General features: G+C 72.3%; 34 protein-coding genes. 23 read left to right on the forward strand and 11 right to left on the reverse strand.

Annotated elements, in window-relative coordinates:
- Positions 1-5,024, forward strand: a 5,024-nt coding sequence (locus ABZ622_RS06430) for a tetratricopeptide repeat protein (protein ID WP_360540948.1), incomplete at its 5' end; no start/stop codon positions are given.
- A 94-nt stretch (positions 5,025-5,118) separates the two neighbouring features.
- On the opposite strand, the gene ABZ622_RS06435 is transcribed toward ABZ622_RS06430, so the two are convergent.
- The 5 genes from ABZ622_RS06435 to ABZ622_RS06455 all read right to left on the reverse strand — a co-directional run bounded on the left by ABZ622_RS06435 (position 5,119) and on the right by ABZ622_RS06455 (position 11,597).
- Entirely contained in the window at positions 5,119-8,274 is a 3,156-nt protein-coding gene (locus ABZ622_RS06435; protein WP_360540950.1) for an efflux RND transporter permease subunit, read from the reverse strand.
- Positions 8,275-8,439: 165 nt separating this feature from the next.
- Positions 8,440-9,135 (reverse strand): response regulator transcription factor, encoded by a 696-nt coding sequence (locus ABZ622_RS06440; protein WP_360540952.1) that lies wholly within the window; start codon positions 9,133-9,135, stop codon positions 8,440-8,442.
- The gene (locus ABZ622_RS06445; RefSeq protein ID WP_360540954.1) at positions 9,132-10,391 is read right to left on the reverse strand and encodes a histidine kinase; all 1,260 of its coding nucleotides are present in this window, start codon (positions 10,389-10,391) and stop codon (positions 9,132-9,134) included. The genes ABZ622_RS06440 and ABZ622_RS06445 overlap by 4 nt, the downstream gene beginning before the upstream one ends.
- A gap of 138 nt (positions 10,392-10,529) precedes the next feature.
- Positions 10,530-10,808 (reverse strand): hypothetical protein, encoded by a 279-nt coding sequence (locus ABZ622_RS06450; RefSeq protein ID WP_266691293.1) that lies wholly within the window; start codon positions 10,806-10,808, stop codon positions 10,530-10,532.
- A 9-nt stretch (positions 10,809-10,817) separates the two neighbouring features.
- Positions 10,818-11,597 (reverse strand): PspA/IM30 family protein, encoded by a 780-nt coding sequence (locus ABZ622_RS06455; protein ID WP_124718100.1) that lies wholly within the window; start codon positions 11,595-11,597, stop codon positions 10,818-10,820.
- A 297-nt stretch (positions 11,598-11,894) separates the two neighbouring features.
- On the opposite strand from ABZ622_RS06455, the gene ABZ622_RS06460 reads away from it, so the two are divergent.
- From ABZ622_RS06460 to ABZ622_RS06470, 3 genes are all read left to right on the forward strand, one after another.
- The gene (locus ABZ622_RS06460) at positions 11,895-12,494 is read left to right on the forward strand and encodes a DUF3043 domain-containing protein (RefSeq protein ID WP_360541036.1); all 600 of its coding nucleotides are present in this window, start codon (positions 11,895-11,897) and stop codon (positions 12,492-12,494) included.
- Between the two features lie 113 nt (positions 12,495-12,607).
- Positions 12,608-13,342, forward strand: a complete 735-nt coding sequence (locus ABZ622_RS06465; RefSeq protein WP_360541038.1) for a methyltransferase domain-containing protein — start codon at positions 12,608-12,610, stop codon at positions 13,340-13,342.
- Between the two features lie 97 nt (positions 13,343-13,439).
- The gene (locus tag ABZ622_RS06470; protein WP_360540957.1) at positions 13,440-14,516 is read left to right on the forward strand and encodes a trypsin-like peptidase domain-containing protein; all 1,077 of its coding nucleotides are present in this window, start codon (positions 13,440-13,442) and stop codon (positions 14,514-14,516) included.
- Between the two features lie 55 nt (positions 14,517-14,571).
- Here the strand turns inward: ABZ622_RS06470 and ABZ622_RS06475 are convergent, their stop codons facing one another.
- On the reverse strand, positions 14,572-14,775 hold the full coding sequence (locus tag ABZ622_RS06475; RefSeq protein WP_360540959.1) for a hypothetical protein: 204 nt from the start codon (positions 14,773-14,775) through the stop codon (positions 14,572-14,574).
- Between the two features lie 164 nt (positions 14,776-14,939).
- On the opposite strand from ABZ622_RS06475, the gene ABZ622_RS06480 reads away from it, so the two are divergent.
- The 4 genes from ABZ622_RS06480 (at position 14,940) to ABZ622_RS06495 (ending at position 20,195) form a co-directional block, all read left to right on the forward strand.
- Entirely contained in the window at positions 14,940-16,142 is a 1,203-nt protein-coding gene (locus ABZ622_RS06480; protein WP_360540961.1) for a bifunctional adenosylcobinamide kinase/adenosylcobinamide-phosphate guanylyltransferase, read from the forward strand.
- A gap of 300 nt (positions 16,143-16,442) precedes the next feature.
- Entirely contained in the window at positions 16,443-17,549 is a 1,107-nt protein-coding gene (gene cobT, locus ABZ622_RS06485) for a nicotinate-nucleotide--dimethylbenzimidazole phosphoribosyltransferase (protein WP_360540963.1), read from the forward strand.
- Positions 17,550-17,637: 88 nt separating this feature from the next.
- Positions 17,638-19,440, forward strand: coding sequence for a phosphatidylglycerol lysyltransferase domain-containing protein (locus ABZ622_RS06490; protein WP_360540965.1), 1,803 nt, complete (start codon positions 17,638-17,640; stop codon positions 19,438-19,440).
- Positions 19,437-20,195: a hypothetical protein gene (locus tag ABZ622_RS06495; RefSeq protein ID WP_360540967.1), complete on the forward strand. Its 759-nt coding sequence runs from the start codon at positions 19,437-19,439 to the stop codon at positions 20,193-20,195. The genes ABZ622_RS06490 and ABZ622_RS06495 overlap by 4 nt, the downstream gene beginning before the upstream one ends.
- Here the strand turns inward: ABZ622_RS06495 and ABZ622_RS06500 are convergent.
- The gene (locus ABZ622_RS06500) at positions 20,099-20,860 is read right to left on the reverse strand and encodes a hypothetical protein (protein ID WP_360540969.1); all 762 of its coding nucleotides are present in this window, start codon (positions 20,858-20,860) and stop codon (positions 20,099-20,101) included. The genes ABZ622_RS06495 and ABZ622_RS06500 overlap by 97 nt on opposite strands.
- Before the next feature lie 88 nt (positions 20,861-20,948).
- On the opposite strand from ABZ622_RS06500, the gene cobS reads away from it, so the two are divergent.
- On the forward strand, positions 20,949-21,728 hold the full coding sequence (cobS, locus tag ABZ622_RS06505) for an adenosylcobinamide-GDP ribazoletransferase (protein WP_360540971.1): 780 nt from the start codon (positions 20,949-20,951) through the stop codon (positions 21,726-21,728).
- Here the strand turns inward: cobS and ABZ622_RS06510 are convergent.
- Positions 21,725-22,564, reverse strand: a complete 840-nt coding sequence (locus ABZ622_RS06510; RefSeq protein ID WP_360540973.1) for an endo alpha-1,4 polygalactosaminidase — start codon at positions 22,562-22,564, stop codon at positions 21,725-21,727. The genes cobS and ABZ622_RS06510 overlap by 4 nt on opposite strands.
- A gap of 270 nt (positions 22,565-22,834) precedes the next feature.
- On the opposite strand from ABZ622_RS06510, the gene ABZ622_RS06515 reads away from it, so the two are divergent.
- The 7 genes from ABZ622_RS06515 to ABZ622_RS06545 all read left to right on the forward strand — a co-directional run bounded on the left by ABZ622_RS06515 (position 22,835) and on the right by ABZ622_RS06545 (position 33,308).
- Positions 22,835-24,391: a leucyl aminopeptidase gene (locus ABZ622_RS06515; RefSeq protein WP_360540975.1), complete on the forward strand. Its 1,557-nt coding sequence runs from the start codon at positions 22,835-22,837 to the stop codon at positions 24,389-24,391.
- Between the two features lie 328 nt (positions 24,392-24,719).
- Complete coding sequence (gene lpdA, locus ABZ622_RS06520; protein ID WP_353788513.1) at positions 24,720-26,108, forward strand: dihydrolipoyl dehydrogenase; 1,389 nt, start codon at positions 24,720-24,722, stop codon at positions 26,106-26,108.
- A gap of 61 nt (positions 26,109-26,169) precedes the next feature.
- Entirely contained in the window at positions 26,170-27,969 is a 1,800-nt protein-coding gene (gene sucB / locus ABZ622_RS06525) for a 2-oxoglutarate dehydrogenase, E2 component, dihydrolipoamide succinyltransferase (RefSeq protein WP_360540977.1), read from the forward strand.
- Positions 27,970-28,108: 139 nt separating this feature from the next.
- Positions 28,109-28,732 (forward strand): GntR family transcriptional regulator, encoded by a 624-nt coding sequence (locus ABZ622_RS06530; RefSeq protein WP_124718089.1) that lies wholly within the window; start codon positions 28,109-28,111, stop codon positions 28,730-28,732.
- A gap of 262 nt (positions 28,733-28,994) precedes the next feature.
- Positions 28,995-31,664: a pyruvate dehydrogenase (acetyl-transferring), homodimeric type gene (gene aceE, locus ABZ622_RS06535; protein ID WP_360540980.1), complete on the forward strand. Its 2,670-nt coding sequence runs from the start codon at positions 28,995-28,997 to the stop codon at positions 31,662-31,664.
- 89 nt (positions 31,665-31,753) lie between these two features.
- A complete protein-coding gene (locus ABZ622_RS06540; RefSeq protein WP_360540982.1) occupies positions 31,754-32,725 on the forward strand; it encodes a YafY family protein in 972 nt (323 codons plus the stop codon).
- A 61-nt stretch (positions 32,726-32,786) separates the two neighbouring features.
- A complete protein-coding gene (locus ABZ622_RS06545) occupies positions 32,787-33,308 on the forward strand; it encodes a DUF4240 domain-containing protein (RefSeq protein WP_360541040.1) in 522 nt (173 codons plus the stop codon).
- Positions 33,309-33,330: 22 nt separating this feature from the next.
- On the opposite strand, the gene ABZ622_RS06550 is transcribed toward ABZ622_RS06545, so the two are convergent.
- Positions 33,331-34,101, reverse strand: a complete 771-nt coding sequence (locus tag ABZ622_RS06550; protein ID WP_360540984.1) for an SDR family oxidoreductase — start codon at positions 34,099-34,101, stop codon at positions 33,331-33,333.
- Between the two features lie 158 nt (positions 34,102-34,259).
- Between ABZ622_RS06550 and ABZ622_RS06555 the strand changes: the two genes are divergently transcribed.
- Positions 34,260-34,895 carry a TetR family transcriptional regulator gene (locus ABZ622_RS06555; RefSeq protein WP_360540986.1) on the forward strand — a complete coding sequence of 212 codons (636 nt, stop codon included), beginning with the start codon at positions 34,260-34,262 and terminating at the stop codon, positions 34,893-34,895.
- 17 nt (positions 34,896-34,912) lie between these two features.
- Here the strand turns inward: ABZ622_RS06555 and ABZ622_RS06560 are convergent, their stop codons facing one another.
- Positions 34,913-35,437: a GNAT family N-acetyltransferase gene (locus tag ABZ622_RS06560; protein ID WP_360540988.1), complete on the reverse strand. Its 525-nt coding sequence runs from the start codon at positions 35,435-35,437 to the stop codon at positions 34,913-34,915.
- A gap of 163 nt (positions 35,438-35,600) precedes the next feature.
- Between ABZ622_RS06560 and ABZ622_RS06565 the strand changes: the two genes are divergently transcribed.
- Together ABZ622_RS06565 and ABZ622_RS06570 are read left to right on the forward strand one after the other, a co-directional pair.
- Positions 35,601-36,500, forward strand: a complete 900-nt coding sequence (locus tag ABZ622_RS06565; protein ID WP_360540990.1) for a TIGR01777 family oxidoreductase — start codon at positions 35,601-35,603, stop codon at positions 36,498-36,500.
- 240 nt (positions 36,501-36,740) lie between these two features.
- Entirely contained in the window at positions 36,741-38,042 is a 1,302-nt protein-coding gene (locus ABZ622_RS06570; protein WP_360540992.1) for an NAD(P)/FAD-dependent oxidoreductase, read from the forward strand.
- A 187-nt stretch (positions 38,043-38,229) separates the two neighbouring features.
- Here ABZ622_RS06570 and ABZ622_RS06575 read toward each other — a convergent pair whose 3' ends face one another.
- Positions 38,230-39,948, reverse strand: coding sequence for a regulator (locus ABZ622_RS06575; protein WP_360540993.1), 1,719 nt, complete (start codon positions 39,946-39,948; stop codon positions 38,230-38,232).
- 264 nt (positions 39,949-40,212) lie between these two features.
- On the opposite strand from ABZ622_RS06575, the gene lipB reads away from it, so the two are divergent.
- The 4 genes from lipB to ABZ622_RS06595 all read left to right on the forward strand — a co-directional run bounded on the left by lipB (position 40,213) and on the right by ABZ622_RS06595 (position 43,391).
- Positions 40,213-41,025 (forward strand): lipoyl(octanoyl) transferase LipB, encoded by an 813-nt coding sequence (gene lipB, locus ABZ622_RS06580; RefSeq protein ID WP_360540994.1) that lies wholly within the window; start codon positions 40,213-40,215, stop codon positions 41,023-41,025.
- Between the two features lie 132 nt (positions 41,026-41,157).
- Positions 41,158-42,123 (forward strand): lipoyl synthase, encoded by a 966-nt coding sequence (gene lipA / locus ABZ622_RS06585; protein WP_360540996.1) that lies wholly within the window; start codon positions 41,158-41,160, stop codon positions 42,121-42,123.
- Positions 42,124-42,463: 340 nt separating this feature from the next.
- A complete protein-coding gene (locus ABZ622_RS06590; protein ID WP_360540998.1) occupies positions 42,464-42,664 on the forward strand; it encodes a hypothetical protein in 201 nt (66 codons plus the stop codon).
- A 19-nt stretch (positions 42,665-42,683) separates the two neighbouring features.
- The gene (locus ABZ622_RS06595) at positions 42,684-43,391 is read left to right on the forward strand and encodes a DUF4191 domain-containing protein (RefSeq protein ID WP_360541000.1); all 708 of its coding nucleotides are present in this window, start codon (positions 42,684-42,686) and stop codon (positions 43,389-43,391) included.
- Positions 43,392-43,498 lie beyond the last annotated feature (107 nt).

Raw genomic sequence — 43,498 nt, forward strand, 5'->3', positions numbered from 1 at the left:
ACGGACGGGAGCCGGTGGGGACGGCGCTGTGCGTGGTGTGCGAGGAGTATGCCGACAGGCGGAGCTTTCCCCGGCTGACCGGGGCGGTGGCCCAGATGGAGGAGATCGCCGGACTGCTGGCGGGTCTGGGGATCGCGGCGCATGTGGTGGGCGGTGGGAACCCGTCCTGGGCGGTCTTCGACGAGGCCCTCACCACCTGGAGCGAGGGCCGGCGGGAGACGGGGGCGGCCAAGCCCGCGATCATCGTCTGGTCGGGGCACGGCGTGCTGGTCGACGACGAGCTGCGCCTCGCGCTCTGCGACCTGGATCTCGACGTCGAGCAGGTGACTCGTGACGTACGCGCCCTCAAGCGGGGGGTCTCGGCCGAGACACTGGTCAATGACGCGGTGGCCTCGGGCGCGGACCAGATCCTGGTGATCATCGACACCTGCCACGCGGGGGACGCGGTGGGCCGGGGCGTGGAGAAGGCCCTGCGCCGCTGGGAGGTCATGTCCACGCCGCCCGGCCAGGTGAAGTGGCTGGGAATCGTGGCGAGTTGCCGGCGCAACGAGACGTCGGACGGCAGCGGCCCTCTGCTCACCGCGTTGGCGGAAGTGCTGAAGGACGGGCCCTCCACCACCGAGTACCGCTCGGCATGGAGCGCCCACAACGAGTTGGTCGGCGGCCCGGACCTGCTGGCCGCGCTGACCGAGCGCTGGCGCGGCGAGGGCCAGACACCGGTGCCCGCGACCCTCGGCACCGGGCGCCCGGTGTTTCCGAACCCGCGCCATGTGCCCGGGGCCCCCGCCCGGCTGGTGGAGCACCTGGTGCTCGCGGCGCGCGGGGTCGGGTACCGCGAGGAGGGCTGGTTCTTCACGGGCCGGAAGGAGGTGCTGGGCCGGATCGTCGCGTGGCTGGCCGCGGACGAGGCCGGGCTCTTCCTGGTGACCGGCCCGGCGGGCTGCGGCAAGTCGGCCGTGCTGGGCCGGATCGCGACGCTCACCGATCCCGTGCAGCGGAGGGAGACCGAGAAGTACGGGGGCCTGCGCGAGGACGACCCGGACCCGGGCCTGCGCCCCGGCCGCTCCCTCGCCTCCGTACACCTGCGGGGCCTGAGCCCCCTCCAGGCGGTCTCGGAACTGGCCCGGCAGCTCGGGCTGCCCGAACCCCGCAACGCGGACGACTTCCGCGGCGAGCTCCGTGAGTTGTCCCCGCAGCCGGTGCTGGTCCTCGACGGCCTGGACGAAGTACCCGCCGAGCACCTGCGCGCCATGATCGAGGAGCTGGTCTTCCCGCTCAGCCGGACGGGCCCGGTCCTGCTCGGCTCCCGCGACCGCGCGTTCCGCAGCCGCCTCGCGGAGGACGGGCGCGGGGAAGAGACGCTGCCGGACGCCCTGGCCCGGCTGATCGGCGCGGGTGTCACCACCGCGGACCTGGAGCGGGAACCGCACACCGAGCAGGACATCGGTGAGTACGTGTTCCGGCGGTGCGCGGAGGCCGGTGTCCCGCAGGACCGGGCGCGGGAGACGGGCGACGCGATCGCGGCGCGTGCCACGGCCGTGGGCGGCGGGTTCCTGTTCGCCCGGCTGGTGGTGGGGTCGCTGCTGGCGGGGACGGCTGTGCGTGATGCCGACGAGGGCCGGTGGCCGGCCGGTCTGCCGGACTCCATCGAGGCCGCGTTCGAGGACGACCTGCGGGCCGGGCCGGTGCGGGTCCGCGAGGACGGCACCGAACTCCCCGGCACCGCACGCGACTTGCTGACGGCCCTCGCGTGGACGGTCGGGCGCGGCATGCCCGCCGGGGGTGTGTGGGAGGAGGTCGCCGGGGCGCTGGGCGGCGGTGACGTGCCGTACGACGAGAGCGATGTGGACTGGCTGCTGTCCGTCTACGGCCGCTACGTCGTCGAGGACGCGGAGGGCGGGCAGGCGGTGTTCCGGCTGTACCACCGCGAGTTCCTGTCGCATCTCGCGGACCGGGAGGGGCCGGAGGGTGCCGAGGCCGGAGAGGTGGTGCTGGGCGCGCTCGTCGCGCACGCCGAGCGGCGGACGGCGGACGGCGGCTGGGACTCGGTCGATCCGTACGTGCGACGAGGGCTGGCGCTGCACGCGGCGCGGGCGGGTGCGCCGGGTATCGCGATGCTGAGGGGGCCGGCGGAGCGGGGCGGGGCGGGCGCGGTCCCCGTTCTGGCCCAGGCGTTGATCCTCTTCTCCCAGCGGCTCAGGACGCAAGGGCGTCCCGACGACGCGCTGAGTGCGGCACGGGAGGCGCTCACCCTGTACAAGGAGCTGGAGCGCACCCTTCCAGGGGTCTTCAGCACGGCGCTGGTACGCACCCTCATCAACGTTGCCAACCGGTACGCCGACATCGGCGACCGCGAGGGGGCGCTGCCACCGGCGCGCGAAGCGGTCGAGCTCCAGCGGAGCCTCGCCGACGCGGGCGGAAGCGCGGGCCTCCCCGACCTGGCTCTCGCCCTCGGCACTCTCGGCCGGCGCGTCCACGACATCGGCGACCGCGAGGGGGCGCTCGCGCTCACTCTGGACTCCGTCGGCATCTACCGGCAGCTCGTCGAACGGGCTCCGGCGGCGTTCCGCCCCGGCCTCGCCGCCACGCTGACCAACCTGGCGGCGAATCTCTCGACCGTCGGGGAACGCCGGGCCGCCGTGCCCCTCGCGCAGGAGGCCGTGGAGATCTACACCGAGCTCGCCGCGGCGCACCCCGACGAGTTCCTGGCCCCTCTCGCCTCCGCGCTGACCAATCTGGCCAGCAGTCTCAAGTCCGTCGGAAACCACGTGGGCGCGCTTCCTCACGCGGTGGCAGCGGTCCGGGCCGACCGGAAGGTGGCCGCACGCCACCCCACCGGTCTCCGGTCCGCCCTGGCCGGCTCGCTGACCAATCTGTCCGTGCACCGGGAGGACGTCGGTGATCTCGCGGGGTGCCTCGCGCCCGCGCGGGAGGCCGTGGAGATCTGCCGGGAACTCGTTGCGCGCCATCCGGTCGCCTTCCAGCCGCAGTTGGCGGGCGCTCTGCACAACCTGGCGGACCGGATCTCCGCCACCGGGGACCACGAGGGCGCGCTCGCTCCGGCGCGGGATGCCGCGCGCATGTACGCCGGGCTCGCTTCGCAGCACCCCGACGTCTTCCAGCCGGATCTCGCCCGGTCCCTGACCTCGCTGGCCAACAAGACGGCCGCCGCGGGAGACCGGGCTTCGGCGGTGCTGCTCGCGCGGGAGGCCGTACGCATCCAGCGCGAGCTGGCCGCGCAACGGCCGACAGCGTCCCTCCCGGGCCTGGCCGCGATGCTCAACAACCTCGCCATGCACCTCGTCGCCGCAGGTGAGCCCGCGACGGCTCTGCCCAACGCCGAGGAAGCGACCGCATTTTACGAGCGTCTGGCCGCCGAGGACCCGGACGCCTTCCTCGCGGAGTACGCGACGGCCCTCACCAACCTCGGCAACCATCGGGCAACCCTGGGCGACGTCTCGGGGGCGCTCACGGCCGGCCGGGAATCGGTCGCCATCCGCCGCGCACTCGCCGCACAGCACCCCGCCGTCTTCCGGCCGGAGCTGGCCACGGCACTCACCAATCTCGCCGCTCACCTGAACAGGGCCAAAGACCCGGCGGCGGGGCTGCGAGCCTCGGAGGAAGCGGTCGCCCTCTTCCGTGAACTCGCCGCACGCGAGCCCGCCCTCCGCTCCCCTCTCGCGGGCTCACTCGGCACTCTGGCCCAGAACCTCGCCGACACCGGCAGCCGGAAAGAGGCCCTGGCGCCGGCCGGCGAGGGGGTCCGGATCCTGCGCGGGCTCGTCGACGAACTCAGCGGTGCCCACCTGCCCGATCTGGCTCTCTCCCTACAGAATCTCAGCAAGCACCTGGGGGCCGGCCAGGACGCCGAAGGGGCGGTGAGCGCGGCGCGGGAAGCGGCCGCCGCCTACCGGACCCTGGCGCTGGAGAACCCCGGTGCCTTCGAGAAGTCCCTGGTCTCCGCCCTCGCCAACCTGGCCGGGGCACTCGCCCGCACCGACGACCACGCGTCGGCGGTCCGGGAATTCGACGAGGCCGTGGCGGAGTTCGGCGCCCACCCCGAGACGGCCCGGCGCCTCGGGGCCGAGCGGAGCATTTTCCTGCTGGGCTGTCCCGGTGCCCTGGCCTCGGCCGGCGTCCGAGAACTGGTGTCCCTTCTCCACCGGGACGCCACGCCGGACGGCGGCGCGGACCCCGTGACCGTACGGGCCCGGCGGGCGCTGCGCGCGTACGGCGATCCCGACGCGGTCCGCACCGCGTGGGAGGAGGAGACCGCCGCCCCCGCACCCGCCTGGCTCGCCCTGTCCCCGGAGACACTGGACCTCGTCGGTTCCTGGATGTTCGCGCCCGACTGGCCCGAGTCACGCGACTTCTGGTCCCGGAACGCCCAGGCGCTGAGCAGCGAGGAGGCGGCGACGGCCCTCGAAGAGCTGGCGCTCCTGGACCCCCGCACCGCACAGCAGCACGCCGCGCTCCGCGAGGCCGTCCTCGTCCACGGCGTGACCGCCGCCTACGATCCGCTGATCCTCGCGGAGCAGGTGGCGGAGTGGGTGGGCTGCGCGGACTGGGCGGAGTCCCGGGCCTTCCTCCAGGACCACCCCCGCATCCTCCGGGCCCAGCCGCCGGAGGACACCCCGCTCGCGCACGTCGCCATCCTCGATGTCACCCGCACCGAGGGAATGGACGCCGCGTACCGCCTCGTCGAGGACCGTGACGCCCTCCAGGCGTATGTGGAAAGGGCGTTGGCGGCGGGGGACGGCAACGCGCTGCTGCACGCGGCGGCCGTCGAGGGGCAGGTCTTCGACGACAGGCTGTCCTCCCTCACGCACGCCCAGGCGGGCCTGGTGCTCGCCGGATCCGTCGAGGGCGTCGAGCCGGACGAGCTGGCCACGCTCCTCCCCCGCGCCCCCGAGGCGACCCGGGCCAGGCTGCTGAGGGAGATCGTCGCCCTCAGCGTCCGGCACGCCCACCCGCACGGCGAGACATGGCTCCGGATGGTCCAGGCCCTCAACGGGGCCGCCTGACGTCCCCCGGCGGTTCGGCGAGCCGGGCGGAAAGGGCGAGGGCCCTGTCCCACGCAGGTGCGTGGGACAGGGCCCTCTCGTCGTGCCGGGCGGGTTACGCCTTCGCGGGCTCCGGCTCCTCGGAGGCGGTCGCCTCCGCGAGGTCCGGGGCGGGCAGGCCCGCCTTCTTCGCGCGCTTGTCCGCCTTCTTCTTCGCGCGGCGCTCCTTGCGGAGCTCGACCATCGCGTAGAGCGTCGGCACCAGAAGGAGCGTCAGCAGCGTCGAGGTGACCAGGCCGCCGATCACGACCACGGCGAGCGGCTGCGAGATGAAGCCGCCCTCGCCGGTGACGCCGAGTGCCATCGGGAGCAGGGCGAAGATGGTCGCGAGTGCGGTCATCAGGATCGGGCGGAGCCGGTGGCGGCCGCCCTCCATGACCGCTTCGACGACACCCATGCCCTGGGACCGGTACTGGTTGATCAGGTCGATCAGCACGATCGCGTTGGTGACCACGATGCCGATCAGCATCAGCATGCCGATCATCGCCGGTACGCCCATCGGGGTGCCGGTGATCACGAGCAGGCCGATGGCGCCGGTCGCCGCGAACGGGATGGAGACCAGCAGGATCAGCGGCTGGATGAGGGACTTGAAGGTCGCCACCAGCAGCATGAAGACGATCGCGATCGCGGCCAGCATGGCCAGGCCCAGCTTCAGGAACGCGTCGTTCTGGTCCTCGGAGACGCCGCCGATGGTGGCGGTGGCACCGTCCGGGAGCTTCAGCTCGTTGATCTTCGTCTGGAGCGCGGTGCCGACCGCACCGGTGTTGTCACCGATGGGCTTGGCGGTGATCGTCGCGGCGCGCTGGCCGTCGATCCGGGTCATCGAGACCGGGCCGGGGACCAGCTCGACGTCGGCGATCTGACCGAGCTTCACCGGGCCGAGCGGGAGGTCCTTCAGCTCGGCCATCGTGGTGGCCGGGTGGGCGGAGCTGATGACGACGTCGCGCTCGGTGTCGTCCATGATCGCCTTGCCGGACGGGGTGCCGCGCACCGCTCCGGCGACGGCCGCGCCGAGCGTGGCCTGGTCGAAGCCGGCCTCGGCGGCCTTGGGCGTGGCCTTGACCGAGATCCGCGGGACGCTCTGCGCGAGGTCGCTCTGGACGTCGGTGACGTCCTTCAGCCCGGCCACTCCGGCCCGGACCTGCTCGGACGCCTTCTTCAGCACGTCCGCGTCGGCGGCCTTGACCACGACGCTGAGGTCCTGGCTGCCGAAGCCGTCGCCCGCGGCGATGGTGGTGTCACCGATGCCGTCGAGCTTGCCGAGCGCGGTGTCGATGCGCTTCTGCGTGGCGTCGAAGTCGCCCGAGTCCTTCAGGGTGACCTGGTACGAGGCCTGGTTGGCGCCGGTGCCGCCGCCGAAGGCCGCCATGAAGCCGGACGAGCCGACGGTGACCTGGTAGTCCTTGACGCCCTCGTCCTCGGTGAGGACCTTCTCGACCTTCCTGGCCGCCTTGTCGGCGGCCGCCAGGCTGGTGCCGGGGGCCAGCTCCTGCTTGATGGAGAGGACCTCCTGCTCGCCCTGGTCGAAGAAGTTGGTCTTCAGCAGCGGGGCCATGCCGAAGGTGGCGAGGAACACCACGATCGCGATGACGATGCTGGTGATGCGGCGCCGGGTGGCGAAGCGCAGGACCGGGACGTACAGCTTCTGGAGCCGGCTGCGGGCCTCCTTCTCCTCGGCCTCGCGGCGCGCCTGGTCCGGGTTCTCCGTGGCGCCCTTCGGGGCGCGCAGGAACCAGTACGACAGGACGGGGACGACGGTCAGCGAGACCAGCAGGGATGCCAGCAGGGCCGCGGTGACGGTCAGCGAGAAGGAACCGAAGAGCTCGCCGACCATGCCGCCGACGAGACCGATCGGCAGGAAGACGGCGACCGTGGTGAGGGTCGAGGAGGTGACCGCGCCGGCCACTTCCTTCACCGCGGTGATGATCGCCGACTGGCGCTCCTCGCCGTAGCCGAGGTGACGCTTGATGTTCTCCAGGACCACGATCGAGTCGTCGACGACGCGGCCGATCGCGATGGTCAGCGCGCCCAGCGTGAGCATGTTGAGCGAGAGGTCACGGGTCCAGAGCACGATCAGCGCGAGGACCACGGAGAGCGGGATGGAGACCGCGGTGACCAGGGTCGAGCGCAGCGAGGCGAGGAAGACCAGGATCACGATGACGGCGAAGAGCAGGCCGAGCGCGCCCTCGGTGGTCAGACCGGAGATCGCCTTGGAGACGGCGGGTCCCTGGTCGGAGACGACGGTCAGTTCGGCACCGGCTCCGAGGTCCTTGCGGAGGTCGGGGAGCTTGTCCTTGACCGCGTCCGAGATGGCGACGGCGCTGCCGTCCTTGTCCATCGTGGCCATCACGGCGAGGCTCGGCTTGCCGTTCGTACGGGTGATGGAGACCGCGGTGGACGGCTCCTGCTTCACCTTGGCGACGTCACCGACGCGGACCGGCTCGCCGGGCTTGCCCGTGGCCGGGTCCTGACCGGTGATCCGCACGTCCTCGATCTGCTTCAGGGAGGTGAAGGCACCGCCGACCTGGACGGTGCGGCTCTTGCCCGACTCGGAGAAGGAACCGGCGGGGACGGTCGCCCCGCCTGCCTGGAGCGCCTGGGAGAGCGTCATGGCGTTCAGACCGGCGGCGGCGAGTTTCTTGTCGTCCGGGGTGACGGAGATCTGAAGGTCCTGCACACCGTCGACGGTGACCTGGCCGACGCCGCTGATGTCCTCCAGGGCGGGGACGACCGTGCGGTCCAGCTGGTCGGCGAGCGCCTGCTGGTCCTTGTCGGAGGTGACGGCGAGGACGACGGCCGGGATGTCGTCCGTCGAACCGGCGATGACCTGCGGGTCGACGTCGTCGGGAAGCTGGGCGCGGGCGCGGTTCACCGCCTGCTGGATGTCGGCGACGAGCTGCTTGGTGCCCTCGCTGCCGAAGTCGAAGGACGCCATGATGACGGCGCTGCCCTCGCTGGCGGTCGAGGTGATCCCGGTGACGCCGTCGACGGCCTTGACCGAGTTCTCCAGTGGCTCGACGACCTGCTTCTCGACCACATCGGGGGACGCACCCTGGTAGGGGGCGATGACCGACACCATCGGGAGTTCGATGGTGGGCAGCAGCTGCTGTTTGAGCTGCGGGATCGCGATCGCTCCGAATACGAGCGCGACGATCGAGATCAAACCGATCAGGGCCCGTTGCGCGAGGCTGAATCTGGACAGCCAGGACATGGGTGGGTCTCTCTTCTGTGGCTTACGCGGCAGGTGGGACGGGTGGCTGGGGGACAGACCCGGCCCATCTATACGATCGCCTGTCGGCAGGGGTCCGGGCGTCGGCCCCAGGTCGCTTTCTTATGCCGCGCATACCGCAGGTGGAGTACGCCGTATCTCCACCCCTCACTCCACCCTGGGGCGCACCAGGCCGGATTCGTAGGCAATTACCACCAATTGGGCCCGGTCCCTGGCGCCCAGCTTCGCCATCGCCCGGTTCACATGGGTCTTGACAGTGAGCGGGCTGACGACGAGCCGCTCGGCGATCTCGTCGTTGGAGTGGCCGCCCGCGACCAGGACGAGCACCTCGCGCTCGCGGCCGGTGAGCGCGGCGAGCCGGTCGGAGTACTCCGCGGCGCTCGGCCCCTCGCCGTCCGAACTGCCGCCCTGCGCGAGGAAGGTGGCGATCAGTCCCTTGGTCGCGGCGGGCGACAGCAGTGCCTCGCCGCCCGCGGCGACACGGATCGCGTTGAGCAGCTCCTCGGGTTCCGCTCCTTTGCCGAGGAAGCCGGACGCCCCGGCCCGCAGCGACTGCACCACGTACTCGTCGACCTCGAAGGTGGTGAGCATGACGACCCGTACGCCGGCCAGTTCGGGATCGGCGCTGATCATGCGGGTCGCGGTGAGTCCGTCCGTGCCGGGCATCCGGATGTCCATCAGCACCACGTCGGCGCCGGTCGAGCGGGCGAGCTCCACGGCCTGCGCGCCGTCCGCCGCCTCGCCGACCACCTCCATGTCGGCCTCCGAGTCGACCAGCACCCGGAACGCGCTGCGCAGCAGCGCCTGGTCGTCGACGAGCAGCACCTTGATGGGCTCTGTCATGCGGTTTCCCCCGTCCGGCCCGCCGGGCCCGGCTCCCCGGACTCTCCTGTGCGGGCCTCGACGGGCAGGATCGCATGGACCCTGAATCCGCCGCCGTAGCGGGGCCCGGCGGTGAGGGTGCCGCCGAGCGCGGTGACGCGTTCGCGCATGCCGAGCAGGCCGTGCCCGCCGCCGTCGCCGTGGCAGCCGCCCCCGCCGAAGCCGTTGTCGATCACGGTGACCTCGGCCGTGGACCCGACCCGTACGACGCTCACCTCGGCCCGGGCCCCGGGGCCCGCGTGCTTGCGGACATTGGTCAGCGCCTCCTGGATGACCCGGTACGCGGCCAGGTCGACGGCCGCGGGCAGCGGGGGCCGCCGGTCGGCGCAGACCACCTCGACGGGGAGCCCGGCCCGGCGGACGGTGTCGACCAGCGCGTCGAGGACGGCGAGCCCCGGTGCGGGTTCGGTCGGCGCCGCCGGGTCGCCGGACTGCCGCAGCAGCCCGACGGTGGCCCGCAGTTCGTCGAGCGCGGAGCGGCTGGCCTCCCGGACGTGGGCGAGCGCCTCCTTGGCCTGGTCGGGGCGCTTGTCCATGACGTGGGCGGCCACCCCGGCCTGGACGTTGACCAGGGCGATGTGGTGGGCGACGACGTCGTGGAGGTCGCGGGCGATCCTCAGACGTTCCTCGGCGACCCGGCGCCGGGCCTCCTCGTCGCGGCTGCGCTCGGCCCGTTCGGCCCGCTCCCTGATCGCGTCGACGAAGGCGCGCCTGGAGCGGACGGCGTCCCCCGCCGCGCAGGCCATTCCCGTCCAGGCGAAGACGCCGAAGTTCTCCTGGCTGTACCAGGGCGCCGCGCCGAAGAGCATCGCCGAGGCCGTCAGCACGGCCATCGTCAGCAGGCCGACCCGCCAGGTGGTGGGCCGGTCGGTGCGGGCGGCGACGGTGCACAGCGCGATGACGGTGGCCATGACCACGGGTGCGGGCGGGTCGGACTTCACCAGCTCGACGACGGTCAGCCCGGCGGTGACCGCGAGCACCACCATGGGACTGCGCCGCCGCCAGATGAGCGCCACGGCACCGGCCACCATCAGCAGCACGCCGCTGACCGCGGGCGGGCGGGTCCCGAAGGAGGGCCCCTCCCCCGGGCGCGGGTGGACGAACGACCCGACGATCATCGCCACCAGCACGGCCAGGGCCAGGGCGGCGTCCAGCGCGAGGGGATGGTCGCGCAGCCAGTGCCGGACGCGCAGAACCCCGGTTCCGAGGGTGGTCACGTCAAGCTACGTTACGGCGTGTCGCGAGGAAATCGGACAGGTCCCGCGCGAATGACACCGGACACGCCCGTGCCCCGGGTCCGGCGGACCGGACCCGGGGCACGGGTTCACGCGTGTGCTGGAGCGGGGCGAACGGCGTCAGCCGGGGATCAGTCCGTCGTCACGGAGCATGGCGCGCACCTCTTCGAGGGTCGCGTCGGACGACGGCAGGATCAGCTCGGACGGCTCCAGGGAGTCGTCCGGCAACGCTGTGCCGAGCTCGCGCACCCTGGCCAGGAGCGCGTGGAGCGTGGTGCGGAAACCCGGTCCGTCACCGCTCTCCATCTCGGCGAGCAGTTCGTCGTCGAGCCCGTCGAGCTCGGCGAGATGACTGTCGGCCAGTGCGACCTGGCCCTCCCCCATGATCCGTACGATCATGACGCCGCCTCAACTCTTGTCGAACCTGTGCGGGGACTGCGAGGACTGCTGCTGGGCGGCGTCCTGCGGGCCGCCCTCGATCGCCTGCTGGCTGGAGCCGCCGGCCAGCTCGGCCTTCATGCGCTGGAGCTCCAGCTCCACATCCGTACCGCCGGAGATCCGGTCCAGCTCGGCGGCGATGTCGTCCTTCGCCGTGCCGGTCGGGTCGTCCAGGGCACCGGAGGCGAGCAGCTCGTCGATCGCGCCGGCCCGGGCCTGCAGCTGCTGGGTCTTGTCCTCGGCCCGCTGGATCGCCAGGCCGACGTCGCCCATCTCCTCCGAGATTCCGGAGAATGCCTCGCCGATCCGGGTCTGCGCCTGGGCGGCGGTGTAGGTGGCCTTGATGGTCTCCTTCTTGGTGCGGAAGGCATCGACCTTGGCCTGCAGCCGCTGCGCCGCGAGGGTGAGCTTCTCCTCCTCGCCCTGCAGCGTGGTGTGCTGCGTCTCCAGGTCGGTGACCTGCTGCTGGAGGGCGGCGCGCCGGGACAGCGCCTCGCGGGCCAGGTCCTCGCGGCCGAGCGCGAGTGCCTTGCGGCCCTGGTCCTCCAGCTTGGACGACTGTCCCTGCAGCTGGTTCAGCTGCAGTTCGAGCCGCTTGCGCGAAGTCGCCACGTCGGCGACACCGCGACGTACCTTCTGAAGCAGTTCGAGCTGCTTCTGGTACGAGTAATCGAGGGTCTCGCGCGGATCCTCGGCCCGGTCAAGGGCCTTGTTTGCCTTCGCGCGGAAGATCATCCCCATACGCTTCATGACACCGCTCATGGGCTTCGCGCGCCCCCTTCTGACGGACTGAGCTCCAGCACTCCAACAGAACCCACAGTACGGGCCCTGCCTCTATTACCGCACTGTTCGGGCAAGGATGTGCTCCTACCCAAGGACGACTGCACCAGGTCACCACTCCGGCCCAAGGAGTAGGCGGGGGTCGGGGAGACCCGGTCACGTCACCCGTACCGGGCACCCCGGTACACCTGCGAGGACGCAGGCCGTTGCCGGATCGTTCCCGGCCGGCCTGGGGTCGTGGCGATCTACCCCGTACCCTTGGGCCTTGTGTTCCGTAGCCGTTCGAAGGAAGAGAAGGCGCCCACCGGCAAGGTGACGGCGGACCTCTCCAAGCAGCCCCGCGACCCGCAGGCCCCCAAAGGTCGCCCCACCCCCAAGCGCAGCGATGCCCAGTCGCAGCGCCGTCGCGCCTCCAGTGGCGCGCCGCTCGACCGCAAGGAGGCCATGAAGCGGCAGCGCGAAGCTCGCCGTGTGGACATGGCCAAGCAGCGTGAGGCGCTCGCCAGTGGCGACGAGCGCTATCTGCCGGCTCGCGACAAGGGCCCGGTGCGGCGCTTCGTCCGCGACTACGTGGACTCGCGTTTCTGCATCGCGGAGTTCTTCCTGCCGCTCGCCGTGATCATCCTGATTCTCAGCGTGATCCAGGTGCAGAACATCCAGACCATCTCGCTGCTGCTCTGGCTCATCGTGATCGTGCTGATCGTGCTCGACTCGGTCGGTCTGTCGATCCGCCTCAAGAAGCAGCTCAAGGAGCGCTTCCCCGATACGCCCAAGCGTGGCGCGGTCGCCTACGGCCTGATGCGCACGCTTCAGATGCGTCGCCTCCGGCTGCCCAAGCCGCAGGTCAAGCGTGGAGAGCGGCCCTGAATACGCACATCTCCGGCTCGGTCGGCGGTCCGTCCGCCGGCCGGCCGGACGATGTTGTTCCGGTCGCCGGGTTCTCCGCGGCCTCCTCGGTCTGGCTCAAGGGGCTGGGCGGGCTGCGCAACACCGTCCGCCAGGAGCTCGTGGCCCGGCAGCTGGACGAGCAGATAGCGGCCCGCTTCCCGGTCGGGCAGCGGCTGCGCGTGCTGGACGTCGGCATGGGCCAGGGCACCCAGGCGCTGCGCCTGGCGCGGGCCGGTCATACGGTGACCGGCCTGGAGTCGGACGCCGAGATGCTGCGGGTGGCCACGGAGGCGCTCGGCAGCGAGCCCGCGGGCATCCGTGAGCGGGTCCGGCTGATCGAGGGCAACGGCCTGGACACCGGGGTGCACTTCCTGCCGGGCAGTTTCGACGTGGTGCTCTGCCACGGCGTGCTGATGTACGTCCGGGATCCGGACGCGATGCTGGCGGGCCTGGCCCGGATGCTCGCCCCGGGCGGACTGCTCTCGCTGCTCGTACGGAACGCGGACGCGCTGGCGATGCGCCCCGGTACCGCCGGGGACTGGGACGAGGCGCTGGCCGCCTTCGACACGGACACGTACACCAACCGGCTGGGTCTCACCGTGCGGGCCGACCGGCTGGACGCCCTGACGGCCACCCTCGCCGGGATCGCGGCACCGCTGCACGCCTGGTACGGGGTGCGCGTCTTCACGGACAACGTGAGCAACGACGTGGAGCTGCCGGCCGCGGCCGAGCTGGAACAGGTGCTCGCCGCGGAGGACCGGGCCGGGCGGACCGATCCGTACCGTCGGGTGGCCGCGCTGCTGCACCTGTGCGGCGTCCGGGGCTGAGCGGACACGGGAGCGGCTCCCGGGGCGGCCGGGCGACGTTCCCCCGTACGGCCGAATCCAAGAGGCCGCCAATAGGGTTAAAAGCGACAATCGAGGCATGGATGCACTCCACTCCCGTGCCCGTGTTCGCCGGCTGCTGCTGTCCCTGGCCGCAGGTGTCTGTGCGATCGCCCTGGTGAGCGGCTGCTCGGACGCGGCCTCCGAGTCGCCGAAGACCGAACCCAGCAAATCGGCCTCCGCCACCCGGACCGCAGGCGACCTGCAGAGCGACTACCAGGCCGTGATCAAGAATGTGCTGCCATCGGTGGTGCAGATCGAGGCCTCCGAGGGCCTGGGCTCCGGCATCGTCTACGACACCAAGGGCCATATCGTCACCAATGCCCATGTGGTCGGCAACGACAAGACGTTCAAGGTCACCGTCGCCACCGGCGAGAAGGCGCAGAAGGCCACGCTGGTGGCCACCTACCCGGAGCAGGACCTGGCCGTCATCAAGCTCGACAGCGTGCCGGACGGGCTGAAGCCCGCGAAGTTCGGCGAATCGGAGAAGGTCGAGGTGGGGCAGATCGTGCTGGCGATGGGCTCGCCGCTCGGACTGTCCTCCAGCGTCACCCAGGGCATCGTCTCGGCGCTCGGCCGGACCGTCAGCGAGAGCCGCTCGGGCGGCGGCACCGGCGCGACGATCGCGAACATGGTGCAGACCTCGGCCGCGATCAACCCGGGCAACAGCGGGGGTGCGCTGGTCAACCTGGACAGCGAGGTGATCGGCATCCCGACCCTGGCGGCGACCGACCCGGAGCTGGGCGGCAGCGCGGCGCCGGGGATCGGGTTCGCGATCCCGGTGTCGATGGTCAAGACGGTCGCCGACCAGATCATCAAGAACGGCAAGGTCACCGACTCGGGCCGGGCGGCCCTGAACATCAGCGGCCGCACCGTCGTCGACGACAACTACCAGCCGGCCGGCGTGGCCCTGGTCAGCGTGGCGAAGGGCGGCGCCGCAGAGAAGGCGGGGCTGCGGGCCGGCGACATCATCACCAGGATCGACGATCTGCCGGTCACGACGATCACGTCGCTGTCGGAGGCGCTGGCCTCGGACAAGCCGGGCCAGAAGGTCACGGTGACGTATCTGCGCAACGGGGCGGAGAAGACGGCGAAGGTCACCCTGGGCGAGATCTGACGCCGCTCCTCGCGCGAGGAGATCCGGAACGTTCCTCGCGCGAGGCGGCAGACCCTCAGTCCGCCTGGAGGCTCATGGGGCCGTAGATCTTCGTCGAGTCGTCGAAGAGCGTCACCTGGTCCGCCCCGCCTTCGAGGAGTTCCTTCCAGTACTCACCGATCCAGGACTCCGCGTCGCCCTGGGTGGTGAATTCCTCCGGCTGCAGGGCCGGCTCCGTCTCCGTACCGTCGGACTTCTCGAACCGCCACGTCCACGCCATGTCCGCCTCCTGGGTCGCTTTGCTGCCCCGCAGCCTAGTGCCTGTACGGCAGGTCGGGGCCGGTCCGGCACTGGTGCCCGAGTCCGGTGCGGGGACCGGCTCCGCACCCGTCCGGACGCCCCCAGGTCGCGCACCGGTCGCACGGACGCGGGAGGATCAAAGGCGTGGAACTGACTCTGCTCGGCACCGGAGCCCCCGACGGGCTGCCGCAGCCCGAATGTCCCTGCGCCGCCTGCGCCGTCGCCCGCGGGGCGCGCTCGCGGGCCGCGACCGCGCTGCTGGTCGACGACGCGCTGCTGCTCGATCTCACTCCGGGGGCCGTGTTCGCCGCGGCCCGTGCGGGGCACTCGCTCACCGGGGTGCGGCAGGTACTGCTCACCCATCCGCACGACGGGCCCGCCGTGGAGCTGCCCGCGGGGCTGCCCCCGGCGGGGCGGGTCCCGGACGGGCGGGTGCTGACGCTGATCAGCGGGCACCGGGTGCGGGCGGTGCCGATGGACGCGCCGGGGACCGGGTACGAGGTCACCGGACCGGCGGGCCCCCGGCTGCTGTACATGCCTCCGGGGGCCGCGCCCGCCGGTCTCACCGACCGGGTCGCGGAGCCGTACGACATGGTGGTCGGCGATGTGGTGGGGCGGCCGGACGCGGTGGCGCGGCTGCGGGCGGTGGAGGCGATCGGCCCGGCCACCGAGATCGTGGCCGTCCATCTGGACCATGCCGCACCGCCCGGGGCCGAGCTGGACCGGCGGCTCGCGGCGGCCGGCGCGCGGGCCGTGCCGGACGGGACGACGCTGGTGGTGGGCGAGTACCACGCGGTCCCGTCGGTGCCCCGGCGCACGCTGGTGACGGGCGGGGCCAGGTCGGGAAAGTCGGTGGAGGCCGAGCGGCGCCTGGAGACGCTTCCCGAGGTGGTGTACGTGGCGACCGGCGGCGGCCGGGAGGGCGACGCGGAGTGGGCGGCCCGGGTCGGTCTGCACCGGGAGCGCCGGCCGGCCGCCTGGCGCACCGAGGAGACCTGTGAGCTGGTGGAACTGCTGGAGTCGGACGGGCCGCCGCTGCTGATCGACTGCCTGTCGCTCTGGCTGACCGACGCGATGGACCGGGTGGGCGCCTGGGACGAGGAGGCGTGGGCCGGGGGCGGCGAGGGCGCCCTGCGGGAGCGGACCGCCGAGCTGGTCTCGGCGGTCCGCGGAACGCGTCGTACGGTCGTCGCCGTCACCAATGAGACCGGTTCGGGCGTGGTGCCCGCGACGGCCGCCGGGCGGCGCTTCCGGGACGAGCTGGGCCGGCTGAACGCCGCGTTCGCCGACGAGTGCGAGCAGGTGCTGCTGGTGGTGGCCGGGCAGGCGCTGGTGCTGCGCGGCTGACCGGGGCCGCCCGTGCTCTCCGGCCGCAGGGGCATCGTGCCGACCGGGCGCCGGAAACGCGGCGGGTACTGTTCCGCAGTAACGACCTCACCCGCGATTGTCAGCGGGAGAAGGAGCGGCGCCTGAGGCCTTCGAATCCAAGGCGGAGGAGGGAGTGATGGCGGAGCCATCGCGACTGACGACAACGCCGGGGGCGGAGGTCCCCGGCGCCGCGACGCCGCTGCCGATCGCGGGTGGGGTCGTAGCCCGCCGCCGGGCTCACCGGCCCACTCGACGCATCGACCCGCGAGGCAGACCCCCGTGAATCTGGACGACTTCTCCGATCTGATCGAACGCCCCGACGGCGGCGTACGGCGCGATGCCGAGGAACGGCGGGAGCGCCGGACCGTTCCCGTCGGCGCCCTCGGCCGCCTGGACGAGCTGGGCGAATGGCTCTCGGCCGCGCAGCAGTCCGTGCCGGTCAAGACGATCGAGCAGCCGCGCGTGGTGCTCTTCGCCGGTGATCACGGGGTCGCCGGACTGGATGTCTCCGGGCGTCCCGCTGGGAGCGCGTACGAGCTGGTGCGGGCCACCCTGGAGGGTGCGACGCCGCTCGCGGTGCTGGCCCGGCAGTTCTCCGTACCGGTACGGATCGTCGACGCCGGTCTGGACTGCGATCCGGAGCTGCTGCCCGAGCCGGTGGCGCGTCATCGGGTGCGGCGGGGCAGTGGCCGGATCGACATCGAGGACGCGCTGACGGCCGAGGAGGCCGAGCGGGCGGTACGGCTCGGCATCGCGATCGCCGACGAGGAGGCCGACTCGGGCACCGATCTGGTGGTGCTCGGCGATCTGAGCGTGGGCGGGACCACGGCCGCGGCCACCCTGATCGCGGCGCTGTGCGGTACGGACGCCTCGGTGGTCACCGGGCGCGGTGGCGCGGGCATCGACGACCTGGCGTGGATGCGCAAGTGCGCGGCGATCCGGGACGCGCTGCGGCGGGCCCGGCCGGTCCTCGGTGACCAGCTGGAGCTGCTGGCCACGGTGGGCGGGGCGGATCTGGCGGCGATGACCGGGTTCCTGTTGCAGTGCGCGGTGCGCAGGCTGCCGGTGATCCTGGACGGCGTGGTCTCCGCGGCCTGTGCACTGGTGGGCCAGCGGGCCGCCTTCCGGGCGCCGGACTGGTGGCTGGCGGGTCAGGCGAGCGGCGAGCCGGCCCAGGCCAAGGCGCTGGACCGGATGGCGCTCAACCCGCTGCTGGACCACGGCGTCATCGTGGGAGAAGGAAGCGGGGCACTGCTCGCACTTCCGCTCGTCCGGGCCGCGGCCGCACTCGCGGCCGAACTGCCCGAGCGCGACCCCGTCGCCGAGGAGAAGGACGGCGCCGACGAGGGAGCCGGGGCCGGGGCCGCGTACGGCGACGCGACCTGAGCCTCACGGACCGGCACCGCTGCGGCCGTCGAACACCGGCCGCAGCGCAGTCCCTCATGCAGTGCGATGCACCATATGATCGCTTTTCATGGGAGAGGTCCAATTGGCCACCGACGAATCCGGGCGGGACTCCGTCCGGTCACCGAGCACCGTCCGGTCACGGCGCAGCGCGGCATTCACCATCTGGTACCTGCGCGTCGTGTCGTTCATCAATTTCCTGAGCGCCGTCTGGGTCACGCTCGGAAACGATCTGCGCCGCCACAACACGGAGAACTACTTCACCCCGTACCTGCTCACCGCGGGCTTCTCCTCCGGGGTCGTCGCACTCTTCCTGGCGGTCACCATGCGCCGCCGCAAGCGGGCCGCCTGGATCGTGAACATGGTGGTGAGCGGCCTGCTGCTGCTCCTCTTCGCCCTGGTGATCGCGTTCCCGGAGGTCCGGCGGTATCCGCAGAACTGGATCTCGCTGGCGCTGACCGCCGCCTTCGTCCTGGCCCTGATCCTCGGCCGGCGCGAGTTCTACGCGAAGGGCGACCGGTCCAACCCGAAGCTGGCGGCCGTCGTCGCGGTCGGCGGGCTGCTGGTCACCTCGCTGCTCGCCGCGGGCCTGGTCACCCTCACCAACACCGCGTCCGACGGCTACCGGGCGTCCTTCCTGGACCGCTGGCGCTACGGGGCGCTGAGGCTGGTCTCGGTCGCCGACAACGACGCCACCTTCCCCGGGATCACCGCCCCCGGCTGGGTCAACGTCACCATCAACGTGCTCTCCACGCTGCTGCTGATCGCCGTCGTGTACGCGGCGTTCCGGTCCCGCCGGGCCGTCGACCCGATCACCCCCGAGGACGAGACCCGGCTCCGCGCACTGCTGGAGAAGCACGGCGAGCGCGACTCGCTCGGCTACTTCTCGCTGCGCCGGGAGAAGAGCGTCATCTGGTCCCCGACCGGAAAGGCAGCCGTCACCTACCGGGTGGTGAGCGGGGTCTCGCTCGCCTCCGGTGATCCCATCGGCGACCCGGAGGCCTGGCCGGGGGCGATCGAGCCGTGGCTGGCCGAGGCCCGCGAGCACGGCTGGATCCCGGCGGTGATGGGGGTGAGCGAGGAGGGCGGCACGATCTACGCACGGCACGGCCTCGACGCCCTGGAACTGGGCGACGAAGCGATCGTGGAGACCGCCGAGTTCACCCTGGAGGGGCGGGCGATGCGCACCGTCCGCCAGGCGTACAACCGGGTCCGGCGCGCCGGGTACGAGGTGACCGTCCGCCGCCACGCGGACATCCCCGAGGCGGAGATGGCCGAACTGGTGCGGCGCGCCGACGACTGGCGCGACGGGGCGACCGAACGCGGCTTCTCGATGGCGCTGGGCCGGCTCGGCGATCCGGCGGACGGCCGGTGCGTGATGCTCGAATGCCGCAACGCCCCCACCGAGGAGGGCGCCCCGGGCGAGCTGCGCGCCGTACTGAGCTTCGTGCCCTGGGGGCCGAACGGCCTCTCGCTGGACCTGATGCGCCGTGACCGGGACGCGGAGAACGGGCTGATGGAGTTCATGGTCATCGAACTCCTCCAGCGCGCCCAGGAGATCGGGATCACGCAGGTCTCGCTGAACTTCGCGATGTTCCGGTCCGTCTTCGAGCGTGGTTCGCGGCTCGGCGCCGGACCGGTGCTGAGGCTGTGGCGCTCGATGCTCAGTTTCTTCTCGCGCTGGTGGCAGATCGAGTCGCTGTACCGCGCCAACGCCAAGTACCGGCCGATCTGGGAGCCCCGCTTCATGCTGTTCGAGAAGAGCTCGGACCTGCTGCGCATCGGTGTCGCGGCGGGCCGCGCCGAAGGGTTCCTGGAGGCGCCCGGTCTGCCCAAGTGGCTGCACCGCTCGCATCTCGGGGCCGATGGATGAGACCCGTGCGCGCACTGCGCCGGGCGGCCCGTCGCGAGTGGGGTCCGCTGTCGGCGGCCGTACGCGCGGCGCTCACCGCCGACCGGCTGTGGGCGATCCCGATGACGGTCGCCGCGGTCTGTCTGACGGCGCTGCTCCACGCGCTGCAGCAGTACTCATGGGGTCTCGGGGTGGTGCACGGCCTCGGGGCCGTGCAGGCCGAGGACCCGCTGCCGCTCTCCCTGCTGCGTACGCCGTTGTCGCTGTTCGTGCCGGCGCCGGACCTGCCGGTCTGGGGGGCGCTGGCGCAGATCCTGGTGGTGTTCGGCACCGCCGAGATCTGCCTGGGCCGGTGGCGCACGCTGCTGATCGCGTACGTGGCGACGCTGTCCGGGACGCTGTACGCGCGGATCGGTGTCGCGCTCGGCCCGGACGGGCTGTTCGGGCTGCCGGCCTCGGACGCCCGGATCGTCGACACCGGGCCGTCCGCGGCGGTGGTCGGCCTCGCCGTCTACCTCTGTTACCTCTACCGGGCCCGCTTCACCGGGGCGCTGGTCGTCGCGGCGATGGTGGCCGAGGTGGTCCTGAAGAACAATCTGGCGGGCAAGGAGCACCTGGTGGCGATCGCCGCGGTCCTCGTGCTGTGCGCGTACACGGCCCGCCGGGACCGGCCTCGGGATCAGGAATCTCGTCCGGGGAGCGGCACCCGGTCCGGTGCGCCGCCGATCAGATCCTCGAATCTGCGCCGCGGGCCCACCCAGCGCACATCGTGGTGATAGGCGCGCAGCACGGACCGGGCGCGGGCCCGGTGGCGGTTGCGGTAGAAGCGCCTGGCCCACATCGACGTCGGACGGGCCAGCCGGACCGCCCCGATCAGCGCGACGAACGGGACGAGCGTGCCGACGACCGCGAGCCGTGCCTTTCCCTTGAAGAGCGCGATCAGCACGAAGCAGAAGTTGACGACCAGGGTCAGGATCACGCCGAGCCGGTCCTGCTGCTCGTCGCTGCTCAGCTCGTTCACGCCGAGCGGTGAGAACCCGGCCAGGACGAGCAGGACCAGCGCCGCGGTGAGGACCACCACCTCCACGCTCTGGCGGCCCTCCTCGGTCCAGTACACGTCGTCGAGATGGAGGATCAGGGCGAATTCGTCCAGCACCAGCCCCGCGCCCATGCCGAAGACCACGGCCCAGATCCCCGCGGCGACGCCCTCCCGTCCGCTGGCGACCGCGCCGAAACCGCCGACGACGCTCAGCACCACCCCGGGAACCACGTGGTGGATGTGCATACCGCCGGGCGTGATGTTGCGGAACGGGCCCTTCCCCGCCCGGATCATCCGCGTGATGAGCCGGGTGATCGCGAAGGTGAGCACGAAGGCGGCCAGGGCGAGCAGCAGCGGCAGCTTTCCCGGCTCGACAATGTTCCGATCGAACCAGTGACCCATGCCACCCACTCCCGATAAGCCGCTTCTGTACTGATCTGTCGCGTTTCGAGCAATCTATCGGCCGGACGCACCGATTAGCCTGCGCGCCGTGACCTCCCTGAACAGCCACGGCATCCGTTTCGCCTTCGGCACCCTGACCGTGCTCCCCGTCCGCGTCACCCGCTGGGACCGCGAGACCGCCCGTGCCGGAATGCTGTGCGCGCCGCTCGCCGGCCTCGTCGTGGGGCTGCTCGCGGCGGCGGCCGGCGGCCTGTCGCTGCTGCTCGGCTCGGGGCCGCTGCTCGCCGCGGTCGCCTCGGCCGCCGTGCCCGCCGCGCTGACCCGGGGGCTGCATCTGGACGGTCTCGCGGACACCGCCGACGGCCTGGGCAGCGGCAAGCCCGCCGACGACGCCCTGCGGATCATGAAGCAGTCGGACATTGGGCCGTTCGGGGTGATCACCCTGCTGTTCGTGCTGCTGGCCCAGGTCGCCGCGCTGGCCGAGCTGTACGGGCGGGGCTGGGCGTACGGCGCGGTGGCGGCGGCCGTCGCCGCGGTCACCGCCCGGCTCGCGCTCACCCTGGCCTCCCGCCGGGGCGTGCCGCCGGCCCGTCCGGAGGGGCTGGGCGCGGCCGTGGCGGGGACGGTCACGGGGCGGGGCGCGGTGTCGGTCGGGGCCGTGGTGGTCGCGGGCTGCGCGGGGGCCGGTGCGCTGCTCGGCGGGTACGGGGCGCTGCACCACGCGCTGGCCGCGGTGGCCGCGCTCGGGGTCGCCCAGCTCCTGCTGCGGCACTGTGTGCGGCGCTTCGGCGGAGTGACCGGTGATGTGTTCGGCGCGCTGGCGGAGACGGCGGCCACGGCGGCCCTGGTGGCCCTGACGTTCGGTTAGCCGTTCTGCGCGCGGCCCTTCGGGCACTCCTGGCGCCACACGCCGAGTTCGTACTTCTTCAGCAGGGAGCTGAGCCCCAGCCGCCGCGACCCGGCGCAGAACCGGGCGACGGGCAGCTCGTACTCGACGTGGAAGACGGCCTTGCCCGCCTTCACGAACGGGGTGAGCTCCTCGCACTCGTCGTACTGCGCGCACTGCTCGTTGACCGCGAAGTCGAAGTCCGGCTCCAGCTCCGGGATCTGCCCGAGGTCGTTCTTCAGGCCGACGGCGAGTCCGTGGCGGTGGGCGATCCGGGCGATGAGCCGGTTGTAGCGCAGCTGGTCGGCGGCGGTCAGCGGGAAGCCGGTGCGGTTGCGGTAGCCGTCCATGTTGTCGGGCTCCACCGCGTCGAACCCCTTGTCGGCGCACATCTCGATCCGCCGCTCCATCAGCGGCTCCAGGATGTCCGTGCGGCGGATGTCGAGCCAGTACTCGCCCTCCCAGCCGTTGCCCTTGCCGCGTACCGGGGCGGGGAACTTCTCGGCGTCCGGACGGAAGTCCTCCCAGGCGCCGGTGGAGAGGTAGCAGATCACCTTGCGGCCCCGGCGGTGCAGATCGTCGACCGCCGCGGCCCCGTGGTCGAAGCCGTCGATGTCGTACACCGGGACGTCCACCGTCGGATCCAGCCTGCCGGAGAGCTGCCACTGCCAGCGGGTGCCCGGTTCCGGCCGCCAGTGGTCCTTCCCGGCGGGTTCCGGCGCCGAGGTGCAGCCGGCCAGCAGGGCCAGCAGAATCAGTACGGCGACGGGCAGCGCCCGGCTGCCTCGCGTCACGCTCGCGACCCCATGGGCACGCATGGTTCTCCCCCCATAGGGTCTTTCACCTCCAACGACCCTATGTCCGCCCGCCCTTCCGGCCGCACGCGCCCCGGCCGCGCCGTCCGGGGCCGGGCCCGTGGCGCCACAACGAGCCACCGACGGCCCGCCGCCGTGTCCCCGCACCAGGGGCGCGCGTAGGCTCGTTCCCGGCACATTGCGGCGGCGTCTACGATGCGCCGGGCACGGTCGGCCACCCCCTCGACCAGCACAGACCGACAACGAACTCAACGGAAGCGAGATTTCACCACCGTGACTGCTCTCACTCTCAGCACTGCCGGTGCGGCGACGCTGCGCGCCGACGCACTCGTCGTCGGCGTCGCCAAGGGCTCTGGGTCCAAGGCTGGGAGTCTGGTCCTCGCACCGGGCTCCGAGGCCGTGGACAAGGCGTTCGACGGAAAGCTCGCCACCGTCCTGGAGGCCCTGGGCGCCGCGGGTGCCGAGGGCGAGGCGACCAAGCTCCCCGCACCCGCCGGCCTCAAGGTCCCGGTCGTCGTCGCGGTCGGGCTCGGCCCCGTCCCGCAGAAGGACGAGGCGTACGGCACCGAGGCGCTGCGCCGGGCCGCCGGTTCGGCCGCCCGCGCCCTGGCCGGCTCGAAGAAGGCCGGTTTCGCGCTGCCCGTCGCCTCCGCCGAGGACGCCGAGGCGATCGCCGAGGGCGCGCTCCTTGGCGCGTACGCCTTCACCGCGTACCAGGGCGGCGAGGACAAGGTCGCCCCCAAGGGCAAGAAGAACGGCAACGGCGTGAAGCCGCCGCTCGGCGAGGTCGCCCTGCTCGGCACCAAGCCGCGTGACAAGGCGTTCAAGGCGGCCGCCGAGCGCGCCGTCGCGCTGGCCGAGGAGATCAACCGCACCCGCGACCTGATCAACACCCCGCCGAACGACCTGTACCCCGAGTCCTTCGCCGCCGTGGCCACCGCCGCGGGCAAGGAGCACGGCATCAAGGTGCAGGTCCTCGACGAGAAGGCGCTCGTCAAGGGCGGCTTCGGCGGTCTGCTGGGCGTCGGCCAGGGCTCGACCCACGGCCCGCGTCTGGTGAAGCTCGCCTACACGCACCCGAAGGCGGAGAAGACCCTGGCCCTGGTCGGCAAGGGCATCACCTACGACTCGGGCGGCATCTCGCTGAAGCCGGCCGGCCACAACGAGACGATGAAGTGCGACATGAGCGGCGCCGCCGCCGTGTTCGCCGCCGTCGTCGCGGCCTCCCGCCTCGGCCTCCAGGTCAACGTGACCGGCTGGCTGGCGCTCGCCGAGAACATGCCGTCGGGCAACGCCACCCGCCCCGGTGACGTGCTGCGCATGTACAGCGGCAAGACCGTCGAGGTCCTCAACACGGACGCCGAGGGCCGGCTCGTCCTCGCCGACGCGCTGACCCGCGCCTCCGAGGAGAACCCGGACGCGATCGTCGACGTGGCGACCCTGACCGGCGCGATGGTGCTGGCGCTGGGCAACCGCACCTTCGGCATCATGGCGAACGACGACGCCTTCCGTACCTCCATCCACGAGATCGCCGAGGAGGTCGGCGAGGCCTCCTGGCCGATGCCGCTCCCCGCCGACCTGCGCAAGGGCATGGACTCCCCGACCGCCGACATCGCCAACATGGGCGAGCGGATGGGCGGCGGCCTGGTGGCCGGTCTGTTCCTCCAGGAGTTCGTGGGCGAGGGCATCGCCTGGGCGCACCTGGACATCGCCGGTCCGGCCTTCCACGAGGGCGCGCCGTACGGCTACACGCCCAAGGGCGGCACCGGCTCCGCGGTCCGCACGCTGGTCAGGCTGGCCGAGCGCACCGCCGCCGGGGACCTCGGCTGAGGCCTCGACCGTGACGTACGGCCCCGGGCATAGGTCCGGGGCCGTACGTGTTACGCCGATGGCATCGCCGCACGGATCCGGCCGGTTTCGCTCTCGACGAAATCAGTAGGGGTCTACGCAGCGGTAACCACCTGAGACGGATGATCATCCGTCTCAGACCCGGGCCCCGCGTCCCGCCCACCGTCAACAAGTGCGAAGATGGGTTCTCGGCAGGACAGGGCCCCCACCACAGGGCCGAATAACAAAAGCGGCCGAACACCAGCCGACCGGCCGGTCATCCCCCAGCGACGGGGCCCGGCGTACGGCGCACATGCATGGAGGACGTGACGTGGCGAACGACGCCAGCACCGTTTTCGACCTAGTGATCCTCGGCGGTGGTAGCGGCGGTTACGCCGCGGCCCTGCGCGGAGCGCAGCTGGGCCTGGACGTCGCTCTGATCGAGAAGGGCAAGGTCGGCGGCACCTGCCTGCACAACGGCTGTATCCCCACGAAGGCCCTGCTGCACGCCGGTGAGATCGCCGACCAGGCGCGCGAGTCCGAGCAGTTCGGTGTCAAGGCCACCTTCGAGGGCATCGACATCGACGCCGTCCACAAGTACAAGGACGACGTGATCTCGGGCCTGTACAAGGGTCTGCAGGGTCTCATCGCCTCGCGCAAGGTCACCTACATCGAGGGTGAGGGACGGCTCTCCTCCCCCACCTCGGTGGATGTGAACGGCCAGCGCGTCCAGGGCCGCCACGTGCTGCTCGCGACCGGCTCCGTGCCGAAGTCGCTGCCGGGCCTGGAGATCGACGGCAACCGCATCATCTCGTCGGACCACGCGCTCAAGCTGGACCGCGTCCCGAAGTCCGCGATCGTGCTGGGCGGCGGCGTCATCGGCGTCGAGTTCGCCTCGGCGTGGACGTCCTTCGGCACCGACGTGACGATCATCGAGGGCCTGAAGCACCTCGTCCCGGTCGAGGACGAGAACAGCTCGAAGCTTCTTGAGCGCGCGTTCCGCAAGCGCGGCATCAAGTTCAACCTCGGTACGTTCTTCCAGGGCGCCGAGTACACGCAGGACGGCGTCCGCGTGACCCTCGCCGACGGCAAGACCTTCGAGGCCGAGGTGCTGCTGGTCGCCATCGGCCGCGGCCCGGTCTCGCAGGGCCTGGGCTACGAGGAGGCCGGCGTCGCGATGGACCGCGGTTACGTCCTCGTCGACGAGTACATGCAGACCAACGTGCCCACCATCTCCGCCGTGGGCGACCTGGCCCCGACGCTCCAGCTCGCGCACGTCGGCTTCGCCGAGGGCATCCTGGTGGCGGAGCGGCTGGCCGGTCTGAAGACCGTTCCGATCGACTACGACGGTGTCCCGCGGGTGACGTACTGCCACCCCGAGGTCGCCTCCGTGGGCATCACCGAGGCCAAGGCCAAGGAGCTCTACGGCGCGGACAAGGTCGTCGCTCTGAAGTACAACCTCGCGGGCAACGGCAAGAGCAAGATCCTCAAGACCGCGGGCGAGATCAAGCTCGTCCAGGTCAAGGACGGTGCCGTGGTCGGCGTCCACATGGTCGGTGACCGTATGGGCGAGCAGGTCGGCGAAGCCCAGCTGATCTACAACTGGGAGGCGCTGCCCGCCGAGGTCGCGCAGCTCATCCACGCCCACCCGACCCAGAACGAGGCGATGGGCGAGGCCCACCTGGCCCTGGCCGGCAAGCCTCTGCACTCCCACGACTGATCCAGTCGACCGGGCGCGACGACCGACCACTTCCGCACTTTCGTAAGGAGCAACTGAAACCATGTCGGTTTCCGTAACCCTTCCGGCGCTCGGCGAGAGCGTCACCGAGGGCACTGTCACCCGCTGGCTGAAGGCCGAGGGCGAGCGCGTCGAGGCCGACGAGCCGTTGCTCGAGGTTTCGACCGACAAGGTCGACACCGAGATCCCGGCCCCCGCGGCCGGCATCCTGGCCGCCATCAAGGTCGCCGAGGACGAGACCGTCGAGGTCGGCGCCGAGCTGGCCATCATCGACGACGGCACGGGCGCGCCGGTGGCCGCCGCGGCTCCGGCCGCCGAGCCCGCGGCCGCCCCGGCTCCGGCCCCGGTCGCCGAGGCCCCGGCCGCCGCTCCGGCGCCCGCCGCCGAGGCCCCGGCCCCCGCCGCCGCACCGGCCGGTGGCGCCGCCGGTACCGACGTCACCCTCCCGGCGCTCGGCGAGAGCGTCACCGAGGGCACCGTCACCCGCTGGCTGAAGGAGGTCGGCGAGGAGGTCACGGAGGACGAGCCCCTCCTGGAGGTCTCCACGGACAAGGTCGACACCGAGATCCCGGCCCCGGTTTCCGGTGTGCTGCTGGAGATCGTCGTCGCCGAGGACGAGACCGCCGAGGTCGGCGCCAAGCTCGCCGTCATCGGTGCCGCGGGTGCTGCCCCGGCCGCCGCTCCGGCTCCGGCCGCACCGGCTCCCGTGGCCGCCCCGGCCCCGGCTCCGGTCGCCGCCGCCCCCGCGCCGGTCGCTCCGGCCGCCCCCGCTCCGGCTCCGGCCCCGGTGGCGCCCGCCGCCCCGGTCGCCGCTCCGGCTCCGATGGCCGCTGCTCCGGTCGCCGCTCCGGCTCCGGTCACCCCGGCCGCCCCGGCCGCCCCGGCTGCGACCTCCGGTGACGACGGCGCGTACGTCACGCCGCTGGTCCGCAAGCTCGCCGCCGAGAGCGGCGTCGACCTGGGCGCGGTCAAGGGCACCGGTGTCGGTGGCCGCATTCGCAAGCAGGACGTAGTGGACGCAGCCGCCGCCGCTGAGGCCGCCAGGGCCGCCGCGGCCGCCCCGGCTCCGGCCGCCGCCGTTGCTCCGGCCGCCTCGAAGGCGCCGAAGCTGGAGGCGTCCCCGCTGCGCGGTCAGACGGTCAAGATGACCCGCATGCGCAAGGTCATCGGCGAGAACATGATGAAGGCCCTGCACTCGCAGGCGCAGCTGACCTCGGTCGTCGAGGTCGATGTCACCAAGCTGATGAAGCTGCGCAACAAGGCGAAGGACGCGTTCGCCGCCCGCGAGGGCGTCAAGCTGTCCCCGATGCCGTTCTACGTCAAGGCGGCGGCCCAGGCGCTGAAGGCCCACCCGGTCGTCAACGCCCGGATCAACGAGGACGAGGGCACCATCACGTACTTCGACTCGGAGAACATCGGCATCGCCGTGGACGCCGAGAAGGGTCTGATGACCCCGGTCATCAAGGGTGCGGGCGACCTGAACATCGCCGGTATCTCGAAGAAGACCGCCGAGCTGGCCGGCAAGGCCCGCGGTGGCGGCCTGACGCCGGACGACATGTCCGGTGCCACCTTCACCATCAGCAACACCGGCTCGCGCGGTGCGCTGTTCGACACCGTCATCGTGCCGCCGAACCAGGCAGCCATCCTGGGCATCGGTGCCACGGTCAAGCGTCCGGCGGTCATCGAGACCGAGGAGGGCACCGTCATCGGTGTCCGCGACATGACGTACCTGTCGCTCTCCTACGACCACCGTCTGGTGGACGGCGCGGACGCCGCCCGTTACCTGACCTCGGTCAAGGCGATCCTGGAGGCCGGTGAGTTCGAGGTCGAGCTCGGCCTCTGAGCCCTCCGGCTGTAACCAGCCTCACCAGCGGCGCCCCCGTCCGGAACACTTCCGGACGGGGGCGCCGCCGTATTGTCTAGGGTCTGTCCGGCAATCGTGATGGTGCGGACAGCACCGGCTTGCCCAGAAGGAGCCCCTCATGACCCCGCCCGTCGTCCACTCGCTGCGCGAACAGATCCGCGAGCACATCGTGGACGGGATCGTCAGCGGGCGCTGGAAGCCCGGTGAGCGGATCGTGGAGCGCCGGATCGCCACCGAGCTGGAGGTCAGCCAGACGCCCGTGCGCGAGGCCCTGCGGGAGCTGGAGACGCTCCGGCTGATCGAGTCGGCGCCGAACAAGGGCGTGCGGGTCCGCAATCTCACCGCCGCCGACCTGGAGGAGAGCTATCCGGTGCGGGCCGGCCTGGAGCAGATCGCGGCGGAGCTGGCGGCGCCGGCCCTCGGCGAGGACTGCTCGCGCCTCACGCCGTACGTGACGGCGCTCTACGAGGCGGACCGGCTGGCCGACGGCGAGGCGCAGGTGCGGCACACCGTGGGCTTCCACCGCGAGATGGTGCGGGCCGCCGGGAACGCGGTGCTGCTGCACACCTGGGAGGGGCTGGGCATCGAGGTGTTCACGGCCCTGTCGATCCGGTGGCTGGGCACGGTGCAGAAGTCGTACGCGGAGGAGCACGAGGCGCTCATCGAGGCGTTCCTGCGCAAGGACCCGGACATCGGGGTACTGGCGAAGGCCCATGTGCTCGGCTGTGCGCCGCGCGCCTGAGGGCCGGGGCCGTACACATCTGTCGCGTGGGGTGCTCGCCCGTGCAGGCAGGCGCCCCATTTGTACGATAAATCCCGTCACTCCGTGCCTCATTCCGAGACACCCCATGCCACTTTCTTCATATCGAGAAGTTTTGCCCTTCACCCTTTGATCGATCATCGATCGGCGACTTAGAGTTCATCCGCGGGCCCACCGGCCCCATCGCCCTGTCCTGCCAGTCAGGGCCTTTCTCCACCCCCCTCCACTCCGGAAGGCGGCGATCATGACCGACCCCGTAGGAAAGCTTCCGAGCGAGCTCGACCAGCTCCCGGACCGTGACCCCGAGGAGACCGCCGAATGGGCGGCCTCCCTGGATGCCGTCACCAAGGCCGCGGGCCCGCACCGGGCCGCGTACCTGATGCGTCGTTCGCTCGAACACGCCGAGGGCGCCGGTCTCGCGCTGCCCAAGCTGCTGGAGACCGATTACGTCAACTCCATCCCGACCGCCGCCGAGCCCGAGTTCGACGGCGATCTGGAGATGGAGTCCAGGATCACCGCCTGGAACCGCTGGAACGCGGCCGCGATGGTCACCCGCGGCGCGCGCTACGGCGTCGGCGGCCACATCGCCACCTTCGCCTCGGCGGCCTGGCTGTACGAGACCGGCTTCAACCACTTCTTCCGCGGCAAGGAGGGGGACGGCTCCGGCGACCAGCTCTACATCCAGGGCCACGCCTCCCCCGGCATCTACGCCCGCGCCTTCCTCGACGGCCGGCTCAGCGAGCAGCAGCTCGACAACTTCCGCCAGGAGGCGGGCGGCGACGGCCTGCCGTCCTACCCGCACCCGCGGCGGCTGCCCTGGCTGTGGGAGTTCCCCACCGTGTCGATGGGCCTCGGCCCGCTGTCGGCGATCTACCAGGCGCGCTTCAACCGCTACCTCGCCAACCGCAGCATCAAGGACACGTCGAACTCGCACGTCTGGGCCTTCCTCGGCGACGGCGAGATGGACGAGCCCGAGTCGACCGCCGCCCTCGCGCTGGCGGCCCGTGAGGGTCTCGACAACCTGACCTTCGTCATCAACTGCAACCTGCAGCGCCTCGACGGCCCGGTCCGCGCCAACTTCCGCGTGGTCCAGGAGCTGGAGGGCGCGTTCCGCGGGGCCGGCTGGAACGTCGTCAAGACGCTCTGGGGCAACGCCTGGGACGAGCTGTTCCGGCTGGACACCACCGGTGCGCTGGTCCGCCGGCTCCGGGAGGTCCCGGACGCGCAGTTCCAGACGTACGCCACCCGCGACGTCGCGTACATCCGCGAGCACTTCTTCGGCGCCGAGCCCGCGCTCGCCGAGCTGGCGAAGCTGCTCACCGACGCGAAGATCGCCGAGTGCTTCTACACCTCGCGCGGCGGCCACGAGGCCCGCAAGGTGTACGCGGCGTACCGGGCGGCGCTGGCGCACAAGGGCGCGCCGACCGTGATCCTCGCCCAGACGGTGAAGGGCTTCACCCTCGGCAAGGGCTTCGAGTCCAAGAACGCCAACCACCAGATGAAGAAGCTCTCGGTGGACGAGTTCAAGGACATGCGCGAGCTGCTCGGACTCCCGATCCCGGACAGCGCCTTCGCCGACGGACTGGTGCCCTACGGCCACCCGGGCACCGACTCCCCCGAGGTCCGTTACCTCCAGGAGCGCCGGGCCGCCCTCGGTGGTCCCGCCCCGGCCCGCCGGGTGCACGCCGCGGCGCTGCCGCAGCCCGAGGAGCGCGCGTTCGCCGCGCTGAAGAAGGGCTCCGGCAAGCAGGAGATGGCCACGACCATGGCCTTCGTGCGCCTGGTCAAGGACCTGATGCGGGACAAGGAGACCGGCCGGCGCTGGGTTCCGATCGTCCCGGACGAGGCCCGTACCTTCGGTATGGAGTCGCTGTTCCCGTCGGCCGGCATCTACTCGCCGCTGGGCCAGACCTACGACCCGGTCGACCGCGACCAGCTGATGTACTACAAGGAGGCCAAGGACGGCCAGATCCTCAACGAGGGGATCACCGAGGCCGGGGCCATGGCGGACTTCATCGCCGCGTCGACGTCGTACGCGACGCACGGCGAGACGATGATCCCCTTCTACATCTTCTACTCGATGTTCGGCTGGCAGCGGACCGGCGACCAGTTCTGGCAGCTCGCCGACCAGCTCGGCAAGGGCTTCATCGTCGGCGCCACGGCGGGCCGTACGACGCTGACCGGTGAGGGTCTCCAGCACGCGGACGGCCACTCGCACCTGATCGCCTCGACGAACCCGGCGTCGCTCAACTACGACCCGGCGTTCGCGTACGAGATCGCGGTGATCGTCAAGGACGGTCTGCGGCGGATGTACGGCCCCGAGGCCGAGAACGTCTTCTACTACCTGACGGTCTACAACGAGCCGAAGCCGCAGCCCGCGATGCCGGAGGGCGTCGAGGAGGGCATCGTCAAGGGCCTGTACCGCTTCAAGGAGGGCACGCCCGCCTCGGCGGACGCCCCGCGGGCCCAGCTGCTGGCCTCCGGTACGGCGATCCACTGGGCGCTTGAGGCGCAGGAACTGCTGGCCGCGGACTGGGGTGTCACGGCCGACGTCTGGTCCGCCACCTCCTGGGGCGAGCTGCGCCGCGAGGCGCTGGAGTGCGACGAGGCGCTGCTCCGCGGTGAGCAGCGGGTGCCGTACGTGACCCGGGCGCTGGAGGGCGCACCGGGTCCGGTCGTCGCGGTCAGCGACTGGATGCGTCAGGTCCCGGACCAGATCAGCCAGTGGGTGGAGCAGGACTGGTCCTCGCTCGGCACGGACGGCTTCGGCCTCTCCGACACCCGCGGCGCGGCCCGCCGCCACTTCGGTGTCGACGCGCAGTCGATCGTGGTCGCGGCGCTGGCCCAGCTGGCCCGTCGCGGCGAGGTGACCGCGTCCGCGGTCAAGGAGGCCCGGGAGCGGTACGGGCTGTGATGTGACGGCGGCCGGGCACCTGCCCGGCCGCGTAGGACCGACCGGCGGTTGCCGGTCGGTCCTACGCGTTCTGCGGCCACAATGGCCGGATGCGCGCTGCCCGTCTGATCAGAATGGTTCTGCTCCTGCAGTCCCGCCCCGCCATGACCGCCGCCGAGCTCGCCCGTGAGCTGGAGGTGTCCGAGCGGACCGTGACCCGGGACGCGCAGGCGCTCTCGGAGGCGGGTGTCCCGGTGTACGCGGACCGGGGCCGGGCCGGGGGCTACCGGCTGGTCGGCGGCTACCGCACCCACCTGACCGGCCTGGCCCGGACCGAGGCCGAGGCGCTCTTCCTCTCCGGGCTGCCGTCCGCGCTGCGCGAGATGGGCCTGGAGGACGCCGGGTCCGCCGCCCGGCTCAAGGTGTCGGCGGCCCTGCTGCCCTCGTTGCGGGACGCCTCCGACAGTGCCGCCCGGCGCTTCCATCTGGACGCTCCCGGCTGGTACCAGGAGCCGGTCACCCCCGAGCTGCTGCCGGCCGTCGCCGAGGCCGTCTGGGGCGACCGGATCGTCCGTGCCCGCTACCGCCGCGGCGGCGCGGGCGACGAGGTGGAGCGGGAGCTGGCACCGTACGGGCTGGTCCTGAAGGCCGGGGTCTGGTACGTCTGCGCCCGGGTGGGGGACGACTTCCGGGTGTACCGGATCGACCGGTTCTCGTCCGTGACGGTGTCCGACGAGCGGTTCGAGCGCGACGAGCGGTTCGATCTGCCGGGTTTCTGGGGGGAGCGGGCCGCCCAGTTCGCCCGGTCGATCCTGCGGGCCGAGGTGACGGTACGGGTGTCGCCGGAGGGTGTACGCCGACTGCCGTACACCATGGACCGTTCGGCGGTCCGGGACGCCCTGGACGCGGCCGGCCCGCCCGATGCCGAGGGGTGGCTCACGCTCGCCCTGCGGGTCGAGTCCATGGAGGTCGCGTACAGCCAACTGCTGGGGCTGGGGCCGGAGTCGGAAGTGCTGGAGCCGGCCGCGCTGCGGGAGCGTTTCGCCACGGCCGCCGAACGCCTGAGCGGGCTCTATCGCTGAGGGTCGGTTCTGCCCGCGTCCGCGTGCGTGGCCGGCCGCCAGGGCCGATGCTTGAGCCGTGATGGACGAGACGGAGTTCTGGGAGCTCATCGACAGCACCCGCGCGGCCGCCGAGGGCGACCCCGAGGACCAGGCCGACCTGCTGGTCGAACGGCTGGTGCGGCTCGATCCCGATGCGGTGCTGGACTTCGCCCGGCACTTCGAGGCCCGTTTCAACCGCGCCTACCGCTGGGATCTGTGGGGCGCCGCCGCCGTGCTGCTCGGCGGTGCGAGCGACGACGCCTTCGACTTCTTCCGCTGCTGGCTGATCGGCCAGGGCCGGGAGGTCTTCGAGGGGGCGCTGCACGACCCGGACGGCCTGGCCGGTCTCCTCGACGACTTCGACGAGGAGATCGACGGGGACGCCGAGGACCTCGGCTACGCCGCCGACGAGGCGTACGAGCAGCTCACCGGCGTGGTCGCCCCGGACCTCGGCCTGCCGCCCCAGGCCGCCGAGCCCGAGGGGACGCCCCTGAGCTTCGAGGACGACGCGGTCCTGGCGGAGCGCTTCCCCTCGCTCTGGGAGCGGTTCGGGCCCGGCTGAGGGGCGCGGGCGTGCCCTCGCCTCAGAAGTGGGTGCCGCCGTCGATCCGGATCTCCGTACCAGTGATGAAGGCCCCGTCCCGGGAACCGAGCATCGCGACGACGCCGGCGACGGTGTCCGGGCTGGCGAAGCCCGCGCCGAGCGCCGGGGACAGCTTCGCGAAGAGCGACATGTCGGCGTCGGCGGGCAGCCCCGGTCCGTTGCCGCTGGTCATGTCGGAGGAGATCGAGCCGGGCGCGACGGCGACGAACCGCAGCCCCTGCTTGCTGTACTCGCTCGCCAGCGCGTGCGTCATCGACTGGATGCCGCCCTTGCTCGCCGCGTAGGCCGACATGTAGGGGTGCGCGAAGCTCGCCGAGGTGGAGGAGAAGTTCACGACGGCCGGCTCGTCGCCCGCCAGCAGGGCCGGGACGGCCTCGCGGATCATCAGGAACGTACCCGTCAGGTTGACCGCGAGGATCTTGTTGAAGAACTCCAGCGTCGTCCTGTGGGTGTGCTCGGAGCGCAGGATCCCGGCCGCGTTGACCAGTACGTCGAGCCCGCCGAGGGTCTCCACCGCGGCGGCGACGCCGGCCCGGACCGCGGCCTCGTCCGAGATGTCCAGGACGAGGGTGGTGAGGCGCTCGGCGACACCGTTCGCCACGGCCGTCCCGTACGTGGCCTTCAGCCCGGCCTCGTTGACGTCGGCCGCGACGACGACGCCGCCCTCGGCGAGGACGCGGTGGACGGTGGCCTGTCCGATGCCGGAGCCGCCTCCGGTGACGAGTACGCGGCGGCCTTCGTAGCGGTTCATGTCTGTTCTCTCTTCCGATCCCGGTGACTGCTGTCACGAAGCGGCTCGGCGGCGCCCCGATGACGTCCCGATCTATGTCCACCGTACGCCTGGGTGGCACGATTTGCCACGATGGCATTTCGCGCACACTTCTGTCCTGCCGGGGTAATCTCCTGGGAATGAGCACCGAGCCGAGTCAGCCGTCCCTCACCGAGCGCCGGAAGGCCGCGACCCAGCTGGACATCGCGCGCGCCGCGGCCGCGCTCTTCGCCGAGCACGGGCCCGACGGCACCACGGCGGAGGACATCGCCGGCCGGGCGGGCGTGGCGCTGCGCACCTTCTACCGCTACTTCCGCTCCAAGCAGGACGCGGTGGGCCCGCTGCTCTCCGGCGGCGGCGAGCGCTGGCGGGCCCTGCTGGAGGCGGCCGACCCCGGGGAGCCGCTCGCCGGGATCCTGGAGCGGGCGGTCACCGAGGCGCTCCGGGTGCCGGGCGCGGACGCCGCCGAGCAGCTCGGCTGGACGCGCGGGCTGTTGCGGGCGGCGGCGCAGGACCCGGCGCTGCGCGCCGTCTGGTACCGGGTCAATCAGGATTCGGAGGAGCGGCTGCTGCCGGTGCTGGCCCGGCTGGCGGGCGACGGGGCGGACCCGCTGGAGGTCCGGCTCGCCGCGGCCGCCGCCACGGACGCGGTCCGGGTCGCGCTGGAGTCCTGGGCGCAGACGGACGCGCCGACGACCGGGCCCGGCTCACCCGCCGAACTGGCGGTGCGCTGCCTGCACGAACTCATGGGCGGCATGCGGCTGTTCAAGCCGTAGGCCGGCCGGTCCAAGTGTCACGGGGTGAGCGAACGGCCCATCATCACGTCGTCGACGTAACGCCCGTGCAGGAAGAACTCACCGGGCAGCACTCCCTCGACGACGAACCCCTCCGACTCGTACAGGGCACGCGCGGGCGCGTTGTGGCCGAGCACCCGCAGCGTCATCCGGTTCGCCCCGTCGGCTCGCGCCGCCGCGAAGGCGGCCCGCAGCAGGGTCCTCGCGACGCCCCGGCCGCGCGCCCATTCGGCCACGGCGAGGCCCTGTATCTGCCGGACATGGGTGTTGCAGGCCAGCGGGGTCGGCGGGACCAGCCTGAGGTATCCGGCCGGTCGCGGCCCGCCCCCGCCCTCCCCCGCCTCGGCCACCAGGATGCTCTCGGGCCGGTGGCGCTCGTCGAAGAACGGCTCGTACGGCGGCTGCGGCCTGGGCGTCACGGCGTGCAGCGTCGACCAGGTGGCGCGGTCGAGGTCGCCGAGCACGGCATCGTCGGCGAGGACGGCGGGGCGGACATGGACCGGGTGGGTGTGGGTCTCGGGCATGCGCGTCACTGTGCCACGGCGACCCTCGCCCGGTCAGCCCGGTTTCGCCGCCCGGTACGCCCCGATGACACGAGCACCCGCTGGGCCCGGCAGATGACAGACACGAGCACCCGCCGGGCCCGGCAGATGGGTCCGACGGGGCCGCTGGGGCAGGATGGACCCCATGCTGCACTCCCGTATCGCTGTCACCGGAGCATCCGGACTCATCGGAGCGGCGCTGGTGCGCTCGCTGCGGGCCGACGGGCACGAGGTGGTGCGCCTGGTACGGCGCCCGGCCCGGGCCGGCGACGAGGTGGAGTGGGATCCGGGGCGGGGGTACGTCGATGTGGCGGGCCTGGTGGGCTGCGACGCCGTCGTCCATCTCGCCGGCGCCGGGGTCGGCGACCACCGCTGGACCGCCGCGTACAAGCGGGAGATCCGGGACAGCCGGGTGCTCGGGACGGCGGCGGTCGCCGAGGCCGTCGCCTCGCTGGACGTACCTCCGAAGGTGCTGCTGTCCGGGTCCGCGATCGGCTACTACGGCGACACCGGGGACCATGCCGTCGACGAGAGCGCCCCTGCCGGTGAGGGTTTCCTGCCGTCCGTCTGCGTGGAGTGGGAGGCGGCCACGGCAGCCGCCCAGGAGGCGGGCGTACGGACGGTGCACGCGCGCACCGGTCTGGTCGTCGGCCGCGAGGGCGGGGCCTGGGGCCGGCTCTTCCCGTTGTTCCGGGCGGGGCTCGGCGGCCGGCTGGGCAACGGGCGGCAGTACTGGAGCTTCATCGCGCTGCACGACGAGGTCGCAGCGCTGCGCCACATCCTGGACACGGAGTCGCTGTCGGGCCCGGTGAATCTGACCGGCCCCGACCCGGTCACCAACAGCGAGGTGACGGCGGCAATGGGGCGGGTGCTGCACCGCCCCACGCTCCTCACCGCCCCGGCACCGGCGTTGCGGCTCGCCCTCGGTGACTTCGCGCAGGACGTACTGGCCAGCCAGCGGGTGCTGCCGGGCCAACTCCTCGACTCGGGCTTCGTGTTCGCCTTCCCGGGGATCGACGCGGCGATCCGCGCGGCCCTGCGCTGAGCGCGCCGCCGACGCGCTCCGCGAACGCACCGACACCCGCCGGTCCTGGACCCGGACACCACCCGCCGACGCGCCCTGCGCGCATTCGGACGGACATGCGACCCCGTGCAACGGTGCCCCGGGTGCGCGCGACTGCGTCTTTGCCGGCCGCCTTCCTACCCTCCTTGCGAACTCGGGCATTCCGGGGGTCTGTTGGGGGCAAGAGCCCCCCACCAGTTGCGCCGACTCGGGGAGGGGCACGTGCTCAGCACGGCACACCACGCGGACGTCGTCATCATCGGGGCCGGGATCGCCGGTCTGTCAGCCGCCCACCGACTGACCAGTGCAGGGGTAAACGTCAGCGTCCTGGAGGCCGGCCCCCGGGTCGGCGGCCGGATGACCACCACCGATCTGGACGGCTTCCGGCTCGACCACCTCGGCCCACTGCTCAGCACCTCCTACCCGGCCCTGCACGCGACACCGGGCCTCGAAGGGCTGGTGCTGCGCAACTTCGCCCCGGGGGTCCTCGTGCACAGCGAGGGCCGCCAGTACCGGACCGGCGATGTGCGGGGCGCGCGGGGCGCATTCAAGGCGGCGCGCGCCCTGGCAAGCGCCCCCCGTCCACCGATGGGCGGGCCCATCGACCAGGCCCGGCTGGGCGCCGCCCTGTCCCGGCTCGCCGCCACCCCGTCCGCCCGCATCCTGGCGCGGCCCGAACAGACCGCGCTCGCCGGCCTGTCCCACCGCGGCCTGCCCTCCCGCACGGTCAACGGCTTCCTGCGCCCGCTGCTCACCGCGCTGCTCAGCGACCCCGGACTCAGCACCTCCAGCCGGTGCGCCGATCTGGCGCTGCGGGGCTACGCCCGCGGCAGGCTGTGCGTGCCCGAGGGCGGCGCGGCGACGCTGCCCGAGCTCCTCGCGGCGGCGCTGCCGCCCGGCACCGTACGCACCGGGGTGCATGTCACGGCCGCCGACATCACCTCGGTCCGCACCAAGGAGCACGGCGAACTGGGCTGCCGTTCCCTGCTGTTGGCGACCGGTGCGGGCGCCGCCGCCGAGCTGCTGCCCGGTCTGCGGGTGCCGCCCTTCCACCCCGTGACGGTCGTTCACCACACCGCCCCCGCTCCCCCGCCGACCGGCGCCGCCCTGCTGCTGGACGCCGACCGCTCGGGCCCGGTCGCGCACACCGCGGTGATGAGCGCGGTCGACCCCTCGCGCGCCCCGCGGGGCCGTACGCTGATCAGCTCCACGGTGCTCGGCACCCCGCCGCCCGATCTGGACCGCACGGTCCGCGCCCAGCTGGCCGCCATGTACGGCACGCCCACGGACGGCTGGGAGCTGCTGGCCGCCCACCACGACCCGGAGGCGGTCCCCGCGATGCCGGCCCCGCACGATCCGCGCCGCCCGGTGCGGCTGCTGGCCGGCCTGTACGTGTGCGGCGACCACCGCGACACGAGCACGGTCCAGGGCGCCCTGTTCTCGGGCCGCCGCGCGGCCGAGGCGATCCTCACCGACCTGGGGGTACGGCCGGGGACGGGAACAGCGCTGCCCGAGGCGGCGTAGGGCCGTCCGGCGGCCCGGGGCGCGGGCTGTGGCCCGAGGCTCGCCCGCCGGTCCGGGGCGCGGGCTGTGGCTCCGGGCCCGTCCAACGGGGCGCGGTCGTGGCCCGGAGCCCGTCCACGACGCCCCGAGCCCGCCCACGACGCCCGGAGCCCGTCCACCCCCGAGCGGGCCGGTGGCCGCCCCGGGCTCAGCCCAGCGTGGCGACCCGCTCGCGGTAGCCGCGTACCGCGGCGGCGTCCCGGTACGGCTCCAGGCGCCGCTCGAAGTCCCGTACGTACTCCGTCGCCCGCACCGACCGCATCTCCGCGGCCTGCTGGGCGGCCTCGGCACCGAGCGCGCACGCCTGGTCGAGCTCGCCGAGCCCGAGCCGGGCGGACGCCAGCACCACCCGGCAGAACAGCCGGCTGCGGGCGTACGCCGGAGAGCGCAGCTGGAGGGAACGCTCCGCGTGCTGCGCCGCGGCCCGGTACTGCTGGAGGTCCCGGTGGCAGTGTCCGAACTCGTCGGCGAGCTGGGCCTCGTCGAAGTAGCGCGCCCAGTGCGGCACCTCGTCACCCGGGCGGGCGATCCCCAACGCGTGTTCCGCCCGCGCCAGCGAGGTGGTGCAGGGCCTGGCCTCGCCGAGCACCCCGTGGCCGCGCGCCTCGACGGCGTGCAGCAGGGCCTGGACGACCGGCGGCGCGGAGGAGCCGATGCCCTGCTGGGCCACCCGGGCCAGCTGTACGGCCTCCCTGCCGTGGCCGAGGTAGACCGCCTGCCGGCTCATGGTGATCAGCACGTAGCTGCCGTACGCGCGGTCCCCGGCGGCCTGGGCCAGCCGCAGCGCCTGGACGAAGTACCGCTGGGCCAGGCCGTGGGCCGCGATGTCGTACGAGGTCCAGCCCGCCAGCCGGGTCAGGTCGGCGGCGGCGGAGAAGAGCCGGCGCCCGGTGGCCTCCCCGTAGGTGCCGCGGAGCATGGGTTCCGTCTCGTGCTCCAGGTACCGGACGAGGGCCTGGCGGGCGTGACCGCCGCCGTAGGCGTTGTCGAGGGTGCGGAAGAGTTCGCCGACCGAGCGCAGGGCCGCGACGTCGCCGCCGCTGACCCGCTGGCCGGGGGTGCGTTCGGACTGCCGCTGCCGCGGGACGCCGGGGGTGCCCGGCAGCCCCGCTCCCGGCGGGGCCGGGGCCGTGGGAGCGGTGGGGGATCCCGGTGGTGCGGAGGGTCCGGACGGCCTGGAGGGTGCGGGCCCGCGAGCGCCTGCCCGGCCGCCCGCGCCGTGCACCCCGGCTCCGCCGTGCGTCCCGTACGGGACGCCGCGCGCTACCCCGGGAGCCCCGGGCCGCGTGGCACCACCGTGCTCGGCGGCCCCCGCCGTCCCACCGGCCCCACCGGCCCCGGCGGATCTGCCGGTCCCGGCGGCCTCGTGCGCCCCGCCGGTCCCGCCGTGCGTCCGGTGCGCGGGCTCGCCGCCCCGTCCTACCCACTCGTCGGCCCGGCCGATCAGCCAGTCCCGGCTGGGGACGACGAGCCCGGCCGGGGTGAAGGCGATCTTGCGCAGCTCCGCGTGGCTGCCCGAGTCCTTCCGCCACAGCCCGCTGACGATGTCGACCGCCTCCGCGGGCGTGGCCGCGAACTCCAGGCCCGCGTAGACCGGGGCGCATGCGTCGAGGCCCAGGTCCTGCGCGGAGAGTCGGCGACCGAGCCGCCGGGTGAAGACCTCGGCGATCAGCGCGGGGGTGGTCCCGCGGGGCTGCTGGCCGCGCAGCCAGCGGGTCACGGAGGTCTTGTCGTACCGCAGGTCGAGGCCGTGCTCCAGGCCGAGCTGGTCCACCCTGCGGGCGAGGCCGGCGTTGGAGAAACCGGCCTCGGTGATGAGCGAGGCGAGTCGGCGGTTGGGGGTGCGCTGCGGAGGTCGATCCGACATCAGCTGTACGGTCTCCTGCCTTCGGGGCCCGGCGGGCAGCCCTTATGGAACGGCGTGAATTTAGCGGCCTCCGCAGCAGTCGCAGCCACCTTCGCTTCACTTTCATCCGATCGTGTGAGGATTGAGGTCGGCGCTGACGGGAAGACCTGCCGGGCCACCGCCCGAGGGCCGGTCGTACAGTGGCCCGGGGCGTGATTTCAGTGCATGGTGGCGCGGCTCCGGGCACCCCCGGTTCCCGGCACCGCGAGTAGGGAGGCATCTGTCGTGGCTGAGCTTCGGTTCGTCCGGCTGGGATTCGGCGAGGAAGCCGTCGACTACCAGGAGGCCTGGCAGAAGCAGCGCGAGGTGCACGCGGCCAGATTCGAGGACACCGTCCCCGACACCTGTCTGCTGCTGGAGCACCCGCCGGTCTACACGGCCGGTCGGCGCACGACCGACAGCGAACGGCCACTGGACGGCACCCCCGTCATCGACGTGGACCGCGGCGGCAAGATCACCTGGCACGGCCCCGGCCAGCTGGTCGGCTACCCGATCCAGAAGCTGCCCCGCCCGGTGGACGTCGTCGCGCACGTCCGTCGGCTGGAGGACGCGCTGATCCGTACCGCCGCCGAGTTCGGCGTGGAGACCTCCCGGGTCGAGGGCCGCAGCGGCGTCTGGGTGCTCGGTGACCCGGTCGAGGACCGCCCGGCGATCGGCGGGCTCTCCCTCGACTTCGACCCGCGGCTGCACGACGAGGAGTTCGACGCCCGGCTGAACGGTCCGGAGTACGCCCCGTCCAACGCCGGCCAGCGCCGCGAGGACCGCAAGCTGGCGGCGATCGGCATCCGGGTCGCCAAGGGCGTGACCATGCACGGCTTCTCGTTCAACGTGAACCCGGACAACACCTGGTTCGACCGGATCGTGCCGTGCGGCATCCGGGACGCGGGCGTCACCTCACTGGCGTACGAGCTGGGCCGCGACATCACCATCGCGGACGTGCTCCCGGTCGTCGAGAAGCACCTCCGGGACGTCCTGGAGAACGCCGAGCTCGCCCCGCGCGCCGTCGAGCGCCCGGACGATGCCGTGGCCACGGCGTGACGCACGGATCACCCGGCGGGGAATAGGCCCTGCCGGCCACAGGTTGGCCAGACGTAAAGCCGTTTGAACCACGGGCGTACCCTGGTGTTCGCCGAAGAATCCAATGCAGTGAAAGCAAAGGGGAGTGCCGGAGTGTCCGCTGTCGCACCCGACGGGCGCAAGATGCTGCGCCTTGAGGTCCGGAACAGCCAGACCCCCATCGAGCGCAAGCCCGAGTGGATCAAAACCCGGGCGAAGATGGGCCCCGAGTACAACCAACTGCAGAAACTCGTGAAGAGCGAGGGTCTGCACACGGTGTGCCAGGAGGCCGGCTGCCCCAACATCTTCGAGTGCTGGGAGGACCGCGAGGCCACCTTCCTCATCGGGGGTGACCAATGCACCCGGCGCTGTGACTTCTGCCAGATCGACACGGGCAAGCCCGAGGCGCTGGACCGGGACGAGCCCCGCCGCGTCGGCGAGTCCGTCGTCACGATGGACCTGAACTACGCCACCATCACCGGCGTCGCCCGTGACGACCTGGAGGACGGCGGTGCCTGGCTGTACGCGGAGACCGTGCGCCAGATCCACGCGCTGACGGCGGAGCGGGAGGCCGGCCGCACCAAGGTCGAGCTGCTGATCCCCGACTTCAACGCGGTGCCCGAGCAGCTCGCCGAGGTCTTCTCCTCGCGCCCCGAGGTGCTCGCGCACAACGTCGAGACGGTGCCGCGGATCTTCAAGCGGATCCGCCCCGGCTTCCGTTACGAGCGCTCCCTGGAGGTCATCACGCGGGCCCGCGAGGCCGGCCTGGTGACCAAGTCCAACCTGATCCTCGGCATGGGCGAGACCCGTGAAGAGGTCAGCGAGGCGCTCCAGGACCTGTACGACGCGGGTTGCGAGCTCATCACGATCACGCAGTACCTGCGGCCGTCCGTGCGCCACCACCCGGTCGAGCGCTGGGTGAAGCCGCAGGAGTTCGTGGAGCTGAAGGAGGAGGCCGACGAGATCGGCTACTCCGGCGTGATGTCCGGGCCGCTGGTCCGTTCCTCGTACCGCGCGGGCCGGCTTTTCCAGCAGGCGATCGAGCGTCGCGGCGCGGTCGCCGCGGCGCCCACCGTGTGAATCCGAGCACAAGAAGCTACCGACAGGTAACCACTGTTCCGGCGCGGCCCGTACGCTCCCCGCAGGTCGGGGGCGCGTATGGGCCGCGTCGGCGTGCGCGGCGCCCATATCAAGGTTTCATTGGTGTTTGACCGACCGGTCATGCGCTGGTAACACCGAGCAGTGACGCTGGGTGCACACGACGCGGTGACCGGCAGCAGCCGTCCGGGCCGCTGCCGGCCCCGCTCCTCGCCCCCAGCGCCCGCCACCCACTTCGCGCAACGCAGTCCCGGGCAGTTCGGCCCGGGCAGCTGAGTCCACGCAACTCAGTCCGCACATCCGCTCCGAGGAGATTTCCACGATGCAGGCCGTGCCGGTACGCGCCACCGCCATCCCTTCCGTCACCGATGCCCTCCGTGCCGTCGAGTCGCTGTTCCTGAGCGGCGGCCAGCGCACCGCCCGCCGCAACGCCTGGAACGCCGTCCTGGAGGACCGGCGCCGGGCCAAGGACCGGGTCGAGGCCGAGTACGTACTGGAGGCCGCGGCCGACCACCGTTCCTAGGCCACGTAAACTTCTGTGCATGGCGAGGAAGGCAAAAACTGAAGGCGCGGACAGCGCCGAGAACGCGGGGCGGCTCAAGCAGATCGCCCTGACCTACAAGATGGCCAAGCGGTCCGACCCGAAGGTCGGTCTTGTCGTCGCGGGCGTGGGAATTGTCACCTTCGGTGTCCTCCTCGGGGTCGGCTTCCTGATCGACCACCCGGTCTACCTGGGCATCCTGGGCTTCGTACTGGCCCTCCTCGCGATGGCGATCGTCTTCGGACGGCGTGCCGAGCGTGCCGCCTTCGGGCAGATGGAGGGGCAGCCGGGCGCCGCGGCGGCGGTGCTGGACCGCGTGGGCCGCGGCTGGACGACGACACCCGCGGTCGCGATGAACCGCAGCCAGGACGTCGTCCACCGCGCCGTGGGCAAGGCGGGCATCGTGCTGGTCGGCGAGGGCAACGCAAACCGCGTGAAGCTGCTGCTCGCGGCCGAGAAGAAGAAGATGGCGCGCATCCTGGTCGACGTACCGGTGCACGACATCATCGTCGGCAACGACGAGGGTCTGGTGCCGCTGAAGAAGGTGCGCACCAAGATGCTGAAGCTGCCGCGGGTGCTCACCGGCCCGCAGGTGACCGCCGCCAACGACCGGCTGCGCGCGATGGGCGACCTGATGAGCAACATGCCGCTGCCCAAGGGCCCCATGCCGAAGGGCATGCGGATGCCGCGCGGCGGAAAGATGCGCTGACGCCAGCAGGCATGCGAAGAGGCGGGGCGCGAACCGATCCTAGTTCACCCCGTTGTCGTTGACGGTGCAGACCGCGGCCGGTGCCTTCACGGCCTGCACGGCGGCGG

It is taken from the genome of Streptomyces sp. NPDC007164 (genome assembly GCF_040634135.1).
Taxonomy (GTDB): domain Bacteria; phylum Actinomycetota; class Actinomycetes; order Streptomycetales; family Streptomycetaceae; genus Streptomyces; species Streptomyces sanglieri.

Coding starts and splice junctions, on each gene's coding strand:
- ABZ622_RS06435 (WP_360540950.1), bottom strand. CDS start 8,274: ATGTCCTGGCTGTCCAGATTCAGCCTCGCGCAACGGGCCCTGATCGGT.
- ABZ622_RS06440 (WP_360540952.1), bottom strand. CDS start 9,135: ATGACAGAGCCCATCAAGGTGCTGCTCGTCGACGACCAGGCGCTGCTG.
- ABZ622_RS06450 (WP_266691293.1), bottom strand. CDS start 10,808: ATGATCGTACGGATCATGGGGGAGGGCCAGGTCGCACTGGCCGACAGT.
- ABZ622_RS06455 (WP_124718100.1), bottom strand. CDS start 11,597: ATGAAGCGTATGGGGATGATCTTCCGCGCGAAGGCAAACAAGGCCCTT.
- ABZ622_RS06470 (WP_360540957.1), top strand. CDS start 13,440: ATGGATGCACTCCACTCCCGTGCCCGTGTTCGCCGGCTGCTGCTGTCC.
- ABZ622_RS06475 (WP_360540959.1), bottom strand. CDS start 14,775: ATGGCGTGGACGTGGCGGTTCGAGAAGTCCGACGGTACGGAGACGGAG.
- ABZ622_RS06490 (WP_360540965.1), top strand. CDS start 17,638: ATGGGAGAGGTCCAATTGGCCACCGACGAATCCGGGCGGGACTCCGTC.
- ABZ622_RS06495 (WP_360540967.1), top strand. CDS start 19,437: ATGAGACCCGTGCGCGCACTGCGCCGGGCGGCCCGTCGCGAGTGGGGT.
- ABZ622_RS06500 (WP_360540969.1), bottom strand. CDS start 20,860: ATGGGTCACTGGTTCGATCGGAACATTGTCGAGCCGGGAAAGCTGCCG.
- ABZ622_RS06510 (WP_360540973.1), bottom strand. CDS start 22,564: ATGCGTGCCCATGGGGTCGCGAGCGTGACGCGAGGCAGCCGGGCGCTG.
- sucB (WP_360540977.1), top strand. CDS start 26,170: ATGTCGGTTTCCGTAACCCTTCCGGCGCTCGGCGAGAGCGTCACCGAG.
- ABZ622_RS06530 (WP_124718089.1), top strand. CDS start 28,109: ATGACCCCGCCCGTCGTCCACTCGCTGCGCGAACAGATCCGCGAGCAC.
- aceE (WP_360540980.1), top strand. CDS start 28,995: ATGACCGACCCCGTAGGAAAGCTTCCGAGCGAGCTCGACCAGCTCCCG.
- ABZ622_RS06540 (WP_360540982.1), top strand. CDS start 31,754: ATGCGCGCTGCCCGTCTGATCAGAATGGTTCTGCTCCTGCAGTCCCGC.
- ABZ622_RS06545 (WP_360541040.1), top strand. CDS start 32,787: ATGGACGAGACGGAGTTCTGGGAGCTCATCGACAGCACCCGCGCGGCC.
- ABZ622_RS06550 (WP_360540984.1), bottom strand. CDS start 34,101: ATGAACCGCTACGAAGGCCGCCGCGTACTCGTCACCGGAGGCGGCTCC.
- ABZ622_RS06555 (WP_360540986.1), top strand. CDS start 34,260: ATGAGCACCGAGCCGAGTCAGCCGTCCCTCACCGAGCGCCGGAAGGCC.
- ABZ622_RS06560 (WP_360540988.1), bottom strand. CDS start 35,437: ATGCCCGAGACCCACACCCACCCGGTCCATGTCCGCCCCGCCGTCCTC.
- ABZ622_RS06565 (WP_360540990.1), top strand. CDS start 35,601: ATGCTGCACTCCCGTATCGCTGTCACCGGAGCATCCGGACTCATCGGA.
- ABZ622_RS06575 (WP_360540993.1), bottom strand. CDS start 39,948: ATGTCGGATCGACCTCCGCAGCGCACCCCCAACCGCCGACTCGCCTCG.
- ABZ622_RS06590 (WP_360540998.1), top strand. CDS start 42,464: ATGCAGGCCGTGCCGGTACGCGCCACCGCCATCCCTTCCGTCACCGAT.
- ABZ622_RS06595 (WP_360541000.1), top strand. CDS start 42,684: ATGGCGAGGAAGGCAAAAACTGAAGGCGCGGACAGCGCCGAGAACGCG.